Annotated in this window: 50 protein-coding genes and 1 pseudogene (1 of these 51 running past the window's edge); 13 read left to right on the top strand and 38 right to left on the bottom strand. The window is 62.8% G+C overall.

Translation table 11 applies throughout. From position 1 onward, the window contains the following. The 5 genes and pseudogenes from ABE456_RS07135 to ABE456_RS07115 form a co-directional block, all read left to right on the top strand. Positions 1-985, top strand: partial view of an ABC transporter ATP-binding protein gene (locus ABE456_RS07135; RefSeq protein WP_346643295.1) — the 3' portion only. The gene continues 647 nt to the left of window position 1, outside the view; 985 of the gene's 1,632 nt are visible here — the last part of the coding sequence; the start codon falls outside the window, past its left edge; it ends in the stop codon at positions 983-985. Between the two features lie 213 nt (positions 986-1,198). Continuing rightward, a pseudogene (locus tag ABE456_RS07130) lies at positions 1,199-1,496 on the top strand (DUF3077 domain-containing protein). A gap of 141 nt (positions 1,497-1,637) precedes the next feature. Next, positions 1,638-4,568, top strand: a complete 2,931-nt coding sequence (locus ABE456_RS07125) for an aminotransferase (RefSeq protein ID WP_346643294.1) — start codon at positions 1,638-1,640, stop codon at positions 4,566-4,568. A gap of 251 nt (positions 4,569-4,819) precedes the next feature. Next, positions 4,820-5,725 (top strand): LysR family transcriptional regulator, encoded by a 906-nt coding sequence (locus ABE456_RS07120; RefSeq protein ID WP_346643293.1) that lies wholly within the window; start codon positions 4,820-4,822, stop codon positions 5,723-5,725. Between the two features lie 55 nt (positions 5,726-5,780). Then, positions 5,781-7,646 (top strand): FAD-dependent oxidoreductase, encoded by a 1,866-nt coding sequence (locus ABE456_RS07115; protein ID WP_346643292.1) that lies wholly within the window; start codon positions 5,781-5,783, stop codon positions 7,644-7,646. A gap of 100 nt (positions 7,647-7,746) precedes the next feature. On the opposite strand, the gene ABE456_RS07110 is transcribed toward ABE456_RS07115, so the two are convergent. The 14 genes from ABE456_RS07110 to ABE456_RS07045 form a co-directional block, all read right to left on the bottom strand. After that, positions 7,747-8,442: a response regulator gene (locus ABE456_RS07110; RefSeq protein WP_346643291.1), complete on the bottom strand. Its 696-nt coding sequence runs from the start codon at positions 8,440-8,442 to the stop codon at positions 7,747-7,749. Continuing rightward, a complete protein-coding gene (locus ABE456_RS07105) occupies positions 8,439-11,093 on the bottom strand; it encodes a sensor histidine kinase KdpD (RefSeq protein ID WP_346643290.1) in 2,655 nt (884 codons plus the stop codon). The genes ABE456_RS07110 and ABE456_RS07105 overlap by 4 nt, the downstream gene beginning before the upstream one ends. 162 nt (positions 11,094-11,255) lie before the next feature. Continuing rightward, complete coding sequence (gene kdpC / locus ABE456_RS07100) at positions 11,256-11,813, bottom strand: potassium-transporting ATPase subunit KdpC (RefSeq protein ID WP_346643289.1); 558 nt, start codon at positions 11,811-11,813, stop codon at positions 11,256-11,258. A gap of 10 nt (positions 11,814-11,823) precedes the next feature. Next, entirely contained in the window at positions 11,824-13,878 is a 2,055-nt protein-coding gene (gene kdpB / locus ABE456_RS07095; RefSeq protein ID WP_346643288.1) for a potassium-transporting ATPase subunit KdpB, read from the bottom strand. A 9-nt stretch (positions 13,879-13,887) separates the two neighbouring features. Beyond that, positions 13,888-15,597, bottom strand: coding sequence for a potassium-transporting ATPase subunit KdpA (kdpA, locus tag ABE456_RS07090; protein ID WP_346643287.1), 1,710 nt, complete (start codon positions 15,595-15,597; stop codon positions 13,888-13,890). A 9-nt stretch (positions 15,598-15,606) separates the two neighbouring features. After that, complete coding sequence (kdpF, locus tag ABE456_RS07085; RefSeq protein ID WP_003251485.1) at positions 15,607-15,696, bottom strand: K(+)-transporting ATPase subunit F; 90 nt, start codon at positions 15,694-15,696, stop codon at positions 15,607-15,609. Positions 15,697-15,889: 193 nt separating this feature from the next. Beyond that, positions 15,890-16,942 carry an AI-2E family transporter gene (locus ABE456_RS07080; protein ID WP_346643286.1) on the bottom strand — a complete coding sequence of 351 codons (1,053 nt, stop codon included), beginning with the start codon at positions 16,940-16,942 and terminating at the stop codon, positions 15,890-15,892. 12 nt (positions 16,943-16,954) lie between these two features. Continuing rightward, a complete protein-coding gene (locus ABE456_RS07075; protein WP_346643285.1) occupies positions 16,955-17,749 on the bottom strand; it encodes a DUF4892 domain-containing protein in 795 nt (264 codons plus the stop codon). A gap of 109 nt (positions 17,750-17,858) precedes the next feature. Then, a complete protein-coding gene (locus ABE456_RS07070) occupies positions 17,859-18,713 on the bottom strand; it encodes an alpha/beta hydrolase (protein WP_346643284.1) in 855 nt (284 codons plus the stop codon). Beyond that, the gene (locus tag ABE456_RS07065) at positions 18,710-19,498 is read right to left on the bottom strand and encodes an alpha/beta hydrolase (protein ID WP_346643283.1); all 789 of its coding nucleotides are present in this window, start codon (positions 19,496-19,498) and stop codon (positions 18,710-18,712) included. Before ABE456_RS07065 ends, ABE456_RS07070 begins: the two co-directional genes overlap by 4 nt. 70 nt (positions 19,499-19,568) lie before the next feature. Beyond that, positions 19,569-19,964, bottom strand: a complete 396-nt coding sequence (locus tag ABE456_RS07060) for a hypothetical protein (protein WP_346643325.1) — start codon at positions 19,962-19,964, stop codon at positions 19,569-19,571. Between the two features lie 130 nt (positions 19,965-20,094). Then, the gene (gene sixA / locus ABE456_RS07055; RefSeq protein WP_346643282.1) at positions 20,095-20,553 is read right to left on the bottom strand and encodes a phosphohistidine phosphatase SixA; all 459 of its coding nucleotides are present in this window, start codon (positions 20,551-20,553) and stop codon (positions 20,095-20,097) included. Next, positions 20,550-20,897, bottom strand: a complete 348-nt coding sequence (locus ABE456_RS07050) for a DUF4389 domain-containing protein (protein ID WP_051098986.1) — start codon at positions 20,895-20,897, stop codon at positions 20,550-20,552. Before ABE456_RS07050 ends, sixA begins: the two co-directional genes overlap by 4 nt. 24 nt (positions 20,898-20,921) lie before the next feature. Then, positions 20,922-21,947 (bottom strand): NAD(P)H-dependent glycerol-3-phosphate dehydrogenase, encoded by a 1,026-nt coding sequence (locus ABE456_RS07045; protein ID WP_346643281.1) that lies wholly within the window; start codon positions 21,945-21,947, stop codon positions 20,922-20,924. A 205-nt stretch (positions 21,948-22,152) separates the two neighbouring features. Here ABE456_RS07045 and ABE456_RS07040 point away from each other — a divergent pair, with 205 nt between their 5' ends. The 5 genes from ABE456_RS07040 (at position 22,153) to fabB (ending at position 29,073) form a co-directional block, all read left to right on the top strand. Further along, a complete protein-coding gene (locus ABE456_RS07040; RefSeq protein WP_346643280.1) occupies positions 22,153-24,300 on the top strand; it encodes a TonB-dependent receptor in 2,148 nt (715 codons plus the stop codon). Beyond that, positions 24,300-25,190, top strand: a complete 891-nt coding sequence (locus ABE456_RS07035) for an ABC transporter substrate-binding protein (RefSeq protein ID WP_346643279.1) — start codon at positions 24,300-24,302, stop codon at positions 25,188-25,190. Before ABE456_RS07040 ends, ABE456_RS07035 begins: the two co-directional genes overlap by 1 nt. After that, positions 25,187-27,118: an ATP-binding protein gene (locus ABE456_RS07030; RefSeq protein ID WP_346643278.1), complete on the top strand. Its 1,932-nt coding sequence runs from the start codon at positions 25,187-25,189 to the stop codon at positions 27,116-27,118. The genes ABE456_RS07035 and ABE456_RS07030 overlap by 4 nt, the downstream gene beginning before the upstream one ends. A gap of 207 nt (positions 27,119-27,325) precedes the next feature. Then, entirely contained in the window at positions 27,326-27,841 is a 516-nt protein-coding gene (gene fabA, locus ABE456_RS07025; RefSeq protein WP_008089108.1) for a 3-hydroxyacyl-[acyl-carrier-protein] dehydratase FabA, read from the top strand. An 11-nt stretch (positions 27,842-27,852) separates the two neighbouring features. Then, on the top strand, positions 27,853-29,073 hold the full coding sequence (fabB, locus tag ABE456_RS07020) for a beta-ketoacyl-ACP synthase I (protein WP_019099700.1): 1,221 nt from the start codon (positions 27,853-27,855) through the stop codon (positions 29,071-29,073). Between the two features lie 168 nt (positions 29,074-29,241). On the opposite strand, the gene ABE456_RS07015 is transcribed toward fabB, so the two are convergent. Further along, on the bottom strand, positions 29,242-30,249 hold the full coding sequence (locus ABE456_RS07015; protein ID WP_346643277.1) for an amidohydrolase family protein: 1,008 nt from the start codon (positions 30,247-30,249) through the stop codon (positions 29,242-29,244). A gap of 116 nt (positions 30,250-30,365) precedes the next feature. On the opposite strand from ABE456_RS07015, the gene ABE456_RS07010 reads away from it, so the two are divergent. After that, a complete protein-coding gene (locus ABE456_RS07010; RefSeq protein ID WP_346643276.1) occupies positions 30,366-31,229 on the top strand; it encodes a pirin family protein in 864 nt (287 codons plus the stop codon). Positions 31,230-31,360: 131 nt separating this feature from the next. Here ABE456_RS07010 and ABE456_RS07005 read toward each other — a convergent pair whose 3' ends face one another. The 4 genes from ABE456_RS07005 to ABE456_RS06990 all read right to left on the bottom strand — a co-directional run bounded on the left by ABE456_RS07005 (position 31,361) and on the right by ABE456_RS06990 (position 35,079). After that, complete coding sequence (locus tag ABE456_RS07005) at positions 31,361-32,086, bottom strand: dienelactone hydrolase family protein (RefSeq protein ID WP_346643275.1); 726 nt, start codon at positions 32,084-32,086, stop codon at positions 31,361-31,363. A gap of 63 nt (positions 32,087-32,149) precedes the next feature. Then, complete coding sequence (gene htpG, locus ABE456_RS07000; protein ID WP_346643274.1) at positions 32,150-34,054, bottom strand: molecular chaperone HtpG; 1,905 nt, start codon at positions 34,052-34,054, stop codon at positions 32,150-32,152. Positions 34,055-34,123: 69 nt separating this feature from the next. Further along, positions 34,124-34,606 (bottom strand): PaaI family thioesterase, encoded by a 483-nt coding sequence (locus ABE456_RS06995; RefSeq protein WP_346643273.1) that lies wholly within the window; start codon positions 34,604-34,606, stop codon positions 34,124-34,126. Next, on the bottom strand, positions 34,603-35,079 hold the full coding sequence (locus ABE456_RS06990; protein WP_346643272.1) for a PaaI family thioesterase: 477 nt from the start codon (positions 35,077-35,079) through the stop codon (positions 34,603-34,605). Before ABE456_RS06990 ends, ABE456_RS06995 begins: the two co-directional genes overlap by 4 nt. Before the next feature lie 153 nt (positions 35,080-35,232). Between ABE456_RS06990 and ABE456_RS06985 the strand changes: the two genes are divergently transcribed. Continuing rightward, the gene (locus ABE456_RS06985; protein WP_346643271.1) at positions 35,233-35,535 is read left to right on the top strand and encodes a hypothetical protein; all 303 of its coding nucleotides are present in this window, start codon (positions 35,233-35,235) and stop codon (positions 35,533-35,535) included. Positions 35,536-35,602: 67 nt separating this feature from the next. Here the strand turns inward: ABE456_RS06985 and ABE456_RS06980 are convergent, their stop codons facing one another. From ABE456_RS06980 to sdhC, 11 genes are all read right to left on the bottom strand, one after another. Beyond that, positions 35,603-36,352, bottom strand: coding sequence for a DUF599 family protein (locus ABE456_RS06980; RefSeq protein ID WP_346643270.1), 750 nt, complete (start codon positions 36,350-36,352; stop codon positions 35,603-35,605). Positions 36,353-36,669: 317 nt separating this feature from the next. Then, on the bottom strand, positions 36,670-37,983 hold the full coding sequence (brnQ, locus tag ABE456_RS06975; protein WP_346643269.1) for a branched-chain amino acid transport system II carrier protein: 1,314 nt from the start codon (positions 37,981-37,983) through the stop codon (positions 36,670-36,672). A gap of 400 nt (positions 37,984-38,383) precedes the next feature. Further along, complete coding sequence (sucD, locus tag ABE456_RS06970; RefSeq protein WP_016393102.1) at positions 38,384-39,268, bottom strand: succinate--CoA ligase subunit alpha; 885 nt, start codon at positions 39,266-39,268, stop codon at positions 38,384-38,386. Beyond that, the gene (gene sucC, locus ABE456_RS06965; RefSeq protein ID WP_346643268.1) at positions 39,268-40,434 is read right to left on the bottom strand and encodes an ADP-forming succinate--CoA ligase subunit beta; all 1,167 of its coding nucleotides are present in this window, start codon (positions 40,432-40,434) and stop codon (positions 39,268-39,270) included. The genes sucD and sucC overlap by 1 nt, the downstream gene beginning before the upstream one ends. 172 nt (positions 40,435-40,606) lie before the next feature. After that, entirely contained in the window at positions 40,607-42,043 is a 1,437-nt protein-coding gene (lpdA, locus tag ABE456_RS06960; RefSeq protein WP_110745656.1) for a dihydrolipoyl dehydrogenase, read from the bottom strand. 93 nt (positions 42,044-42,136) lie between these two features. Then, a complete protein-coding gene (gene odhB / locus ABE456_RS06955) occupies positions 42,137-43,360 on the bottom strand; it encodes a 2-oxoglutarate dehydrogenase complex dihydrolipoyllysine-residue succinyltransferase (RefSeq protein ID WP_346643267.1) in 1,224 nt (407 codons plus the stop codon). Positions 43,361-43,402: 42 nt separating this feature from the next. Beyond that, complete coding sequence (locus ABE456_RS06950) at positions 43,403-46,234, bottom strand: 2-oxoglutarate dehydrogenase E1 component (protein WP_346643266.1); 2,832 nt, start codon at positions 46,232-46,234, stop codon at positions 43,403-43,405. Positions 46,235-46,480: 246 nt separating this feature from the next. Then, positions 46,481-47,185: a succinate dehydrogenase iron-sulfur subunit gene (locus ABE456_RS06945; RefSeq protein WP_012315348.1), complete on the bottom strand. Its 705-nt coding sequence runs from the start codon at positions 47,183-47,185 to the stop codon at positions 46,481-46,483. Positions 47,186-47,196: 11 nt separating this feature from the next. Then, positions 47,197-48,969, bottom strand: coding sequence for a succinate dehydrogenase flavoprotein subunit (gene sdhA / locus ABE456_RS06940; RefSeq protein ID WP_346643265.1), 1,773 nt, complete (start codon positions 48,967-48,969; stop codon positions 47,197-47,199). Positions 48,970-48,972: 3 nt separating this feature from the next. Continuing rightward, positions 48,973-49,341, bottom strand: coding sequence for a succinate dehydrogenase, hydrophobic membrane anchor protein (gene sdhD, locus ABE456_RS06935; RefSeq protein ID WP_008091903.1), 369 nt, complete (start codon positions 49,339-49,341; stop codon positions 48,973-48,975). Beyond that, entirely contained in the window at positions 49,335-49,721 is a 387-nt protein-coding gene (sdhC, locus tag ABE456_RS06930) for a succinate dehydrogenase, cytochrome b556 subunit (protein ID WP_008091902.1), read from the bottom strand. The genes sdhD and sdhC overlap by 7 nt, the downstream gene beginning before the upstream one ends. Before the next feature lie 352 nt (positions 49,722-50,073). Here sdhC and gltA point away from each other — a divergent pair, with 352 nt between their 5' ends. Further along, a complete protein-coding gene (gltA, locus tag ABE456_RS06925) occupies positions 50,074-51,363 on the top strand; it encodes a citrate synthase (protein ID WP_346643264.1) in 1,290 nt (429 codons plus the stop codon). Positions 51,364-51,583: 220 nt separating this feature from the next. On the opposite strand, the gene ABE456_RS06920 is transcribed toward gltA, so the two are convergent. The 8 genes from ABE456_RS06920 to ABE456_RS06885 form a co-directional block, all read right to left on the bottom strand. Further along, entirely contained in the window at positions 51,584-52,189 is a 606-nt protein-coding gene (locus ABE456_RS06920; protein ID WP_346643324.1) for an START domain-containing protein, read from the bottom strand. Positions 52,190-52,222: 33 nt separating this feature from the next. After that, the gene (locus tag ABE456_RS06915) at positions 52,223-52,477 is read right to left on the bottom strand and encodes a YkgJ family cysteine cluster protein (RefSeq protein WP_346643263.1); all 255 of its coding nucleotides are present in this window, start codon (positions 52,475-52,477) and stop codon (positions 52,223-52,225) included. A 130-nt stretch (positions 52,478-52,607) separates the two neighbouring features. After that, a complete protein-coding gene (locus ABE456_RS06910) occupies positions 52,608-53,087 on the bottom strand; it encodes a hypothetical protein (RefSeq protein WP_346643262.1) in 480 nt (159 codons plus the stop codon). Positions 53,088-53,151: 64 nt separating this feature from the next. Next, positions 53,152-54,594, bottom strand: a complete 1,443-nt coding sequence (locus ABE456_RS06905; protein WP_346643261.1) for a PLP-dependent aminotransferase family protein — start codon at positions 54,592-54,594, stop codon at positions 53,152-53,154. A 377-nt stretch (positions 54,595-54,971) separates the two neighbouring features. After that, complete coding sequence (locus ABE456_RS06900) at positions 54,972-55,784, bottom strand: OmpA family protein (RefSeq protein WP_346643260.1); 813 nt, start codon at positions 55,782-55,784, stop codon at positions 54,972-54,974. After that, a complete protein-coding gene (locus ABE456_RS06895; RefSeq protein WP_346643259.1) occupies positions 55,781-56,134 on the bottom strand; it encodes a DUF4398 domain-containing protein in 354 nt (117 codons plus the stop codon). The genes ABE456_RS06900 and ABE456_RS06895 overlap by 4 nt, the downstream gene beginning before the upstream one ends. Positions 56,135-56,143: 9 nt before the next feature. Further along, positions 56,144-56,965 (bottom strand): transporter substrate-binding domain-containing protein, encoded by an 822-nt coding sequence (locus ABE456_RS06890; protein WP_346643258.1) that lies wholly within the window; start codon positions 56,963-56,965, stop codon positions 56,144-56,146. 186 nt (positions 56,966-57,151) lie between these two features. Beyond that, on the bottom strand, positions 57,152-57,500 hold a 349-nt coding region (locus tag ABE456_RS06885), incomplete at its 5' end, for an FAD-binding protein (protein ID WP_346643257.1).

Genomic DNA, 57,500 nt, shown 5'->3' with positions numbered 1-57,500 from the left:
TGACCTCAACCTCGTGCGGCGCATCGCCCACCGCGTGTGCGTGATGCAGCGCGGGCAGATTGTCGAGCAGGCTGACTGCGCCACGTTGTTCAGTGCGCCGCAGCACCACTACACGCAAATGCTGATCAATGCCGAGCCCAGCGGGCTGCCGGCGCACAACCCGGTAGGTGCACCACTGCTGGAAGTGGACGACCTCAAGGTGTGGTTCCCGATCAAGAAAGGCTTGCTACGGCGCACGGTTGACCATGTGAAGGCGGTGGACGGGGTCAACTTCAGCTTGCCGCAGGGGCAGACACTGGGAATTGTTGGCGAGTCAGGGTCGGGCAAGTCGACTTTGGGGCTGGCGATCTTGCGGCTTATCTCCAGCCGGGGCGGCATTCGCTTTCATGGGCAGAACCTCGAAGAGCTGAACCAGAAAGCCGTGCGACCGCTGCGGCGCGAGATGCAGGTGGTGTTCCAGGACCCGTTTGGCAGCCTGAGCCCACGCATGTGTGTGGCGGATATTGTCGGTGAAGGGTTACGCATTCACGGCATTGGCAACGCGCAGGAACAGGAAGCGGCAATTGTCGCGGCGCTGGAGGAAGTGGGGCTGGACCCACGCACGCGGCATCGCTACCCGCATGAGTTTTCCGGTGGGCAGCGCCAGCGTATCGCGATTGCCCGGGCGCTGGTGCTGAAGCCGGCGTTGATTCTGCTGGATGAGCCTACCTCAGCGCTGGACCGCACGGTGCAGCGGCAGGTGGTGGAGTTGCTGCGTAATTTGCAGCAGAAGTACAACCTGACGTATCTGTTCATCAGCCATGACCTGGCCGTGGTCAAGGCGCTGAGCCACCAGTTGATGGTGATCAAGCATGGGCATGTGGTGGAGCAAGGGGATGCGCAGGCGATCTTCCATGCGCCGCAGCATCCGTATACCCGGCAGTTGCTGGAGGCGGCGTTTTTGGAGGTGGAGGCCGGTTCGTCTGAAGCCTTGCATCGCCCTTAAGATCGAGCGCCGCCCCCGCACACCCATCCCCTCTATGCGCAGCGATGCCCACCGAACCTCGGACTTTGCACTGAGGCTTGAGTGATGTGTTGTCTGGGCTGGCCTCTTCGCGGGTAAACCCGCTCCTACAGGGGGTGCGCTATCCATGTAGGAGCGGGTTTACCCGCGAAGAGGCCCGCCCAGGCCGTCGAGAATTTTCAGGGGGATGAAACAATGACCACAGAAGACACCCATTTCACCGTTGGCAAGACCACCTTCTGCCAAGGCGAAAACGGCACCCACCCCACTGTTCCGCATCGAGCCAGGCATTCCCTGCCGCGACGCCCGCGAGCAATCGTCGGAGTTGATGGGCTACGTACGTGAACTGACCATCACCGGCCTGATGGATGAAAAACCGATGATGATCTGGGCTGCTCATTACTTGAGCGCGATGGCCAAGGCGCTGATGGATGACGCCGAACTTGGCATGATGCGCCTGATACGCTCCTACACCGGTTGCGCACTCCCGTGAGACCGGCGCCAGCTGGGCGCTGGTGGAACAACGGGTCGCCAAGTTGCATCATCAATTTTTTTGACAACAATCGTCTTTCATCATCAGTCAGATCGGGCATAAATTCTCCTCCGTCCACTCCAGCAGCAACGGTAGAGCCTCATGTCCAGCCCACAGCACCAGCCCGCCTCCCCTGCCCTGGCCACGCTGATCCAGCGTTCCGGCCTGCCCAGCCCTGCGCTCAGCGAAGCCCAGGCCCATGCCGTGCTGCAAACGCACTACGGCCTTGCCGGCAACCTGACGGCAATGGGCAGCCAGCAAGACCTGAACTTCCGCGTGGACACCGCTCAAGGCAGCTTCGTGCTCAAGGCCTGCCACGGCAGCTACGCCCAACTGGAGCTGGAAGCTCAGCACGCCGCCCTGGCCTACCTGCGCGAACAGGGCTTGCCAGTGCCCGCCGTGCGCCCGGCCAGCAACGGCCAGGCGCTGCTGGAACTGGACATTGACGGGCAACCACTGCGCCTGCGCCTGCTCGACTACATCGAAGGCCAGCCGCTGACCCGCCTCAAGCACATGGAACCACGCCTGATGGCTGAACTGGGCGGGCTCTGTGCGAAGCTGGACAAAGCCCTGGTAGGCTTCGACCACCCCGGCCTTGCACGCACCCTGCAATGGGACCCGCAACATGCCCAGGCACTGATCGAGCATCTGCTCCCGGTGCTGCAGGACAGCAGCCAACGCGCCCGTATCGAACAAGCCACCCGCCAGGCCAGTGCGCACCTGCTGCCGCTGGTTGATCAACTGCCAAGCCAGGCCGTGCACCTGGACATCACCGACGACAACACCGTGTGGGCCCGTGATGACGAGCGCCAGTGGCAACTGCAAGGGGTGATCGATTTCGGCGACCTGCTGCGCACCTGGCGCATCGCCGACCTGTCGGTGACCTGCGCAGCGCTGCTGCACCACGCTGAAGGTGACCCGTTGCGGATCCTGCCGGCGATCAGTGCCTACCAGGTGCTCAACCCACTGACCGAAGCCGAATTGCGCGCCCTGTGGCCGCTGGTACTCAACCGCGCTGCAGTGCTGGTGCTAAGCAGCGCGCAGCAGCTTGCCGTGGACCCGGGCAACCAGTACACCCGCGACAACGTCGCCCATGAGTGGGAAATCTTCGACACCGCCACCGCCGTGCCTTTCGCCCTGATGGAAGCGGCCATCCTGCAGGCTGCTGGCTTGCAACCCGCCACGCCGGGCCTGAGCGACTGTGCCCTACTGCTTCCCGAGCTGGATGGGCAGACCGTAACCCGAGTCGACCTGGGCGTGCTCAGCGTGCATTGTGAAGCGGGCAACTGGGAGCAACCCGGCTTCGACCAACACCTGCTGACCTTGCAACCCGCCCCGGCCTGCAGCCTGCACGGGCAGTATCGCCTGTCGCAAACCCACATCGACCGCCCCGAAGAGCCGGCCACCTGCGCCCTCGGCGTTGAGCTACATGTGCCCAATGGCAGCCTGGTACAAGCGCCAGCAGCTGGCACCTGGCAGCGCCATGGCGATGGCCGTGGCTGCCTGCGCACCGCAGACTGGGCCTTGTGGCTGCTGGGTCTGGAAGACACCCCGGCAGATGGCCATGCCGTGGAACAAGGCCAGCCACTGGGCAGTTGCTGTGGCTTCCTCAGCGTGCAGCTGTGCCTGGACAACGGCCTGCAGCCACCGTTCTTCGCTACCCCGTCCCAGGCCGATGCCTGGCTGGCGCTTTGCCCGTCACCGGCCGCCCTGCTGGGCTTCGATTGCGATGCCCAGCCGCTGCCCGACCCACAGGCCCTGCTGGCCCGCCGCGACGCCAGCTTCGCCCGCTCGCAGAAGCACTACTACGCACAGCCGCCGCATATCGAACGCGGCTGGCGCAACTACCTGATCGACATGCAGGGCCGCTCTTACCTCGACATGCTCAACAACGTCGCGGTGCTGGGCCACGGCCACCCACGCATGGTTGCCGAATCGGCGCGGCAGTGGTCGCTGCTGAACACCAACTCGCGCTTCCACTATGCGGCGATCACCGAGTTTTCCGAGCGCCTGCTGGACCTTGCCCCCGAAGGCTTCGACCGGGTGTTCATGGTCAACAGCGGCACCGAGGCCAACGACCTGGCCATTCGCCTGGCCTGGGCCTACAGCGGCGGGCGCGACCTGCTCAGCGTGCTGGAGGCTTACCACGGCTGGTCGGTGGCCACCGACGCCATTTCCACCTCGATCGCCGACAACCCGCAAGCGTTGGAAACCCGACCGGACTGGGTGCACCCAGTCGAGGCGCCGAACACCTTCCGCGGCCGCTTCCGCGGGGCCGACAGCGCCGCCGACTACCTGCGCGATGTCGACACCAAGCTGGCCGACCTCGACGCCCGCGGCCGCCAGCTGGCCGGCATCATCTGCGAACCGGTGTACGGCAATGCCGGTGGCATCTCGCTGCCAGCGGGTTACCTGCGCGAAGCCTATGCCAAGGTCCGCGCCCGTGGCGGTGTGTGCATTGCCGACGAAGTGCAGGTCGGCTATGGCCGCCTGGGCGAATACTTCTGGGGCTTCGAGGAGCAGGGCGTGGTGCCCGACATCATCACCATGGCCAAGGGCATGGGCAACGGCCAGCCGCTGGGTGTGGTCATCACCCGCCGCGAAATCGCCGAGGCGCTGGAGGCCGAGGGCTACTTCTTCTCTTCCGCCGGAGGCAGCCCGGTCAGCTGCCGCATCGGCATGGCGGTGCTCGACGTAATGCAGGAAGAAGGCCTGTGGGACAACGCCCGCGACACCGGGCGCTACTTCAAGGCGCGCCTGCAGGCACTGGTCGACAAGCACCCGCTGGCTGGCGCGGCGCATGGGTCGGGTTTCTACCTGGGGTTGGAGCTGGTGCGTGACCGCGAAACGCTGGAACCGGCTACCGAGGAGACCATGCTGCTGTGTGATCGCCTGCGTGAGCTGGGCATCTTCATGCAACCGACCGGCGACTACCTGAACATCCTCAAGATCAAGCCGCCGATGTGTACCACCCGGGCTAGCGTTGATTACTTTGTCGACTGTATCGACCGGGTGCTTGGCGAAGGGTTGTAGGGATTTAGGTGGGGCTGGAGGCGTTGGCCTTTGGATGTTCAGCGCCTGTGAGACCCGCTCCCACAGGCACTGCACTGGCTTGGAGTTGACGCAGTACCTGTGGGAGCGGCTTTAGCCGCGAATACCGGCGAAGCCGGTGCCATGCACCGCGCAGGCTTCTTCGCGGGTAAACCCGCTCCCACAGGTGCCATAAAAACTTCGCCCCATCTATTACTATTCGCTCAAGACACCCCACATCAGGTTCACCAAACATGGCCTTCTCCAGCGACTCCCTGGCAATTTTCCTCGCAGTGCTGGACGCCGGTTCATTCTCCGCCGCCGCCCGCAAGCTGGGGCGCGTGCCTTCAGCCGTAAGCATGGCGATCGCCCAGCTGGAAGCCGAGCTGGACCTGCCGCTGTTCGACCGGGCCACGCGCAAGGCCCTGCCCACCAGCGCCGCTCTGGCCTTGGAGCCCCAGGCCAGGCAGGTGATCTGCCAGCTCAACCTGCTCGACGCCCAAGCCCTGCAGCTGCACAAGGGCCTGGAAAAGCGCCTGACCATCGCCATGGCACCCGAGCTGCAAACCGGCCGCTGGAGCCAGCCGCTGGAAACCCTCGCCCAGGAATTCCCCAGCCTGGAAATCGAAGTACGCTCCGCCACCCAGACCGAAGCCATTCGCCTGCTGCATGACGGCAGCGTGCAATTGGCGCTGGTGTTCGAGCGGCCCGGCATCGACGAGCGCGAGTCGTTCCTTGAAGCCGGCAGCCAGTTGCTGGTGGCCGTTGCCTCACCGCGCCATCCTGCTGGGCAGAACAACGGCACGCCCCTGCCTGAAGAAGCCTTCGCCGAGCAACGGCAGATCATCGTGGCCTCGGGCAAGGCTACCGGGTCGGACCCGCGCATGGTGCTGTCGCGGCGCATCTGGCTAACCGACAGCTACCTGGCCACGCTCGACCTGGTGCAGTCCGGGCTGGGCTGGGCCTACCTGCCGCAGCCGTTGGTTGAACCGCTGATTGCTTCGGGCGCACTGGCCGAGGTGCGCTTCGACAACATGGCCAGCCGCCTGCGCTTGTGGGTAGACATCATCTGGATCAAATCCCGCCCGTTGGGCCTGGGTGCCAGGCGTTACCTGGACGTCATGCGCCAATGCTTTGAAACAGAATCCCCGAGGTCCTGAGCGATACACGGCTACGCTTCGAGCATGCCAATGGTTACCCGGTAAGGACACTGACATGACCATCACTCGACGCGACTTCCTCAATGGCGTAGCCCTCACCATCGGTGCCGGGCTCACCCCACTGCAAATACTCCAGGCCGCGCCGTCCGGCCGCTACTACCCGCCCGCACTCACCGGCCTGCGCGGCAGCCACCCAGGCGCGTTCGAGGTGGCGCACCAGATGGGTTGGGAGAAGAAGGTATTCGACACCAGCAACCTGAAGGTAGAAGAGCAATACGACCTGGTGGTGGTCGGCGCCGGCATCAGTGGCCTGTCCGCCGCCTGGTTCTACCGCCAGCAGCACCCGCACGCCCGCGTGCTGATCATCGAAAACCACGATGACTTCGGCGGCCACGCCAAGCGCAACGAGTTCCAGGCCGGAGGGCAGATGATCCTCGGCTACGGCGGCAGCGAGGCGTTCCAGTCGCCCAAGCACCTTTACAGCGACACGGTGAACGGCCTGCTCAAGCAACTGAACGTGGATGTGGACCGTTTCCAGACCGCCTTCGACCGCAACTTCTACCCCGACCTTGGCCTGTCGCGCGGGGTGTTCTTCGACCAGGCCGGCTTCGGCGAAGCGAAGCTGGTCAGTGGCGACCCGACGCCCATGGTCGCCGACGATATCGCCCCAGACAAGCTAAACGCCCGCAGCTGGCGCGCATTCATTGGCGACTTCCCGCTGCCAGAGGCCGATCGCCAGGCATTGATCGACCTGCACGAGGCACCCCGCGACTACCTGGCGGGCAAAAGCCTTGAGCAGAAAGAGGCCTATCTGGCCAAGACCAGCTACCAGGACTTTTTGCGCAAGGACGTCGGCCTCAGCGAAGCCGCTACGCGCTACTTCCTCAGCCGTACCAACGATTTCTCCGCGCTGAGCATCGACGCCGTGGCCGCCGACGATGCCTATGGCGTGGGCTTCCCCGGTTTTGCCGCGATGGGCCTCGCGCCTGTCAGCGACGAAATAAAAGCGGAAATGGAAGAGCCCTACATCTACCACTTCCCCGACGGCAACGCCTCGCTGGCGCGGCTGCTGGTGCGCAGCCTGATCCCCGCTGTAGCACCCGGCAACAACATGGACGACATCGTCCTGGCGCCCTTCGACTACGCCAGGCTGGACCTCGCGCAAGGCCCGGTGCGCCTGCGCCTGAACAGCACCGCCGTCAGCGTGAACAATCGTGACGGTGGCGTCGATATCGACTATAGCCGGGCCGGCCAACTGCACCGGGTACACGGCAAGCACTGCGTACTGGCCTGCTACAACATGATGATCCCCTATCTGCTGCGCGACCTATCCGCCGAGCAAGCCCACGCCTTGTCACAGAACGTGAAGTTCCCGCTGGTGTACACCAAAGTGCTGATTCGCAACTGGCACAGTTTCATCAAGCTGGGCGTGCACGAAATCTACGCCCCCAACCAGCCCTACAGCCGCGTCAAGCTGGATTACCCGGTGGACATTGGCGGTTACCGCCATCCACGCGACCCCAACCAGCCTATCGGCCTGCACATGGTCTACGTACCGACCACGCCCAACGCCGGCCTGGATGCCCGCAGCCAGGCCCGGGTCGGCCGCAGCAAGCTGTACGCCATGACGTTCGAGCAGATGGAGGGCATGGTGCGTGATCAACTGCAGGCAATGCTTGGGCCAGCGGGCTTCGACTACCACAAGGATGTGCAGGCCATCACCATCAACCGTTGGCCGCATGGTTACGCGTACTATGCCAACAGCCTGTTCGACGATCTGGATGAGAGTGAAAAGCTGATGAGGCTGGCCCGTGAGAAGGTCGGCAATGTTGCCATCGCCAACTCCGATGCTGCCTGGGAGGCCTACGCGCATGCAGCAATTGATGAGGCATCGCGTGCGGTGAACGAGCTGCTCTCTTAGAGCCAGGCAGGGGCCGCTCCCACAAAAAATCGCGATCTCCTGTGGGGCAATCGGCTTGCTGAAAACCAAAGATCACCCACTCGCTCGGGATGATAGCGGATCAAGCGAAAGGCGCCACCAACCTGTACCCCACCCCCGCCTCGGTGATGATGAACCGCGGTGCCGTGGGGTCATCGCCCAGCTTCTGCCGCAGGTGCCCGACCACGATCCGCAGGTAATGGGTGTCCTCCACATGGCTAGGCCCCCAGATATCCTTGAGCAACTGCTGCTGGGTAATCACCCGCCCCGGGTGCCCGGCCAACAGCGCCAGCAGCGCATACTCCTTGCGGGTCAACGCCACCTCTACCCCATGCAGAGTCACCCGGCGAAAGGCAAAGTCCACCGTCAGCGGCCCAAAGCTGGCCGCCACTTCCGAGCCACCGGCCTGCGGCACCTGGCGCAACAGGGCCCGCACCCGAGCGAGAAACTCCTGAATGCCAAACGGCTTGGTCACATAGTCATTCGCCCCGCCATCCAGCGCATCGACCTTCTGCACTTCACTGGCGCGCACCGACAGCACCATTACCGGCACCGCGCTCCATTCGCGCAGTTCCCGCAGCACCTGCTGGCCATCCATGTCCGGCAGCCCCAGGTCGAGCACCACCAGGTCCGGCTTGCCCAGCGCCGCCTGGGCCAGCCCCTCGGCGCCGGTGGCAGCCTCCAGCACCTTGTAGCCTTGCGAGGCCAGGCTGATGCGCAGGAACTTGCGGATCTGCGGTTCATCGTCGATGACCAACAGGGTAGCGGACTGGCTCATGGGGTTTCGCTTTCGGCTTCAGGTTGAGGGGGCAGCGGCAAGCATAGAGTGATGCCAGTGCCCTGGCCATCGATGCCTTCGCCCACCAGGATCTGCCCGCCATGGGCGCCGATCATGCCTTGGCAGATGGCCAGGCCCAGGCCAGTACCCTGCCCACCGCGATCGCCACGGGCGGCGGTGTAGAACATGTCGAAGATCTTCTCGCGGTCGGCCACGGGAATACCGGGGCCCTGATCGCTGACGGTAAAGCGCAATTGCTCATCCTGCACCGCCACTTGCAGCGCCAGCCGACCATTGGCCGGCGAGAAGCGTGCGGCGTTCTCCAGCACATTTACCAGTGCCTGCTCGATCAGCGCTGCATGCACGTACAACAACGGCAACTCGGCCGGCACGTCGGTGTGCACGCGCAGCGGCGCCAGCACCACGCGCAGGCGGTTGAGCGCACTGCCGACAATGTCTGCCGGGGCCACCCAGTCGCGGGCCAGCTTGAGGCCGCCATGGCCCAGGCGGGTCATGTCCAGCAGGTTCTGGATATAACGGTCGAGGCGTTCGGCCTCGTTGCGGGTGCCCTCCAGCAGCTCGCGGCGGTCTTCAGCCGGGATCGCTTCACCCAGCGCCAGCAGGCTGTCGATGCTGCCACGCATGGCGGTCAATGGCGTGCGCAAGTCATGGGAAACAGAGGCCAGCAAGGCACTGCGCAGTTGCTCTGTTTCACCGTGCAGGCGTGCAGCCTCCAGTTGTTCTGCCAGGCGGGCGCGGGCCAAGGCCTGGGCCAGTGGCTGGCCAAGGGCAACGAGCAGGCGCCGACTCGAGTCACTGAGCGGCTGGCCGGAGCGCGGCCGCACACCCAGCAGCGCCAGCGGTTGCTCGTCCACCGCCAACGGCCACCACCACCAGCGGCCATCGGGCAGGGTGTCGCTGCCGTGGCCGGCCGCCTGGCCGTGCTGCCAAGCCCAATCGGCGGCGGCCCGTTCGGTATCGCTGAAGGCGTGGGCTTCGCCACTGGCCACTTGCAACTGGCCTTCGGCGTTGCGCTGCAGCAGGCAAACCTGCATGCCCTGCCAACCCCCCAGGTGTTGGCCAGCGGCGTTGAACACCGCCTGGCGGTCGGTGGCCACCGTCAGCCGGCGCGACAGGTCGAGCAACTGGCTGGTCTGCGCCTGGGTTTCGCGCAACGCCTGCAACTGGCGGCGCTGGCGGGCGGCCAGGTTACCGGTGAGCGCTGCCATCAACAGGAAGAACACCAAGGTCAGCACATCTTCTTCGCGCTGGATGCTGAACGAGAAGTTGGGCGGAATGAACAAAAAGTCGTAGGTCAGGAACGACAGCGCGGCGCAGGCCAGTGCAGGCCCCAGGCTGCTGCGTACGGCCACCAGCAACACTGCGGCCAGGAACACCAGCGAAATATTGGGCAGCGCCAACACGCTCGACACCACCCAGGCCAGGCCTGCGGCCATCACTGTAGCCAACAGCGCCAGCACGTAATGGCGCCAGACCCACACCCGCCGCACCGCCGAACGCGGCGCTGGCGGCTGCGCGTCGCGGTCCAGCACGTTGATTTCCAGGCCATGGCTGTCACGCAGCAACCGCGCGGCCACACCGGCACCGAACAGGCGCCGCCGCAGGCGGTCGCGGGACTGCCCGACCAGCACCAGGCTGGCGCGCCGCTCGGCAGCATGCTGAATCAGTGTGCGCGCCACTTCGCCAGCACGCAGCAACACCACCTCCCCGCCCAAGCGCTCGGCCAGTTGCTGCGCGGCCTGCAGGCGATGTCGGGCGGTTTCGTCGCGCAGGCGGCCGTTGTCTACGTGCACCAGGCTCCACGGCAGGTGGCGGCGCTGGGCCACCCGGCTGGCATGGCGTACCAGGCGTTCGGCCTGGTCGTCGCCATCCACGCCCACCAACAGCCGACCGCGCAAGGCTGGGGCCTCCTGACCGCGCTGGCGATAGCCGTTGGCCAGGTCGGCATCGACCTGGGCGGCAGCAGTCTGCATGGCCAGTTCGCGCAGGGCGGAAAGGTTGGTTTGCGAGAAGAACGCATCGATGGCCGCCCGCGCCTGCTCGGGCACGTACACCTTGCCTTCACGCAGGCGCTCGAGCAGTTCGCGCGGTGGCAGGTCGATCAGCACCAGCTCGAAGGCTTCCTGCAGCACCCAGTCCGGCAGGGTTTCGCGCACTTGCACGCCGGTAATATCGCGAACCTTGTCGTTGAGGCTTTCCAGGTGCTGGACGTTGACCGTGGTGTACACGTCGATGCCAGCGGCCAACAGTTCCTGTACGTCTTGCCAGCGCTTGGCGTGGCGGCTGCCGGGGGCGTTGGTGTGGGCCAGTTCATCGACCAGCAGCAAGGTTGGCGCGGCCTTGAGCAGGCCATCGAGGTCCATTTCCTCAAGGGTGACACCGCGGTACTGGCTGCGCAGCATGGGCTGCTGCTGAAGGCCCGCGAGCAGGGCCTCGGTTTCGGCGCGGCCGTGGGTTTCGACCACCCCGGCCAGCACCTGCACGCCCTGGCGTTGCTGGGCGTGGGCGGCCTGGAGCATGGCGAAGGTCTTGCCGACACCGGGGGCGGCGCCAAGGAACACCTTCAGCCGGCCCCGGCCGGCTCGCGGGAGGGTAGCCAACAGCGCGTCTGCGCGGGTGGAGTCACTCATTTTTCATCCTTTGCAATTTCCAGCAATCAGCCGACTCCGGGACAAACACCGTACCTGTAGGAGCGGGTTTACCCGCGAACACCGGCGAAGCCGGTGCCATACACCGAGTCGCCTTCTTCGCGGGTGAACCCGCTCCCACAGGGCCCCTGCTAGCTCTTCAATTCACCTAACAATGGCGAGTTTTTCCAAGGCCTGGTTCAACGCCAGCACATTGACCACTGGCGGGCCAATCAATGGGTGGAGGGTGGCCTCTTCCTGCAAGGCTTGCAAGCGCTCTACCGGCAACTGCCGCGCCGCCGCCACCCGAGGAATCTGGTAGGCCACGGCTTCCGGCGGCAAGTGCGGGTCGACGCCGCTGCCAGAGGTGGTCAGCAACGCCTGCGGCACTGGCCCCTGCTGCGCCTGGTACAGCGCCGCCGCATCACCCTTGACCCGCTCGGCCAGCGTCGGGTTGCTCGGCGACAGGTTGCTGGCGCTGCTGGCCACGGTAGCGTAGGCACCTGCCGAGGGCCGCGAATGGAACCAGCTATCGCCCTGAAAGTCCTGGGCGATCAGGGCCGAACCGCGCACCTGGCCCTGGTCATCGCGCACCAGGCTACCGTTGGCCTGGTCAGGGAAAGCAACCTGGGCAATGCCAGTCACCGCCAGCGGGTACAACGCGCCGGTAATCAAGGTCATCAGCAAAGCCAGGCTCAATGCCGGGCGTACATAAGCATTCATGGTGGCCTCCTCAGACCAGGTGCAGAGCATTGAGCAGCAGATCGATCAGCTTGATCCCGGCAAACGGCACGACAATGCCGCCCAGCCCGTAGATCAGCAGGTTGCGCCGCAACAGGTGCGCGGCACTCGCCGCCTGCACCCGCACACCTCGCAATGCCAGCGGAATCAGCACGATGATGATCAACGCGTTGAATACGATGGCCGAGAGAATCGCACTCTGTGGGCTGGCCAGGTGCATCAGGTTGAGCACGCCCAGCTGCGGGTAGATGGCGGCGAACAGCGCCGGCAGGATGGCAAAGTACTTGGCCACGTCGTTGGCAATGGAGAAGGTGGTCAGCGCGCCGCGAGTCACCAGCAGCTCCTTGCCGACCTGTACCACGTCCAGCAGCTTGGTCGGGTCGCTGTCCAGGTCGACCATATTGGCCGCCTCGCGCGCCGCCTGGGTACCGTCGTTCATGGCCATGCCCACGTCAGCCTGGGCCAGTGCCGGGGCGTCGTTGGCGCCGTCGCCGCACATCGCCACCAAGCGGCCGTCGTTCTGCTCCTGGCGTATGCGCGCCAGCTTCTTCTCCGGCGTGGCCTCGGCCAGCACATCATCCACCCCAGCCTCCGCAGCGATGGCGGCAGCCGTCAGCGGGTTGTCGCCGGTCACCATCACCGTACGGATGCCCAGCTTGCGCAATTCGGCGAAACGTTCGCGAATGCCAGGCTTGACCACGTCCTTGAGGTGAATCACGCCGAGCAGGCGCTTGTCGAGGCACACCAGCAGCGGTGTGCCGCCGCTCTGGGCAATGCGCTCCACTTCACGGGCCAGCGCCGGCGGCATTTCCAGGCGTTGCATGCCGACGAATGCCAACACCGCGTCGACGGCACCCTTACGGTAGCGGCGCTGCTGGAAGTCGATGCCCGACAGCCGTGTTTCGGCACTGAAGGCCACGGCTTCGTACTGCCCGGCCGGCGGCTCGACAAAGTCATGCAACTGGCGCAGGTACTCGACAATCGACTTGCCTTCGGCGGTGTCGTCGGCCAGCGAGGCGAGCAAGGCGCCCTCCCCCAGTTCACGGGCGGTAATGCCCGGTGCAGCATGCAGCGCGCTGCAACGGCGGTTGCCGAAGGTAATGGTGCCGGTCTTGTCGAGCATCAGCGTGTGCACGTCACCGGCAGCCTCCACTGCACGGCCCGAGCGGGCGATCACGTTCAGCCGCACCAGCCGGTCCATGCCGGCGATGCCGATGGCCGACAGCAGGCCGCCGATGGTGGTGGGGATCAGCGTCACCAGCAATGCGGCGAGGAAGATCAGCGGCAAGCTGCCACCGGCAAAGTGGGCGAACGGCTGCAAGGTCACCACCACGATCAGGAAGATCAGGGTCAGGCCGATCAGCAGGATGTCGAGGGCGATCTCGTTAGGGGTTTTCTGCCGCTTGGCGCCTTCGACCAAGGCAATCATGCGGTCCAGGGTCGACTCACCCGGGTTGCTGGTGATGCGGATCAGCAGCCAGTCGGAGACCAACCGGGTGTTGCCGGTCACTGCCGAGCGGTCGCCGCCGGATTCGCGGATCACCGGCGCGGACTCACCCGTGATGGCGGCCTCGTTGACCGCCGCGATACCTTCAAGTACTTCGCCGTCACCGGGGATCATTTCACCCGCCACCACGCGCACCACGTCGTCCTTGCGCAGCGCGCTGGCGGCGACAGTCTCGTAGCTGCCATCGCGCTGGCGACGCTGGGCGGTCAGGCCTTGGCTACCGGCCTTGAGGCTGTCGGCACGCGCCTTGCCGCGGCCCTCGGCGAGGGCTTCGGCGAAGTTGGCGAACAGCACGGTAAACCACAGCCACAGGGCGATCTGCACGGCAACGCCGGTGCTCACGCCACTGCCGGGGGCAAAGCACAGCACAGTGGTCAGCACTGCGGTCAGGGCAACCACCAGCATTACCGGCGAGCGCTTGAGCTGGCGCGGGTCGAGCTTGACGAATGCCTGCACCAGTGCCGGCCGCCACAGCGCGGCGAGCCGGGTCTGGTCCTTGGCACTGTGTCGGGCTTGTACTTCAGGAATGGGCATGTTCATGGTCAGTCCTCAGAAGCTTTCCAGAGACAGAGCCTGGCTCAGGTGTTCGGCGATTGGCCCAAGGGCCAGGGTTGGCAGGAAGGTCAGGCCACCGACCAGCAAGATGGTCACCAGCAACAGGCCGGTGAACAGGGGGCCGTGGGTGGGGAAGCTGTTCAGCCCCTGGGGCGCGCTTTTCTTCGCCGCCAGGCTGCCGGCCAAGGCCAGTATCGGCAGGATGTAACCGAAGCGGCCGATGAGCATGGCCAGGCCGATCATCAGGTTGTGGAACACCGTGTTGGCGCCGAAACCGGCAAACGCCGAGCCGTTGTTGGCCGTGCCCGAGGTGTAGGCGTACAGCAGCTGGCTGAAACCATGCGCACCCGGGTTGCTCACTGCACCCGCAGGGCCAGGCAGGCTGGCGGCAATGGCGCCGAGCACCAGTACCCCTACCGGCATTACCAGCAGGGTCGCCACCAGCAACTGCACTTCGCGTGCCTGCAGTTTCTTGCCCAGGTACTCCGGCGTGCGGCCAATCATCAGCCCAGCCAGGAACACCGCAATCAACACGAACAGCAGCATGCCGTAAAGGCCGGCGCCAACGCCGCCAAAGATCACCTCGCCGACCATCATGTTGACCATCGCCACCATGCCGGTCAGCGGGTTGAGGCTGTCGTGCATGGCATTGACCGAACCGTTGGAAGCGGCCGTTGTGGTCACTGTCCACAGCACCGAGCCGGTGGTGCCGAAGCGGCTTTCCTTGCCCTCCATAGGGGCACTTTGTTGTACCTGCGCGCTTTCCAGCGCCGGGTTGGGCTGGTGCTCGGACCACAACGCCGTGCTGCCGCCGATCAGGAACAGGGCAAGCATGCAGGCGAGGATGGCACGGCTCTGGCGCAGGTCCTTCACGTAGTGGCCGAAGGTGAACACCAAGGCCACCGGGATGAGGATGATCGACGCCACCTCGAACAGGTTGCTCCAGGCTGTGGGGTTCTCGAACGGGTGTGCCGAGTTGACGCCGAAGAAGCCGCCGCCGTTGGTGCCCAGTTGCTTGATGGCGATCTGGCTGGCGGCCGGACCCAGCGGGATGGTCTGCTCGGTGCCTTGCAACGTCAGCGCGTGGGCATAGTCGGCAAAGGTCTGCGGCACGCCCTGCCACACCAGCAGCAGCGCCAGCAGCAGGCACAGCGGCAGCAGGCCATAGAGGGTGGCGCGGGTCATATCGACCCAGAAATTGCCCAGCGTCGTTGCGCTGCGCCGGGCAATGCCACGGCACAGGGCAACCAGAACGGCCAGGCCGGTGGCGGCGCTGACAAAGTTTTGCACGGTCAGGCCAAGCATCTGGCTCAGGTAGCTGACTGACGCCTCACCGCTGTAGGCCTGCCAGTTGGTATTGGTGACGAAGCTGACGGCGGTGTTGAATGCCAACGACCATTCCTGGCCAGGCAGGTGCTGCGGGTTGAACGGCAGGTAGCCCTGCAGCAGCAGCACGGCGAACAACAGCAGGAACCCGGCGAGGTTGAAGGCCAGCAGGGCCAGGGTGTATTGCCGCCAGTTCTGCTCCTGGCTGGCGTTCACACCCGCCAGCCGGTAGCAGGCCTGTTCGACCGGGCCCAACACCGGCGACAACCAGGTGCGCTGGCCCTCCATGACCTTGAAGTAGAACCGCCCAAGCCAGGGTGCCGGTAGCAGCACGATGGCGAAAAATGCCAGGAGCAAGGCGAAATCGTAACTGTGCATGGCCACTCCCTAGCTGCGATCGGCGCGCAGCAGCGCCACCAGCAGGTAAAACGCCAATGCCACTGCCAGCAGCAGTGACAGCCCGTCGAGCATGTTCATGAGTGGTTCTCCCCGTGGTGCGGCTTGGGCCGCTTTGGGGAAATTGTCCGAGAGAGAGGCGTAAAGGGACGAGATCGAGGGGTGGGGGTGGGTATAAAGAATGCGTAAAGATCACGGATGAAGGTTGTCTGTGCCGGCCTCTTCGCGGCGGTTCGACACCACGATGAACCGCCGCGAAGCGGCCGGCACAGGCTTACCGCTGGGGAGGCTCTTGCCCGGCATTGCGGCTCCAGTCCAGCAGCAGGCTGTAACCCACCGCGAGCAAGGTCGGCCCGATGAACAGACCAATGAAGCCAAAGGCCAGCAAGCCGCCGAACACCCCCAGCAACACGATAACCAGCGGCAGGTTGCCGCCACGGCTGATCAGGTACGGCTTGAGCACGTTGTCCACGCCACTGATGATGAAGGTGCCCCAGACCCCCAGGAATACCGCCATGCCGTACTCGCCCTTCCACACCAGCCAACCCGTGGCCGGGATCCAGGCCAGCGGCGGGCCCATGGGGATCAGGCTGAGCATGAACGTCACCAGGCCCAGCACGATCGCCCCAGGCACACCGGCAATCAGGAAGCCGATCAAGGCCAGCAAAGCCTGCGCGGCCGCCGTACCGATCACCCCGTTGACCACCCGCTGCACCGTGCCGGCCACCAGCTCCAGGTAGTACTCGGCGCGGTCACCCATCAGGCGGTGCAGCAAGCGCAGGACGAACGCCGACAAACGTGGCCCGTCGCGGTAGAAGAAGAACACGAACACCAGGCTCAGGGTCAGTTCCAGCACGCCGCTGCCGATCTGCGCACTGCGCACCAGCAGCCAGTTGCCCACCTGGCCCAAGTGCGGCTTGAGCGAGGCCAGCAAAGCCGCGCCCTGTTGATCCAGCGATTGCCACCAGCCGACCAGGCGCTCGCCAACCAAGGGAATGCCGCCCAGCCAGGCCGGTGCATCGGGCAAGCCGTCTACCTGCACGTCACGCACGAATGCCGTGGCATCACGAATGTGATCGGCCAGGTTGAACCCCAACCACACCAGCGGCAATGCCACGATCAGGATCCAGGCCGTGGTCAGCAGGCTGGCTGCCAGCGTTTCACGCCCGCCCAGCACGCGCGTCAGCAAGCGCATCAACGGCCAGCTGGCAAAGGCCAGGATGGCCCCCCACAACAGTGCCGAAATGAACGGCGCCATCACCCAAAGGCCGGCGCCCAGCAACGCCAGCAGCAGTATCTGGACCAGCAGGCGATCATTGTTAACCATGACGGTGCTCGTTCAACGGATCAGCTCCAGGTGCAGGCCATCGGTCGGCGCATTGCCGACTTCAAGGCGGCCGTTACGCACGCCTGCCTTGACCAGCGCCTCGCGCCAGGCTTCGGCCTGGGCGCCACTAAGGCTGGCTCGCAGGGTGCTGTCAAGGTTCAGGCTGCGGGCCAACAGGTTCGCCCAGGTGTCTTGCGGCGCGGCCAGGTCAGGGTAATCGAGCTTGCCGGTGTCGCGCATTTCGCGCAGTACCGTGGCGGCAGTCGGCAACAGCTCGCCCAGCGGGCTGCCGGCGACGAACTCTTCCACATGCAGGTAGGCACGGCGGTTGCCACGGGTAACGCTGTACAGCGCGACCAGGGTGTCGGCCTCTTCAGCCGAGCGGCGCAGCAGGATGAATGCCTGCTGCTCGTCGCCACCATTGAGGCGGGCATTGGCGAACACATCGTTGGCCCACAGGCTGGCCTCGCCGCAATCGCGGCCCTGGCACCAGAACAACGGGTAGCCACCGTCGCGCTGCAGTTGTTCGCGAACGCTGGTGAAGGCTTCACGGGCAGTACGTTCGACCGGCAGTTCGTAGGTTACCGAGCTGACCTGGCCACGGCTTTCGACTTTGTCCTCGACCCGCAGGCGGCCGCTGATTTTGCGCAGCGGGCCCATAGGGTAGACGCGCTCCTGCTCCACGGCCGGGCGCTGGTCGACCACCTTGGCGTCTTGCGGTACCGGCAGGCTGCCGGCCCATAGCAAGGGGCTGGCGAACACCAGGCAGGCGACGGCGGCATTGCGGATGGCAACAGGCGCACTCATTGGCGACCCAGGCGGCGCTCAGCGCCGAGATGATGCTCCAGGATGTCTGGCAGTTGCATGGTTGTCTCCCTGTTCAACCCGCCAAGCCTCGACACTTGTCCGGTGCAAGTCAAGCAAAGCCAAAGAAGCGATTGAAACAGTCTGCGACAAGGGCCGCGCCCTGCTCATCGTTCAGGTGCAGGTGATGGCCACCAGGCAACGTCACCTGCTCAAAGGGTAGCTGCTGCAACAGCTCGGTGTGGCGTACCAGCATGCCGTCGGCGGCTACCACCAGCTGCGCCGGGCAACTCACCCGATGCACATAGGCCATGGCCTGAGCCTGGCTCAAGCGCACCGGCGATGGCAGGGTCAGGCGGTTGTCGCTGCGCCAGCTGTAGCCGCCGGGCACCGGCATCAAGCCACGCTGGGCCAGCAGTTCGGCAGCCTCGCAGCTGACCGCGACCATGCCTTTCATGCGCGCCTGCACGCCCTGCTCCAGCGTCGTGTACACCGACTTGCGCTTGCCATCCAGGCGCAGCTGGGCCTGCAGCGCCATACCCAGCCGCTCGCCAGCGTCCTGCTCGGCGCCGGTCGGTGGGATGACGCCGTCGATCAATGCCAGGTGGCTGACCCGATCCGGCAAAGCACCAGCCAGCTGCACGGAAATGATTGCCCCAAGCGAATGGCCCAGCAGGGCAAAGCGTTGCCAACCCAGCTGTTCGGCTACCCGCAATACGTCATGGGCATAGTCGGCCAGGGCATAACCGGCACCGGGCGGCCGATGCTCCGAGTACCCATGCCCGGCCAGATCAAGGGCGACGATACGCAGGCCTTTCAACTGCGGGGCCAGGCGGGCGAAGCTGTTGGCGTTATCCAGCCAGCCATGCAGGGCGATCACCGGTAGCCCATCCGCAGGGCCGAACAGGTGCGCGGCCAGCTCGATATGGCCCAGGCTCAGGCGTATTTCCTCGACCTGCGCGTTCATGCCTGGCTCCAGCGGTCGAACAGGCCCTTGATCAGGCTGGCGGTGTCGGTCGGCCGCTCCAGCGGGAACATGTGCCCGCCCGGCACGCTGTGGTATTCGCCTTTGGGCAAGCCGCGCACGGCAAACGCGTGGTGGCGACGAACAACGTCACTGCGGTCCCCCCGTACCATCGCCAGTGGCACCTGCAACTGCCGCGCAGGTGCGGGGCTGGTATGCGGGATGCTGCGGTAGATGCTGATTTCCGTAGCGGGGTCGAAACGCAATTGCAGCCCCTGCTCCATCGCCTGCAGGCCGTGCTCTACATACGCATCGAGGCACTCGGGGTCGAAATGGCGGAACAGTGACTTGCCGGCGAAATAGTCACGGGCGCTGTCGCGGTCACTGAAGGTTTCGCGACGCCCCAGGGTGCGGCCAGCAGGGGTAATGCGGTCGATGAAGCCGAAACGCTTGGCGGTGCGCAGCAGCCACTGGTCGGCGCGGGTGAGCACTGGCGAATCGAGCATCACTACCCCGCGGTAGTATTCGGGGCGTCGCAGGGCCGCGTGCAGGTGCAACACACCGCCCAGCGAATGACCAACACCCCACACCGGCTGGTCCTGCCGGGCCAGGTGGTGCAGCAGTTCATCAACCAGGCTCTGCCAGTTGTCATCCACCGGAAAACGCGGGTCGTGCGCGTGCTGGGCCAAGTGCTGCACCTGGTAGTCCGGCGCCAGGGCAGCGAACAGCTTGCCGTAGGTGGCCGAAGGGAAACCGTTGGCATGGGCGAAGAAGATCTGCTGCGACATGGCGCCTGGTCCGGACGGGATAATGGCCCATTGTCGGTATCGAGCGGCCGTTCGGCAATGTCCGGAAAGGTCATCGGCGACGGCTATCAGGCCATGAAGATCGGTCGAAACTGGCCAGAGACCGGCGCAAGCAGGCTTGCATGTACGCCACTTGGCACTCCAGCGCTTCGCGGGCCAGGCGCTGGTGCTGGTAGTCGAGTTGCAGACGGCGCAGGGCCAGGCAACTGGTTTGCAGCAGGTGGGAGACACGCAAGCAGGCATCCTGCAGCGTGCGCAGGTCCTGTACGCTCTGTTGCCTGGTGCTGGGTTCCAGGCTGCCGTTGCCGTTGAGCTTGTGCATCAGCTGGTAAAGCTTGGCATCGGCCGACTCGCGCAGCAGGGCGTACTGGGCGAAATCCAGCGCAGCACCTTGCTCCAACTTGTCTACGGTGGGTTGCAGGTCCAGGGAACTTAACAGCTCCCGCATCACACCGCTCATTCGTCGCTCCCTGACTGTTTGCTTTGGGGCAACGCTAGCAATGGATAGGTGAATGCGGCAACTGACAGAAATGCCAGTTGCCTTCTCGATTTCTGGGGGCGCTTTGCGCCCCCTAGGCTCAATCAGGCGAGTTGATCGCCCGAAGGGTCATCAGCCCGGCCAGCGGCCAGTCCCCTTCCAGCTCTGCCAGGCTGGCGGTGCTCATCGCTGCCGGTTGCTGCTGGTGGCCATGCTCCAGTGCCCCGACCAAAGTCCCCACCAGCGGCTGATGGCTGACCAGCAGCACATGCTCCAGCCCCAGTCGTTCGATTTCGCCGATCACCTGCTGTACATCGCTCTCGGGTGTCAGCCAGGGCACCGTGCGCACCGGCTCGGCAAAACCCAGGGTGTCATGCACCAGGGCCGCCGTTTGCTGGGCGCGCACGTAAGGGCTGGCGATAATTGCCTGCAAAGGCTGCCCAAGCAGGCGGGCGGCACTGTGCAGCACCTGCTCGCGGCCATGGGCAGTCAAGCGGCGCTCGGCATCGCTGTTGGCTCGCGGCTCCGCTTCACCGTGGCGCAGCACCCACAGCTTCACAGCTTGGGCTCCTCGTCACGCACCGGGTGTGGCGCTGGGGCCACCGCATGCGGCGCCTCGCCTTCCGGCGCACGCGGCGCCGGCCAGTCAGCGAACGGCCACGGTTTCTGGTCGCTGTGGAAACTGCCGAAGCGGCCGATCTGCGCCAGGTACTGGCTCAGGCTGTCGCCAAAATTCATCAGGCTGGCGCTGGGGGCACCGTACACCAGGCGGTAGACCAGCTGAACCAGCACCAGGCCGCCAAGCAGCAGCTCGGCCAGTTGCCAGACCACCAGGAACACCAGCATCCACAGGACCCGCAGGATGATCGACTCGCGCTGGGCGCGTTCGGGGGTATCGTTCATGTATCGCTCCTTGCTCTGCTCGGCTCAGTTGAAGCCGCTTATGGAAATGAAGTCGACATCGGTCTTGGGCTCGGCGCGCATCAGGTGCTCGATCACCTGGTTCAGCGTGCGGCCTTCGAACAGGATGGCATGCAGGCCCGCCACCAGCGGCATGTATACCTGCACTTCCTGGGCCTTGGCCTTGAGCACCTTCAGGGTGTTGACGCCTTCGGCGACTTCGCCCAGGCGGTTGACCGCCTCTTCCAGGCTCTGGCCCTGGCCCAGCGCGTAGCCAACCTGGTAGTTGCGGCTCTTGGGCGAGGAGCAGGTGACGATCAGGTCACCGACACCGGCCAGGCCGAGGAAGGTCATGGGGTTGGCGCCCTGGCTGACGGCAAAGCGGGTCATCTCGGCCAAGGCGCGGGTAATCAGCATGCTCTTGGTGTTCTCGCCCATCCCCAATGCCACGGCCATGCCGGCAATAATGGCATAGACGTTTTTCAGCGCCCCGCCCAGCTCGACGCCGAAACGGTCGGCACTGGCATAGACACGGAAGGTACGCCCGTGCAGCACGGCCTGTACCTGCTGGCAAAGTTTTTCATCCTCGCTGGCAACCACCGTGGCGGTCAGTGCGTGCTCGGCGATCTCGCGGGCCAGGTTAGGCCCCGACAACACGCCGATTCGCGCCTCTGGGGCAATTTCTTCAAGGATCTGGCTCATCAGCTTGAAGCTTTGCGCTTCAATGCCCTTGGTCAGGCTGACCAGGCCCTTGCCGCGCAGCAGCTCGGCATGTGGGGCCAGCACACTGCGCAAGGCGCTCGATGGCAGGGCGACGAAAACCAGTTCGCTGGCCTGCAGGGTGGCCAGCAGGTCGTTGACCGGCTCCACGCCATCGTGCAGGCGGATGCCCTTGAGGTAGCGCGGGTTCTCGCGATTGACGCGCATGGCCTCGGCCTGCGCCGGGTCGCGCATCCATTGACGCACCGGCACACCGTTTTCCGCCAGCAGGTTCGCCACGGCGGTGCCGAAGCTGCCGCCTCCCAGAACTGCAACAGGTTGCTGTTCAGTCATATCCAATCCGTTAAAGCCAAAAGTTAAGTGGCGACCCAGCCATTATACGGCTCGCCTGCTACAGAACCAGTGTCAGTACCGGCCCTTTCGCGGGCACGCCCGCTCCCACAGAAGAACCGCGCTCCCCCGGTGGGAGGGGGGGTGCCCGCGAAAGGGCCTGAACAGGTAAAGCAGATCACTGGCAAAACCCCCAAGGTCAGTTACCATGCCTGTTTCAATCCTGATACAAGGCTGCTCCGTGTTCCCTGGCACGCCCCCGTACCCGCGCCTGCTCATTCTGACCGCCCTGCTCGGTGGCTCGGCCGTGGCCGACGACCTGTTCATCGACAACAGCGACCTGCCGCAGGTTCTGACCGCCACGCGCCTGAAACAATCCCCGGCGGCGGTCCCAGGCAGCATGACCGTGCTCGACAGCGAGCTGATCCGCGCCAGCGGTGCCCGTGACATCCCCGAACTGCTGCGCCTGGTGCCGGGCATGATGATCGGCTACAACGCCGGCAACCAGCCGACCGTCAACTACCATGGCAGCAACGTCAACGACGCCCGGCGCATGCAGGTGCTGATCGATGGCCGCTCGGTGTACCGCGCCGGCCTGGCCACGGTGGACTGGAGCGACATCCCCGTGGCCATGGAGGACATCGAGCGCATCGAAGTGTTCCGCGGCCCCAATACGGTCAGCTACGGCGCCAACGCGCTGATGGCGGTGGTCAACATCCTCACCCGCAACCCGGCCGACAGCCATGGCACGCGGATGAAGCTGACCCGCGGCCAGGACGGCATCAACGATTACTACCTCAGCCATGGCTTCGGCTGGGAGGGTGGCGACATGCGCCTGTCGGTGTCCGGCCAGCAGGACGACGGTTTCGACGAGAACCAGTTCGGCCAGGATTACCGCGACAGCCGCCGCCTGAACCGCTTCAACCTCAGTGCCAGCCACAACCTGGCGCCCGACCAGACCCTGGAGTGGCAACTGGCAGCCAAGGAAGGCAGCAATCAGCGGCCTTATACCTATCAGCCGGTATTTGCCAAGTACGAGGCAGGCAATAACGCAGACGTCAATGCCAAGGACTACGCTGGCTCATTGCGCTGGACAAAGGATTTCAGCTCCGAGCACAGCCTCTATATCCAGGGCTCGGCCCAGCATTTCGACCGTCAACAGGTGTGGCGCGCCTGTGACGCCTTGCAGTCGTTCAGCCCCGAATTGACGCAGATCTGGCAAATGGACCCTGACTTTGCCGAAAAAGTGGCTCGCGGCATTGCTACCGGCGCACCACTTTCGACCAACGATCCCGTTCTGCAAGGGCTTCTGCAGAAGGTGCAGCAGCAATGGGCGAACGGTGGCAAGCAGCAGGTTTGCGGCGATGTCGACCAGAGCACCCGTGAAACCCGCTACGATCTGGAAATCCAGGACACCCTGAGCCTGACCGACAGCCTGCGCCTGCTCAGCGGCATGAACTACCGCTATGATCGCGCCGACTCGCAGACCTACTTCAACGGCAGCATCGACGACCAGACCTGGCGCCTGTTCGGCCAGCTGGAATGGCGCGCCGACGAGCACTGGATCCTGCAGGGCGGAGCCATGTTCGAAGACTCGCAACTGTCTGGCAGTTCGCTGACCCCACGGGTGGCGATCAACTACCTGATCACCCCCCGCCATGGCCTGCGTGCGGTGTATTCCGAAGCGGTGCGTTCACCGGACATGTTCGAGAACAACGTCAACTGGAGTTACACGGTCAAGAACCTGACCCCAAATTCGTTCGGGCTGCCAAACGGCGAATACTTCGTAAAGACCCGCGGCCCTGGCGACCTCGACCAGGAACGCATGCGCTCGCGCGAGCTGGGCTACAACGGCTTCTTCAGCGACATCGACCTGAGCATGGATGTGAAGCTGTTCTACGACGAGATCACTGGAATGATCAGCGAGCCCTTGAAGAACAACCAGTACATCGCCAGCAACGCCAACAAGGCCCGGTTCTCTGGCAGCGAGGCGCAACTGGACTGGCGCCCCACCCTGCGCGACCGCCTGCGCCTGACCTACGCCTACGTCGATGCCTGGGCCAGCAACCCTGACGACCGCCGCCTCAGCGCCCGCAACAGCGGCTCGGCCGGGTGGATGCGCGAATGGGGCAACGGTTGGTCGAGCGCGCTGTTCTATTACGGCGACGATGCACTCAACCAGTACCGCTACGAGCGCCTGGACCTGCGCCTGGCCAAGCGCTTTCGGGTGTACGGCAGCAGCCTGGAGCTGGCAACGCTGTGGCAACAGCGCCTGGACGATGAGCCGACCACGGCAGTGCAGAACCGCTTCGACAGCCGTCACCGCCTGAGCGTCAGCGCGGAGCTGGAGTTCTGATGGCTCTGCTTCTGCGCCTGCTGCTGCTGTGCCTGTGGCCGTTGGGGCCATTGTCTGCCAGCGAAGTCCTGCTGGTGGGCGCCGAGGACCAGCCCGGCATCCGCAGTTTTGTCGCCGCGCTGGAAAGCCGCCGGCCGCACGACCATGTGCATTTTCAGGCCATCGCTGACCTGCCACGGCCTGGCACACTCAAAGCCGACCAGCGCCTGATCCTGCTGGATAACGCCGCGCTGGAGTGGCGCCTGCGGGATACCGCCGGCCCGCCGGCCCTGGCCATGCGGGTCAGCCGGGTACAGGCTGAACAGCGCCTGGGAAAGTCGCGCCCCGCGTTCCTCACCCTGCTGTGGAGCGACCCGCCACTAGGCCGGCAATTGCGCCTGGCGCGCTACCTGCTGCCGCAAGCCCAACGCATCGGTGTGCTGTACGGTGAACACAGCGGCTTTTTGCTCGAAGAGCTGCGCCATGCCGCCCGCCCGCTGGGCCTGGAGATCATTGCCCAGGACTGGCCCGACCCGCGCGACAGTCGGCCGCTGCAGCTGCTGCTGGGCAGCAGCGATGTGCTGCTGGGCCTGGATGACCCCGACCTGTATAACTCCAAGACCGCAAAGAACCTGTTGTTGAGCAGCTATGGCCGGCAAATGGCGCTGATCGGCCCGAACGCCGGTTTCGTTCGCGCCGGCGCCCTGGCCAGCACCTACAGCGACCAGGATGACTGGCTGGCGGTGCTCGACCAACTGCTCGACCAGCCACCAGCGCGCTGGCCACGCAGCCTGTACCCGGCACGCTACGGCGTCAGTGGCAACCAGCAGGTGGCGCGCGCCCTCGGCCTTGAACCGATCGATCCGAACGCCGCCGCCAAGGCCCTGGCCGAGGGAGAACCCACCCCATGAGCAAGCGCCTGAGCTGGGACATTCACACCCGCACTCAAATCATCAGCCTCGGCCCGGCCCTGTTGCTGACCTTGCTGCTGATCAGCTTCTTTACCTTTGTCCGCATCCAGGACCTGCGCCAGGAGCTGAACCACACCGGGCAACTGATTGCCAACCAGCTGGCACCGGCCTCGGAGTACGGGGTGATTTCTGGCAACAACGAAGTGCTCGAAGGCCTGATGCGTGCCACCCTCAGCATTCCGCACGTGCGCTTCCTGGAGGTGCAGGACAGCCGCAACCACATCCTGGTGTACGTCGAGCAGTCCGATGAAAGCGCCAACCGTGCGCAGCAGGTCGAAGTGTTTCAGGCGCCCATCCGCCTGCAGCAGATCCGCCTGGACAACGACTTCCTGCAACAGGGCAAGGCCACCACCCCGGCCATCGGCGACGACTACCTGGGCCGGGTGATCGTCGGCATGTCCGATGACGCCTTCAGCCAGCGCCAAAAGGAAATCGTGATCAAAGCAGGCATCCTCGCGCTATTCGCCCTGCTGTTCACCTTTTTGCTGGCGCGCCGCCTGGCCCTGAGCCTGGCCAAGCCGATCAGCGACATGGGCCATGCGGTCAAGGCCATCCAACAGGGTGAGTACAACACCCCATTGCCGGTTGTCGATGACAGCGAGCTGGGGCACCTGGCACGCCACATCAATAACCTGGCCCACGCCCTGGAGCAGGCCAGCGATGAACAGAAACAGGCCATTGCCGAGCTGATCCAGGCCCGCGAAGAAGCCGAACAGGCCAACCGTGCCAAATCGGACTTCCTGGCGATGATGAGCCACGAGCTGCGTACGCCGATGAATGGCGTGCTGGGCATGCTGCAGTTGCTTGAAACCACGCCGCTGAGTAACGAACAGGCCGATTACACCGCCGTGGCCAGCGAGTCCACCGGGCACCTGCTGAAGGTCATCAACGACATCCTCGACTTCTCGCGCATCGAGCGCGCCGCGCTGCAACTGGAACACATCGACTTCAACCTGGGCGAACTGATCACCAGCAGTGTCCAGTCGTTCCAGCACAGCGCCCAGCAGCGCGGGCTTGGCCTGAAGTTGCAACTGCCTTCCGGCATCGAGCAATTGCAGGTAAACGGCGACCCAACGCGCATCCGCCAGATTTTGCTGAACCTGATCGGCAACGCGCTGAAGTTCACCGAACGTGGCCAGGTGCAGGTGGAGGTGCGCTGGCAGGTGCTCGACCGCCAGCTGATCTGGCTTACCTGCAGCGTACGTGACACCGGTATCGGTATCGACAGCGACCGCCTGGAAATGATGTTCGTCGCCTTCCAGCAGGCCGACAGCTCGATTTCCCGCCGTTATGGCGGTACCGGGCTGGGCTTGTCGATCGCTCGCACCCTGGCCGAGCGCATGGGTGGCAAGCTGCGCGGCGAAAGCCGGGAAGGCCTGGGCTCGACCTTTACCCTGGAGATGCCATTGGCCTTGGCCAGCCCGCCCTCTGGCCCGCTGACGCTGCCAACGGATGCGCAACCGACGGCGCCGGGCAATGATCAAGTGCTGCTGGTAGAGGACAATCCGGTCAACCAGAGCGTCATTGAGGCCATGCTACGCAGCCTGGGTTGGGCGGTATGCACAGTTCAGGATGGCCTGGAGGCAGTCGAGCAGGTCGGCCAGCAGCGCTTTGCCGCCGTGCTGATGGACTGCCGCTTGCCGCATATGGACGGCTATGAAGCCACCCGGCGCATCCGCCAGCTGCCCAATGGCGCCGGGCTACCGATCATCGCCCTGACCGCCAATGCCCTCGACGGTGACCGCGAGCGCTGCATGGCCGCCGGCATGGACGACTACCTGAGCAAACCCTTGCGCCGCAACGAACTGCAGCGCGTGCTGCAACGCTGGTTACCCGGCCTGACAACCGCGACTGGCGATAAATGCTAAAGTGCGGCAGTCTTAAACACTGGACAGGACCTTCTTCGGACCTGAAAATAGACGTTTCAGTGCACACCTGTACTTCTTTCACCAGGTGCGCTGTGACTTTCACCACAACGCAATAGTCTACCTGTAGGCTACCGCCCCGAAGCCGTTGGTTCTCGGGCCGGTCGGGAAGATTCATCCCCTGCCACAGGGGGTTATTGAGGAGCTCGCATGACCAAACAACACGCCTTTACTCGGGAAGACCTGCTGCGCTGCAGTCGCGGTGAGCTGTTCGGCCCAGGTAATGCGCAACTGCCCGCGCCGAACATGCTGATGGTCGATCGCATCACCCATATCAGCGAAGAAGGCGGCAAGTACGGCAAAGGTGAGTTGGTCGCCGAGCTGGATATCACCCCGGACCTGTGGTTCTTCGCCTGCCACTTCGAGGGCGACCCGGTCATGCCAGGCTGCCTGGGCCTCGACGCCATGTGGCAGCTGGTCGGTTTCTTCCTCGGCTGGCAGGGTTTGCCAGGCCGCGGCCGCGCCCTGGGTTCGGGCGAGGTGAAGTTCTTTGGCCAGGTATTGCCTACCGCCAAGAAAGTCACTTACAACATTCACATCAAGCGCGTCCTGAAGGGCAAGCTGAACATGGCCATCGCCGATGGCTCGGTCAGCGTCGACGGCCGCGAGATCTACACTGCCGAAGGCCTGCGGGTCGGCGTGTTCACCTCCACTGACAATTTCTAAGGGTTATTCGCATGCGCCGCGTCGTTATCACTGGTCTGGGCATCGTATCGTGCCTGGGCAATGACAAAGCTACCGTCACCGAAAACCTGCGCAACAGCCGTCCGGGTATCCGTTACAACCCGGAATACAAGGAAATGGGGCTGCGTAGCCAGGTTTCCGGGTCCATCGACCTCAACCTCGAAGAACTGATCGACCGCAAGGTCTACCGCTTCGTCGGCCACGCTGCTGCCTACGCCTACCTGGCGATGCAGGACGCGATCAAGGACGCCGGCCTGACCGAAGAGCAGGTTTCCAGCCCGCGTACTGGCCTGGTGGCCGGCTCCGGCGGCGCCTCGACCCTGAACCAGATGGAAGCCCTGGACACCCTGCGTGAGAAAGGCGTCAAGCGCGTCGGCCCGTACCGTGTAACCCGCACCATGGGCAGCACCGTTTCGGCGTGCCTGGCCACCCCGTTCAAGATCAAGGGTATCAACTACTCGATCTCGTCGGCCTGCGCCACTTCGGCTCACTGCATCGGTACCGCCCTGGAGCAAATCCAGTGGGGCAAGCAAGACATCGTCTTTGCCGGTGGCGGTGAAGAAGAGCACTGGAGCCAGTCGTTCCTGTTCGATGCCATGGGCGCCCTGTCGACCAAGCGCAACGAAACCCCGGAACTGGCCTCGCGCGCCTACGACGCTGACCGTGATGGCTTCGTCATCGCTGGCGGTGGCGGCATGGTAGTGGTCGAGGAGCTGGAACACGCCCTGGCCCGTGGTGCCAAGATCTACGCCGAAATCGTCGGCTACGGTGCCACTTCCGACGGCTACGACATGGTTGCCCCGAGCGGCGAAGGCGCCATCCGCTGCATGCAGCAGGCGCTGTCCACCGTCGACACCCCAATCGACTACCTGAACACCCACGGCACCTCGACCCCGGTCGGTGACGTTGCCGAGATCAAGGGCGTTCGCGCCGTGTTCGGCGACAAGGCTCCGAAGATCAGCTCGACCAAGAGCCTGTCGGGCCACTCGCTGGGCGCCGCTGGCGTGCACGAAGCGATCTACTGCCTGCTGATGATGGAAAACAACTTCATCGCCGGCTCCGCCAACATCGACGAGCTGGACCCGGAGGTCGCCGACCTGCCGATCCTGCGCAAAACCGAAGAAAACGCCAAGATCGACACGGTCATGAGCAACAGCTTCGGCTTCGGCGGCACCAATGCCACCCTGGTGCTCAAGCGCTGGGAAGGCAAGTAAGACGCTGACGCAGTAAACGAAAACGCCCCGACTGGTTCGGGGCGTTTTCTTTTGTGTGGCCTGCACGGCCCTCTTCGCGGGTAAACCCGCTCCCACAGGATCACCACAAGCCCGAATGCGATGCGGTCCCTGTGGGAGCGGGTTTACCCGCGAAGAGGCCGGCACAGGTCACTGCTGTACCTTGGGCAACACCGCCAGAAAATTCTCCCGGGCCACCCTGTTTGCCACCGCCTCCGGCAACGCATCCAGAAACGGCCTGAACCCATGCAACTGCTCCCCCAGGCTGCCAAACCGCCCCACCACATCCGACCCCAGCATGAACCGCTCCGGGTACTGCTCGACCAATGCCAGCCACTCCTTGCGCGGCACGCCCTGGTCATCCAGCAGGTAAGGCTGCAGCACACTCCACGACAGGTCGACGTACAGGTTCGGGTAATCCCCCAACAAACGCGTCAGCACCGGCAGCAGAAAGTCCATCTGCGTCTGGTGTCGGTGTATCTCCATGCTGCTGCCGGCGTGCGCCCAGATGAACCGCGTGTGCGGGTGGTTGCGCAGCGGCTCTTCGATCTCCGCCAGGTACAGCGGGTTGCGTTCGCGCTTGGAGGTGATGTTGGAATGCAGCAGCACCGGCAGGTCGCGCTCAGCCGCCAGGTGATAGATGCGTGTCATGGCTTCGTTGTTGGCGCGCGGCGTATCACCGCTGGTCAACGCTGTCAGGTCGTCGTGGCGGGTGAACACCTCGCCAATGCCCTGCCATAGCCCCGGGTACATATCGAGCATGCGTTCGATATGACTGACGGCGTTCTTGTCCACCGGGTTGAAGCCCGTCAGGAACGGATGAAAGCGTTTGCGCTGCTCACCCGGTAATTGCTGCAGGGCCGCAGCCACATAGGTGTCGGTGGCGCTGTACCAGTAGGCATCGGCGTCATCACCGGCGTAATAGCGCGGGCGCTTGGGCTCGTCTTCATGCCATTTCTTGGCCACGGGTATGCCGGAAATCATCGACTGCTCGATACCAGCAGCGTCCATCGCCTTGATCAACGCCAGCATGCCTTCGCTTTCCTGGAAGAAGTCGACATAGTGCAGGTGGGCATCACTGTAGCGGTAGTCGCGCGCCTGTGCCGCCTGGCAAAGCCAAGCCGATATCAGCACGCAGGCCAGCGCTCTGGCGATCATGGGCAGCCTCCTTCTTCGAGTACGAATAAGGTAGACCGGCCAGCAAACGAGACGGTTCAGCCGCGGCGGGCAAACCGCTATGCTTGGGGCATTTCCACATACACTGGAGCCCCCCCATGAGCAGCCCCCTGGTCATCCGCCCACGTGCCGAATCGGTCGAGGGCCAGCCGATCCTGCGCCCGCTGCCGTCGGCCCAGTGTCGCAGCGTCGGCCCATTCGTGTTTTTCGACCACATGCTCGAAACCGACTATGCCCCAGGGCACGGCATGGACATTCGCCAGCATCCCCATATCGGCTTGTCGACCCTCACCTACCTGTTCGAAGGGGCGATCCTGCACAAGGACAGCCTTGGCTCGGCGCAGCGAGTGCTGCCGGGTGACGTCAGCTGGATGACCGCCGGCAGCGGCGTGGCCCATGTCGAGCGTACGCCTGCGGATGCCCTGGCCCATGGCTCGCGCCTGCACGGCTTGCAGGTGTGGCTGGCCTCGCCACGCGAGCATGAACAAGGGCCGGCGAGCTATAGCCACCACCCGGCAGCGAACCTGCCGGTCAGTGACAGCCTGGGGGTGCGTATCTGCATGATCGCTGGCAGCGGCTTCTGCCTGGAGTCACCGGTGCCAGTGCTGTCCCCTACCCTTTACGCATACGTACGGATGCAACCGGCGACGACGTTGCTAGTACCGAATGAACATGTGCAGCGGGCACTGTATCTGCTCGACGGTGAGCTGATGATGAATGACGAGGACGTGGAGCCGTGCAGCCTGGTAGTGCTGCCGGAAGGCGAAGAAGTGACGCTGTACGCGGAGGGTGAATGCCAGCTGGTACTGATTGGTGGCGCGCCGCTGGATGGGCCGCGGCGGATGAACTGGAATTTCGTGGCCAGTGATCCGGAACTGATCGAGCAAGCCCGGGCCAGATGGGCGGCAGGGGATTGGCCGGGGGTGCCGGGGGAAACTTCAAGGATCGAGTTACCGCGCTGAACAAAGTTCGTTTTGCGGTCCATTCGCGGGTAAACCCGCGCCCACAAAGATCGCGCCGCTCTCGCGGGCAGCGACGTACCTGTGGGAGCGGGTTTACCCGCGAATGGGCTGCAAAGCAGCCCCACACGGTATCAGCGCTGGAACACTTCAGTCAGCAGATTATGCATCGAACGGAACGCCCGCTCCGAAGTGCGCCGGTCATACTGCATCTTGCCCGGCACGTTGGCATTCGGGTCGGTAAACGAGTGCACTGCCCCGCCGTAGCTCAGCAACTGCCAATCCACTTTGGCCGCGTTCATCTCGTCTTCGAATGCCGGCAGCTGCTCTTTAGGCACCAACGGGTCGGCAGCCCCGTGCAATACCAGCACCGAGCCCTTGATGCGCTTGGCATCTTCCGGGTTCGGCGTGTCCAAAGTACCGTGGAACGACACCGCTGCACGCAGGTCGGCACCGGTACGCGCCAGCTCCAGGGCGCAGCAGCCACCGAAGCAGAAACCGAATGTGGCCACCTTGCCCGGCTCAAGCAGCGCCTTTGACTGCCCCAACAACTGCGCCAGGGCTTCCTGCATGCGCTTGCGCAGCTCGCCACGGTCGTTCTTCAGCGGCATCATCGCCGCGCCAGCCTCGTCGGCATTGGACGGGCGCACGGATTGCCCATACAGGTCGGCAATCAGCACCACATAGCCTTTTTCGGCCACTTCCTTGGCGATGCGCTCGGCCCCTTCGCCGATGCCCATCCAGTTCGGCGCCATCACCAGCCCTGGACGCCCCAGCGCACCCGGCTCATAGACCAGGCGGCTTTCGTAGGTCTTGCCGGACAGGTGATAAACCAGCGATTCGACGATTACTTTGCTCATCAAGCACTCCTTTGGCTCTCGTCATAAAAAAGCCCGCCGAAGCGGGCTTTCCTTTGCATCAACTCAAGCAGACAGCTCGACCAACAGCTTGTTCAGGCGACGAACGTAAGCCGCCGGGTCCTTCAGGCTGTCACCGGCCGCCAGGGCCGCCTGATCGAACAGGATGTGCGACAGATCGGCAAAGCGGTCTTCGCTCTGCTCGTTGTCCAGTTTCTCGATCAGCGGGTGGCTCGGGTTGAATTCGAAGATCGGCTTGGACTCCGGTACCTTCTGCCCGCTGGCTTCAAGAATCTGGCGCATCTGCAAGCCCAGGTCCTGTTCGCCAATGGCCAGGATTGCCGGCGAATCGGTCAGGCGGTGCGACACGCGTACTTCGGCCACGCTGTCACCCAGCGCACCTTTCAGGCGCTCGACCAGGCCTTCCTTGTCCTTGGCCACTTCTTCCTGGGCTTTCTTGTCTTCTTCCGAATCCAGCTTGCCCAGGTCCAGGTCGCCACGGGCGACATCGACGAAGGCCTTGCCGTCGAACTCGTTGAGGTAGCTCATCAGCCACTCGTCGATGCGGTCGGTCAGCAGCAGCACTTCGATGCCTTTCTTGCGGAAGACTTCCAGGTGCGGGCTGTTCTTGACCTGCGCATACGACTCGCCGGTGAGGTAGTAGATCTTGTCCTGGCCTTCCTTGGCACGCGCCAGGTAGTCGGCCAGGGCAACGCTCTGCTCGCCGCTGTCGTCCTGGGTGGAAGCGAAGCGCAGCAGGCCGGCGATCTTTTCCTTGTTGGCGAAGTCTTCGGCTGGGCCTTCCTTCAGCACCTGGCCAAAGTTCTTCCAGAAACCCTTGTACTGCTCGGGTTCGTTCTTCGCCAGCTTCTCCAGCATGTCCAGCACACGCTTGGTCAGCGCGGTTTTCATCGAGTCGATGATCGGGTCTTTCTGCAGGATTTCCCGCGACACGTTCAGCGACAGGTCGTTGGAGTCGACCACACCCTTGATGAAGCGCAGGTACAGCGGCAGGAACGACTCGGCCTGGTCCATGATGAACACACGCTGCACGTACAGCTTCAGGCCGCGTGGCGCTTCGCGCTGGTACAGGTCGAACGGTGCACGGGCCGGCACGTACAGCAGCGAGTTGTATTCGAGCTTGCCTTCGACCTTGTTGTGACTCCAGGCCAGCGGGTTTTCGAAGTCATGGCCGATGTGCTTGTAGAACTCCTGGTATTCCTCGTCCTTCACCTCGGTGCGCGAACGGGTCCACAGGGCGCTGGCGCGGTTGACGGTTTCCCACTCTTCGGCCGGCTGCTCTTCGCCTTCGGCGGCAGCTTGCTCTTTTGGCAACTGGATCGGCAGGGCGATGTGGTCGGAGTACTTCTTGACCACGTTGCGCAGGCGCCAGCCATCGGCGAACTCCTGCTCGTCCTTCTTCAGGTGCAGGACGATGCGGGTACCGCGCTGCGGCTTGTCGATGGTAGCGACTTCGAATTCACCCTCACCTTTCGACGACCAGTGCACGCCTTCGGCGGCCGGCTGGCCGGCGCGACGGCTGTAGACGTCAACTTTGTCGGCAACGATGAACGCGGAGTAGAAGCCCACGCCGAACTGGCCGATCAGGTGCGAATCCTTCTTCTGGTCACCGGTGAGGTTCTTCATGAAGTCAGCGGTGCCAGACTTGGCGATGGTGCCCAGGTGGGCAATCACGTCTTCGCGGCTCATGCCGATGCCGTTGTCCTCGAGGGTAACGGTGCCGGCGTCCTTGTCGAAGCTCAGGCGAATCTTCAGGTCGGCGTCGCCTTCGAGCAGCTCTGGCTTGGCGAGGGCTTCGAAACGCAGCTTGTCGGCTGCGTCGGAAGCGTTGGAGATCAATTCACGCAGGAAGATCTCCTTGTTCGAATACAAGGAATGGATCATGAGGTGCAGCAGCTGCTTTACCTCGGTCTGAAAGCCCAGCGTTTCTTTTTGAGTCTCCACACTCATGGTCTTCAAAACTCCAATCTGATGGCAGTGGCGCCTGGCGGCCAGTACGGCCTGCGTTAACGGCGGATGTCATGCAGATGGGGGCTGCCCGGATGATTTCAAGGGCTTTTCCGGTTCGATCTTGAAATGCGCGCGGGCCGTGGCAATCGGCGACTGCTTGTCGCCCTGCCAGGCGGTGATGGCCACGTTGGTCACCCGTCGCCCTTGGCGCCACAGCTGGCACTGGGCGTAGGTATCGCGAAAATGCCCGGCGCGCAGGTAGTCGATCGAGAAATCGATGATCTTCGGAATGCTTGCACTTTCGCTGTAGATCAGCAGGTACAGCGCTGCCGACAACTCCATGAAGCCCGCGATTACCCCACCATGGATCGCAGGCAGCAGCGGGTTGCCGATGTTGTCCTGGCTGGCCGGCAGGCGAAACATCAGGTCATCGCCCTGGCGCTCGCATTCGATACCGATCAGCCCGGCGTAGGGGATCAACGCCAGCAATGGCCGGTAATCACCCTGGGCATGCGCGGCGTTGAGCTGCTGGCGAACTGCGTGCGGAATCATGCGCCCCCCTCCTTCAGGTTGTTGCCAAAGCGGATGCCGCCCTTGACCTCCTGGCCCAGGCGCATGAACGTGCCCACCACCTGGCAAATTGGCCGGGCCGGGTCGTCCTGGTAGGCGGTGCCGCGGGTGAAGATCACGTCACGGGTGACCCGGTAGCACTGGGCGTGGCCGTAGATGTCCTTGCCGGCCTCGGCTGGGTGCATGTAGTCGATGCGCAGGTCCAGCGTAGGGCACACTTCGAAGCGTGGCAGCACGCACAGCGTGGCCATGCCGCAGGTGGTGTCCAGCAGCGTGGTCAGCGCGCCGCCATGCACGGCGCCGGTTTGCGGGTTGCCAACGATGGCCGCCGACCAGGGCAGGACCAGGGTCATGCCCTGGTCATCGGCGTGCGCCACACGCATCTGCAACAACTGACAATGCTTCAATGCCGAGAGAAATCGCTCGGCCATGGCCATCAAGGCTGAATCGTTCATTCGCTATTTCCACCCACCGGCCGCAGCGGCATAAAATTGGTAAAAAGTCTATATAGAACGGGGCGTTATATATCTGTAACCTTCGCGGAACTTATTCCGCGTTGTTGTAATCGAAGGAACAAGTCACTTATTCCACCAAGGAGAAATACCCCCATGCGTAAACCTTTTGCTTTTGCTCTGATGCTGGCCGCTGCCATGGGCCTGGCCGCTTGCGATAAAGCGAGCGAAGACAAAGCCCAGGACGCACAGCAACACGCCGAGCAAGCCCAGGAAAAAATGGGTGAAGCTCAGGATAAAATGAACGAAGCCGCCAAGGAAAACGCCGAAGCCGCCAAAGATCAGGCCGAAGCCGAGCAGAAGGCTGCCGAAGAAGCCGCACCGGCTACTCCGGCACCGGAAGCTGCTCCAGCCGCTCCGGCGCCAGAAGCTACTCCGGCCGAACCAGCCAAGCAGTAATTGGCTAATACAAAAAAACCCGACACTGTCGGGTTTTTTTGTACCTGCAACTTATCAGTTAAACGTTTCAGTTGCCTGCAACTGTGTTTTCCTTCACGGGTTCGCCCGGCACACTTTCGGTCGGTGTGAACACCATCACATCCAGCACATCCGAATGGAACTCCCGGCGGTACAAAATCAGCACTACCCCGACACTCATGGCCATGAACAGCCACGGGCTGATAAACCAACTCAACATGGCCATGCCGAAATAGTAGGAGCGCAGCCCCAAGTTGAACTGGTTGGCCGCCAGCGACAATACCCGCGCAGCCCGAGAGGCGAACGCCTTGCGCTCCAGCTCATTGACCAGCCGCTCGCCGATCATCGGCGCCGAGCCCACCAGCACAGCCGCAAAGTTGTACTGGCGCATGCACCAACTGAAGGTGAAGAAGGCGTAGACGAAGACCATGGCCAGGCACAGAAGCTTGATTTCCGACATGCCCTGCGAGGTCTGCTGCACCAGTGGCAGGTCGGCGAGCAGCGACAACGCCCTATCGGAAGCACCGAGCACGGTGAGGATACCGGCCAGGATGATCAGCGTACTGGAGGCAAAGAACGACGCATTGCGTTCGAGGTTGCCAATCACACTGGCATCGGCGATGCGGTTGTCACGCAGCAGCATGCGGCGCATCCAGTCTTCGCGGTACAGGTGCAGCACGCTGGCCAGGCACGCGGTGTCGCGGCCCTTCCAGATGGCGTAGCGGGTGTAGCCGCCCCAGCACAGGGCGAACCAGGCAATGGCCAGCAGGTTGTTGAGGTTGCTTTGGATGAAATTCATGCAGGGTTCCCGAGAGGGCCAGGTGCCTAGAGGATAGGGACCGGTTTTCGACGCTGGCAAGCGGAAAAAGGCACACATCCACCCTGATATTTGCACTGGTAATGCGGGCCTCTTCGCGGGCACGCCCGCTCCCACAGGTTAAGCGCAATCCTCAGAGTTGGCGCTGTACCTGTGGGAGCGGGCATGCCCGCGAAGAGGCCGGAACAGGCAAACAAAAAGCCCCGCATCCTCTCGGATACGGGGCTTTCCAGTTTCCACCCTTGGCGTACACCCTTCGGCTTGTGGCCGGTGCCGCCCTCAGGCTTCAACTTACCGGGTCAGGCCAGCGCCTCGCGCGGCTTGCCAAGCATGCGGTCGCAGGCCACGGCGCCCACCAGGGTCACCACCGACGGCACCAGCCAGGCCATGCCGGCATCACTGAGCGGCAGATGCGCCAGGAAATCCGGCAGCACGTGGGCAATGCCGCTGCCCTTGATCGCATCGACCATGCCGAACACCAGCGACACCAGCATCACTGGCGCCAGGATACGGGTCGGCGAGTTCCACAGGTCCTTCACGAAGCTCAGGCCCACCACCACGATGCATGGCGGGTAGATCGCAGTGAGCACCGGGATCGAGAACATGATCAGCTTGGTCAGGCCAAGGTTGGAGATCAGCAGCGAGAAGCCTGCCAGGATCACCACCAGGGCACGGTACGACAGCGGCAGGATCTGGCTGAAGTATTCGGCGCAGGCGCAGGTCAGGCCAACCGCAGTCACCAGGCAGGCCAACGCGATCAGTACGGCCAGGAAGCCGCTGCCCAGCGAACCGAAGGTGTGCTGCACGTAGGCATGCAACACCGCTGCACCGTTGGTGGCGTCAGCTGCGATGTCGTGGCTGGTGGCGCCCAGGCGGAACAGGCTGATGTACACCAGGGCCAGGCCGACACCGGCGATCAGGCCGGCGATGATGGCGTAGCGGGTGATCAGTTTCGGCGACTCCACACCGCGCGAACGGATGGCATTGACGATGACGATACCGAACACCAGGGCACCCAGGGTATCCATGGTCAGGTAACCATCGGAGAAGCCCTTGGAGAACGCTGCAGCGGCGTAAGCCGGCTGTGCTTCACCAATGGTACCGGCTGGCAGCGCGAATGCAGCGATGCCCAGCGCGGCCAAGGCGATGATCTTCAGCGGCGCCAGGAAGCGGCCCACGGTATCGAGCAGCTTACCGGGGTACATGGACACGGCCAGTACCACGATGAAATACACCAGGCTGTAGATGAACAGCGCCAGCGGGCTTTCACCGGTCAGCGGTGCAACGCCCACTTCGAACGACACGGTCGCCGTACGCGGGGTAGCGAACAGCGGGCCGACCGACAGGTAGCACACGGCCGCCAACAGGCCGCCGAAGAACTTGCCGATCGGGCTGCTCAGGGCATCCATGCCGCCACCGACCTTGGCCAGGGCGACCACGGTAATGACCGGCAAGCCTACGGCCGTCACCAGGAAGCCCAGGGCCGCCATCCATACGTGCGGACCAGACTGCAGACCAACGATAGGCGGGAAGATGATGTTGCCAGCGCCCACGAAAAGCGCAAACGTCATAAAGCCAAGCGCCAGGATATCCTGGCCTTTGAGAACTTTCATTTAAGGTAGTACCACACTGCTGAAATCGGGATTCGAGAGGGGATTTCCCTTTGGATGAGGGGAAATGCTGCCCGGCTTGATAGGCCAGACCCGTTTAGCGTGTCGTTCCCTTTTGGGGTACGGGCACAGAGTGAACGCGTAGATTAACCGTTTTACTCGGCAAACGCACTGGCACAGTGCTGCTTGTCCGATGTGCGTAAGTGTTTGTCGTCTGAGTTACCGCGAACAACAGGAATTATCCTCGGATTGAAACATTCTTCTGCGTGAAAATTCCTATCAAACCCATCGAAAAATCCATCTCGTCAGTTCCGGCCTCTTCGCGGGCACAGGAATCCCAACACCCAGAAACGACAAAGGCCACCCGAAGGTGGCCTCTGTGCGCGTGGGGGGTGTAGCAGTATTACTTCTTGGCTTCCCAGCCAGTCAGCTCGGCCAGGGCCTTGCCGATGTCAGCCAGGGAACGCACGGTTTTCACACCAGCGTCCTGCAGGGCGGCGAACTTCTCGTCCGCAGTGCCCTTGCCACCGGAAATGATGGCGCCAGCGTGGCCCATACGCTTGCCCGCAGGAGCGGTAACACCAGCGATGTAGGAAACGACAGGCTTGGTAACGTTGGCCTTGATGTAGGCTGCAGCTTCTTCTTCAGCCGAACCGCCGATCTCACCGATCATGACGATCGCTTCGGTCTTCGGGTCTTCCTGGAACAGCTTCAGGATGTCGATGAAGTTGGAACCTGGGATCGGGTCACCGCCGATGCCGACGCAGGTCGACTGGCCGAAGCCGGCGTCGGTGGTCTGCTTCACAGCTTCATAGGTCAGGGTGCCGGAACGCGAAACGATACCGACCTTGCCTGGCAGGTGAATGTGACCTGGCATGATGCCGATCTTGCACTCGCCCGGGGTGATGACGCCTGGGCAGTTAGGGCCGATCAGGGTAACACCCAGCTCGTCGCACTTGACCTTGGCATCCAGCATGTCCAGGGTAGGAATGCCTTCGGTGATGCAGACGATCAGCTTGATGCCGCCGAAGGCAGCTTCCAGGATCGAGTCTTTGCAGAATGGAGCCGGTACGTAGATGACCGAAGCGTCAGCGCCGGTAGCTTCCACGGCTTCCTTGACGGTGTTGAACACCGGCAGGCCCAGGTGGGTGGTGCCACCCTTGCCTGGGGTTACGCCGCCGACCATCTTGGTGCCGTAGGCGATGGCTTGTTCGGAGTGGAAAGTACCCTGCGAGCCGGTGAAGCCCTGGCAGATGACTTTGGTGTCTTTATTGATCAGGACGCTCATTACTTGCCCTCCGCAGCTTTGACAACTTGTTGAGCAGCGTCGGTCAGGCTGGTTGCCGCAATGATGTTCAAACCGCTTTCTGCCAGTACTTTAGCGCCCAGTTCAGCGTTGTTGCCTTCGAGGCGAACGACGACCGGAACTTTAACGCCGACTTCTTTCACTGCACCGATGATGCCTTCGGCAATCATGTCGCAGCGAACGATGCCGCCGAAGATGTTGACCAGAACGGCCGCGACATTGCTGTCGGACAGAATGATCTTGAACGCTTCGGTAACGCGCTCTTTGGTAGCACCACCGCCAACGTCGAGGAAGTTGGCCGGCTTGCCGCCGTGCAGGTTGACGATGTCCATGGTACCCATGGCCAGGCCGGCACCGTTGACCATGCAGCCGATGTTGCCTTCGAGGGCAACGTAGTTCAGTTCGAACTTGGCAGCGTGGGCTTCACGGGCGTCGTCCTGCGACGGGTCGTGGAAGGTTTTCAGCTTAGGCTGACGGTACATGGCGTTGGCGTCGATGTTGATCTTGGCATCGAGGCAGTGCAGGTCGCCATCGGCCTTGATCACCAGCGGGTTCACTTCCAGCAGAGCCAGGTCGTGATCCTTGAACAGCTTGGCCAGGCCAACGAAGATCTTGGCGAACTGAGTAACTTGCTTGCCTTCCAGGCCCAGCTGGAATGCCAGCTCACGACCTTGAAACGGCTGAGCGCCGACCAGTGGGTCGATGGTGGCCTTGAGGATCTTCTCAGGCGTTTCGTGAGCGACTTTCTCGATGTCCACGCCACCTTCGGTGGAAGCCATGAACACGATACGGCGGCTCGAACGATCGACTACAGCGCCCAGGTACAGCTCTTTGGCGATGTCAGTGCAGGATTCGACCAGAATCTTGGAGACGGGTTGACCGTTGGCATCGGTCTGGTAGGTAACCAGATTTTTGCCCAACCACTGTGCAGCGAACGCCTTGGCGTCTTCTTTGCTGCGAACCAGCTTGACGCCGCCCGCTTTACCGCGACCACCCGCGTGAACCTGGGCTTTTACTACCCACTCGTTCCCGCCGATCTTGTCGCAGGCTTCTGCAGCTTGCTCAGGGGTATCGACTGCGAAACCCTTGGAAACTGGCAGGCCGTATTCAGCGAACAGCTGCTTACCCTGATACTCGTGAAGATTCATGCTTTTTACCGTCTTCGTTAGGTACTGCGCTTCGGCGCTGCGCCATCACTGGCGCCGCACCACCTGTGACCGTTGACCCCGGGTTTTCCCGTGTGATCCGGTCCGGCGGACTTTCCGCGGTGAGTCATGCACGCAAGACTCACGACGGGCAGCCCGCCGTGGTTTCTTATAATTAACGCTTCTTACGGTTGGCCACGTGAATGGCACCGCCATTCACCGCCAGCGCTGCTTCATGCAACGCTTCGGACAGGGTTGGATGGCTGAAGACCATCATGCCCAGATCCTCGGCACTGGTGCCGAATTCCATTGCGATTGCGCCCTGCTGCACCAGTTCGGCAGCCGATGGGCCAATCACGTGTACACCCAGGACGCGGTCGGTCTTGGCATCGGCGATAACCTTGACGAAACCACCGGTGTCGTTGGCAGCCATCGCACGGCCGCTGGCCGCGAACGGGAAGGTGCCTACGTTAACCTCAACACCCTCGGCCTTCAAGGATTGTTCGGTCTTGCCGACCCACGCGATTTCCGGGTGGGTGTAGATAACCGAAGGGATCAGGTCGTAGTTCATCTGGGCCTTGTGGCCTTTGATGCGCTCGACAACCATGATGCCCTCTTCCGAGGCCTTGTGGGCCAGCATCATGCCGCGTACCACGTCACCGATGGCGTATACGCCCGGTACGCTGGTGGCGCAGTGATCGTCAACGAAGATGTAGCCACGCTCGTCGATGGTCACGCCGCTGTCGGCAGCCAGCAGGTCGGTGGTAACCGGACGACGGCCGACCGCAACGATCAGCTTGTCGAAGGTGATCTTCTGCTCGCCTTCGGCGTTGGTGTAGGTCACTTCAACTTCGTTGCCGTTGACTTTCGAGCCGGTGACGCGAGCACCCAGCTTGATGTCCAGGCCTTGCTTGGTCAGGGTCTTCTGGGCTTCTTTCGACACGGCGGTGTCGGCAGCCATCAGGAAGGTGTCCAGGGCTTCCAGGACGGTGACTTCAGCACCCAGGCGAGCCCATACCGAGCCCAGCTCCAGGCCGATCACGCCGGCACCGATAACGCCCAGGCGCTTCGGCACGGCCTGGAATTCCAGAGCGCCGGTGGAGTCGACGATGACGTTCTGGTCGACCGGAGCCGGTGGAATGTCGATCGGGCGCGAGCCGGAAGCCAGGATCACGTTCTCGGCCTCGATGACTTCGGTGGTGCCGTCAGCCTTGGTGACTTCGACTTTCTTGCCAGCCAGCAGCTTGCCGTGGCCCTGGATCGAAGTAACGCCGTTGGCCTTGAACAGGGTGGCTACGCCACCAGTCAGGTTCTTGACGATGCCAGCCTTGCGGCCAACCATCGCGGCAACGTCCATCTTCACTTCGCCAGTGGAGATACCGTGAACGTTGAAGCTCTCTTTAGCTTCCTTGTACTTCCAGGAGCTGTCCAGCAGCGCCTTGGATGGAATGCAACCTACGTTCAGGCAGGTGCCGCCCAGGGCCAGCTTGCCCTCGGCGTCGGTGTACTTCTCGATACAGGCAGTCTTCAGACCAAGTTGTGCGGCCTTGATGGCAGCAACATAGCCGCCAGGACCAGCACCAATCACCACTACGTCGAATTTCTGGGTCATAAAAGATTCCTTATCAGCTACAAGCTACAAGCCGCGAACCGCGCGGCATGGCTTCTTGCGAAGCCAGGGCCGGCACGGTACGCAGCCAGAGGGTTAGATGTCCAGCAGCAGGCGAGACGGATCTTCCAGCAGGTTCTTGATGGTGACCAGGAAGGTTACCGCTTCCTTGCCATCGATCAGGCGGTGATCGTAGGACAGCGCCAGGTACATCATCGGGCGAATCACCACTTGGCCATTTACGGCCATCGGGCGCTGGATGATGTTGTGCATGCCGAGGATCGCGGCCTGCGGCGGGTTGACGATCGGGGTCGACATCATCGAGCCGAAGGTACCGCCGTTGGTGATGGTGAAGGTGCCGCCGGTCATTTCTTCGATCGACAGTTTGCCGTCACGGGCTTTCTTGCCAAAGGTGGCAATGCCGTTTTCGATTTCAGCCAGGCTCATCGACTCGGCGTTACGCAGTACCGGTACCACCAGGCCACGGTCGCTGGAAACCGCAACACCGACGTCGGCGAAGCCGTGGTAGACGATGTCGTTGCCGTCGATCGAGGCGTTGACAGCCGGGAAGCGCTTCAGGGCTTCGGTGGCGGCCTTGACGAAGAACGACATGAAGCCCAGGCGTACGCCGTTGTGGGTCTTCTCGAACAGGTCCTTGTACTTCGAACGCAGGGCCATGACTTCGGTCATGTCGACTTCGTTGAAGGTGGTCAGCATGGCCATGTTCGACTGGGCTTCGACCAGACGCTCGGCGATCTTGGCACGCAGGCGGGTCATCGGCACGCGCTTCTCGGTGCGGTCGCCAGCAGCGGTTACCACCGGAGCAGCAGCAGCGGCGGCAGGCTTGGCAGCCGGGGCAGCGGCAGGTGCCGACTTCTTGTTGGCAACAGCAGCAACCACGTCTTCCTTGGTGACGCGACCGCCTTTACCGGTACCGGCAACGGTAGCCAGGTCGATGCCGTTTTCTTCAGCCAGCTTGCGCGCGGCCGGGGCAGCGATCGGGTCGTCTTCGCCAGCGTCAGCAGCAGCGGCGGCCGGAGCAGCAGCAGGAGCGGCGGCAGCGGCAGGCGCGGCGGCAGCACCGCCCTCAACGATCGAACCCAGCACTTCGTCGGACAGGACGGTGTCGCCCTCGCCCTTGACGATGTCGCCCAGCACGCCATCGGCGGTAGCCAGCACTTCCAGGACAACCTTGTCGGTCTCGATGTCGACGATCAGCTCGTCACGCTTGACGGCTTCGCCCGGCTTCTTGTGCCAGGTGGCAACGGTGCCATCGGCAACCGATTCCGGGAAGGTTGGGGCTTTGATCTCGATAGCCATTATCAGTGTTTCCTTAAATTCGGTTTCAGGTGCGCGAAGGCGTTAGACAGTGAAGGCGTCTTGCAGCAGTTTTTCCTGCTGTTCGGCGTGCTTCGAAGCGTAACCACAGGCTGGCGCGGCAGAAGCGTCGCGACCGGCGTATTCCAGGACCAGTGCCTTGTTGTGGCGGCCCAGGATACGGCGCATGTGGTGCTGACTGCTGTACCAGGCGCCCTGGTTCATCGGCTCTTCCTGGCACCATACGGCGTGCTTGAGGTTGCTGTATTGCGCCAGGATTTCGACCAGGTCGTCTTCCGGGAACGGGTACAGCTGCTCGATACGCACGATGGCGATGTCTTCGCGGCCTTCGGCACGGCGTTTTTCCAGCAGGTCGTAGTAGACCTTGCCGCTGCACAGCACCAGGCGCTCGACCTTGGCCGGATCGATCGCGTCGATTTCCGGGATCACGGTCTGGAACGAGCCTTCTGCCAGGTCTTCCAAAGTCGAGATGGCCAGCTTGTGGCGCAGCAGCGACTTCGGCGTCAGGACTACCAGCGGCTTGCGCAGCGGGCGAATGACCTGGCGACGCAGCAGGTGGTAGATCTGGGCCGGGGTGGTCGGGACGCAGACCTGGATGTTGTGCTCGGCGCACAGCTGCAGGTAACGCTCCAGACGCGCGGAGGAGTGCTCCGGGCCCTGCCCTTCATAACCGTGTGGCAGCAGCATGGTCAGACCGCACAGGCGGCCCCACTTGTGCTCGCCGCTGGTGATGAACTGGTCGATCACCACTTGCGCACCGTTGGCGAAGTCACCGAACTGGGCTTCCCAGATCACCAGCGCGTTCGGCGTGGTGGTGGAGTAGCCGTATTCGAAGGCCAGTACCGCTTCTTCGGACAGGAACGAATCGTACAGGTCGAAACGTGGCTGGCCCGGGAACAGGTTCTGCAGCGGGATGTAAGTGCTGGCGTCCTTCTGGTTGTGCAGCACCGCGTGACGGTGCGAGAAGGTGCCACGGCCGATGTCCTGGCCGGTCATGCGGATCGGGTGACCTTCGAACTGCAGGGTGGCGTAGGCCATGGTCTCTGCATAACCCCAGTTGATCGGCAAGCCACCGGCCTGCATCTTCTGACGGTCTTCGTAGATCTTCGACACCTGACGCTGGACCACGAAGCCTTCCGGCAGCTCGAGCAGCTTGGCCGACAGGTCCTGCAGGGTCTTGAGGTCGAAACGGGTGTCGTGACGCGCGGTCCAGGCATGGCCCAGGTACGGACGCCAGTCGACGAACAGCTCGCGGTTCGGCTCCTTGACCAGGCTTTTCACCACGTGCAGGCCATTGTCCAGCGCGTTGCGGTACTCGTCGATCTTGGCCTGGGCGCGTTCGGCATCGATGCGGCCGGCCTGGATCAGTGCCTCGGCGTACAGCTCACGGGTGGTGCGCTGCTTGCTGATCTGCTGGTACATCAATGGCTGGGTGCCATTCGGCTCGTCGGCCTCGTTGTGGCCGCGACGGCGGTAGCAGACCAGGTCGATGACCACGTCACGCTTGAACTGCATGCGGTAGTCGATGGCCAGCTGGGTAACGAACAGCACTGCTTCCGGGTCGTCGCCGTTCACGTGCAGGATCGGCGCCTGGATCATCTTGGCAACGTCGGTGGCGTACTCGGTGGAGCGCGAGTCCAGCGGGTTGCTGATGGTGAAGCCAACCTGGTTGTTGATCACGATGTGCACGGTACCGCCGGTCTTGAAACCGCGGGTCTGCGACATCTGGAAGGTTTCCATGACCACGCCCTGGCCAGCGAACGCAGCGTCGCCGTGGATCGAGATCGGCAGCACCTTGTCGCCAACGGTGTCGTTGCGGCGGTCCTGACGGGCGCGCACCGAACCCTCGACCACTGGCGAAACGATTTCCAGGTGGGACGGGTTGAACGCCATGGCCAGGTGCACTTCGCCACCAGCGGTCATCACGTTCGAGGAGAAGCCCTGGTGATACTTCACGTCACCGGAGCCCAGCTCGTTCATCTTCTTGCCTTCGAACTCGTCGAACAGCTCGCGCGGGTTCTTGCCGAAGGTGTTCACCAGTACGTTCAGGCGGCCACGGTGGGCCATGCCGATCACGACTTCCTTGGTACCGTAGGAGCCGGAACGCTGGATCATTTCGTCCAGCATCGGGATCAGGCTTTCGCCGCCCTCGAGGCCGAAACGCTTGGTGCCTGGGTACTTGGTGCCCAGGTACTTCTCAAGGCCTTCACCGGCAGTCACGCGCTCGAGCAAGTGGGCCTGCACGTCAGCGGAAAACTCCGGACGGCCGCGCACGCTTTCCAGGCGCTGCTGGAACCAGCTGCGCTGCTCGGAATCGACGATATGGGTGAACTCGGCGCCAATGGTGCGACAATATGTCTTCTGGAGTGCCTCGAAGATGTCGCGTAGGCTCGCCTCCTCTTTGCCGATGAACAGGTCGCCGGCACGGAAAGTCGTATCAAGATCGGCATTGGTCAAGCCGTAGTGATTGATCGACAGGTCTACGGGCGCAGGGCGCTGCCACAACCCCAACGGGTCGAGCTTGGCAGCCTGATGGCCGCGCATACGATAGGCCTGGATCAGTCGCAGAACTTCAACCTGCTTCTTCTCGTGTTCACTGCTCACGCTCCCGGCAGATACCGGTTGGGCGCGGCGCTGGTTCTTTGCCAGCAGTACGAAATGGTCGCGGATTGTCGAGTGCGATACATCAGTAGCGGTGCTGCCGTCGGCTGGCAACTTCTGGAAGTAAGTGCGCCACTCTTCTGGCACAGCGTTAGGGTCGTGCAGGTAGAGCTCGTAGAGCTCTTCCACATATGCAGCGTTACCACCTGAAAGGTGGGCGCTATCCCACATGCGCTGCATCACGCTTTCTTGCATGCTTGGTCACCCTCGATTAGGGGACTGATCGGCGAGAGCCACAGCAAACCTGGAAAAGTCCGAATACAGCGACTGAACCACGCCACTAGGATCCTGCTGATTTTCCGGGTACCAGCCCGGAAAGCCCCTGCTGGTCTCATATCTTCATAGGTAATGAGCGCGGGCTTTGTGAGCCCTTGCTCGGGTTTTACCTCAGTGCGGGCTCACCACCCGCACCTCGGCTTACTGCAGGTACAACACTTTGTATCAGGTGCCGCTTTGCAGCAGCATGTTACGTACGTGACCGATTGCCTTGGTCGGGTTCAGACCTTTCGGGCAAACGTTCACGCAGTTCATGATCCCGCGGCAGCGGAATACGCTGAACGGGTCATCCAGGGACGCCAGGCGCTCCTGAGTCTTGGTGTCGCGGCTGTCGGCCAGGAAGCGGTAGGCTTGCAGCAGAGCAGCTGGGCCCAGGAACTTGTCCGGGTTCCACCAGAACGACGGGCAGGAAGTCGAGCAGCAAGCGCACAGGATGCACTCGTACAGGCCGTCCAGCTTGTCGCGGTCTTCCGGCGACTGCAGGCGCTCGATGGCCGGCGCCGGGGTATCGTTCTGCAGGAACGGCTTCACCTTCTCGTACTGCTTGTAGAAGATGCTCATGTCGACCACCAGGTCACGAATGACCGGCAGGCCTGGCAGCGGGCGCAGAACCAGCTTGTTTCCCTTGACCACACCCGACAGCGGGGTGATGCAGGCCAGGCCGTTCTTGCCGTTCATGTTCATGCCGTCGGAACCGCAAACGCCTTCACGGCAGGAGCGACGGTACGAGAAACCCTCGTCCTTTTCCTTGATCAGTGCCAATACATCCAGCACCATCAGGTCTTTGCCGCCGGTATCGACGTCGAACGACTCCATTTTTGGCGCCGAGTCGGTGTCCGGGTTGTAACGATAAACTTCGACTTTCAACATAGCAGCCACCCTTAGTAAGTCCGGACTTTTGGTTCGAAGGCTGGAACAGTCTTCGGCGCAAAGTTGACGCCGCGCTTGGCAACGCGCTTCTCACCCGGGTAGTACAGGGTGTGGCACAGCCAGTTTTCGTCGTCACGGTCTTCGAAGTCTTCACGGGCGTGAGCACCGCGGGACTCTTTACGGGCTTCGGCCGCGATGGCAGTAGCTTCGGCAACTTCCAGCAGGTTCTGCAGCTCCAGCGCTTCGATACGCGCGGTGTTGAAGGCCTGGGACTTGTCGTTGATCTTGACGTTGGCGATACGCTCGCGCAGGCCAGCCAGCTGCTCGATACCCTTCAGCATGTATTCGCCAGTGCGGAATACACCGAAGTAGTTCTGCATGCAGCTCTGCAGCTCACGCTTCAGGCTGGCAACGTCTTCACCCGTGGTACGCCCGTTGAGGTTATTCAGGCGGCTCAGGGCAACATCGATATCGGTGTCGCTGGCGTCGAGGTGCTCGATGCCGTCGCTCAGCGCCTTCTCCAGGTGCAGGCCGGCAGCACGGCCGAACACCACCAGGTCGAGCAGCGAGTTGCCGCCCAGGCGGTTGGCACCGTGTACCGATACGCACGCCACTTCACCTACGGCGAACAGGCCAGGAATGATGTGATCCTTGCCTTCTTCGTCCATGGTGATGGCCTGGCCATGGATGTTGGTGGCAACGCCGCCCATCATGTAGTGGCAGGTCGGAACAACCGGCACCGGCGCGACGACCGGGTCGACGTGGGCGAAGGTCTTGGACAGTTCGCAGATACCTGGCAGGCGGCTGTGCAGCACTTCCTCGCCCAGGTGGTCCAGCTTCAGCAGTACGTGGTCCTTGTTCGGGCCCACGCCGTTGCCGGCGATGATTTCCTTGACCATGGAACGGGCAACCACGTCGCGGCCGGCCAGGTCTTTCGCGTTCGGCGCGTAACGCTCCATGAAGCGCTCGCCGTGGGCGTTGATCAGGTAACCACCCTCACCGCGGCAACCTTCGGTTACCAGCACACCAGCGCCGGCGATGCCGGTCGGGTGGAACTGCCACATCTCGATGTCCTGCACCGGCACGCCGGCACGCAGGGCCATGCCGATACCGTCACCGGTATTGATCAGGGCGTTGGTGGTGGAAGCGTAGATACGGCCCGCACCGCCAGTAGCCAGAACAGTGGCCTTGGACTTGATGTACATGGTTTCGCCGGTTTCGATGCAGATCGCGATCACACCGACAAAGGCGCCTTCCTGGTTCTTCACCAGGTCAACGGCATAGTACTCGTTGAGGAAGGTGGTACCGGCTTTCAGGTTGCCCTGGTACAGGGTGTGCAGCAGCGCGTGACCAGTACGGTCGGATGCGGCACAGGTACGGGCGGCCTGGCCACCTTTACCGAAGTCCTTGGACTGGCCACCGAACGGGCGCTGGTAGATACGGCCGGTTTCGGTACGCGAGAACGGCAGGCCCATGTGGTCCAGCTCGAAGACCGCAGCCGGGCCTTCCTGACACATGTATTCGATAGCGTCCTGGTCACCGATGTAGTCGGAGCCCTTGACGGTATCGTACATGTGCCAGCGCCAGTCGTCGTTCGGGTCGGCCGAAGCGATGGCGCAGGTGATGCCGCCCTGGGCGGATACAGTGTGCGAACGGGTCGGGAAGACCTTGGTGACTACGGCAGTCTTGTGGCCGCCTTGCGCCAGTTGCAGCGCTGCGCGCATGCCGGCGCCGCCGCCACCAATGATGATGGCGTCGAAGGAAATGGTTGGAATGCTAGCCATGGATCAGATACCCCAGAGAATCTGCACACCCCAGACGAAGTAAGCGAACATCGCAACGCCGCATACCGCCTGGAACAGGAAACGAATCGCAGTTGCCGACTTGCCGAACGACATAGGCGTCAGGTAGTCGGTCGCAATGGTCCACATGCCGACCCAGGCGTGAGCGCCCAGGGCAACGAGGGCCAGCAAGCTGAAGATTCGCATCGCGTTGTTGGAGAACAGACCATGCCACTGGGTGTAGTCGATGCCTGGGTGGGCGACCACGTAGCCGATCAGGAAGATGAAGTAAGCCGCGAGAACGACCGCAGAAACGCGCTGCGCCATCCAGTCATAGAGGCCCGAACGCGACAGGTTCGTGACATTGGTTACCATACCCAAACTCCCACCAGAACGATCAGCACCACGGAGATGACGATCACGATTTTCGAGCCCAGCTTGCCGCCTTCCAGCGTCTCACCGATGCCCATGTCCATGATCAGGTGACGAACACCTGCCACGAGGTGATAAAGCAGGGCGGACAGCAGGCCCCAGGTCACGAACTTGGCCAGCGGGCTGGTCAGACACGCCTTCACCTCACCGAAGCCTTCCTCGGAACCCAGCGACTTGCCCAGTGCATAAAGCATGATGGCAAGGCCGATGAACAGGATGACGCCGGAGATACGGTGAAGAATGGACGTGTACGCAGTGACGGGGAGCTTGATGGTCCTTAGGTCTAGGTTTACAGGTCGTTGGCTTTTCACGGCTTTTTTCACACTGAAGAGCCCCTAGCGAATCAGGGCAAAGTTGTTGGTAAGTGTACTGGTCAGGTACCCACCACCCAGGGAACGGCGACCCCCAGCAGTTCGGGCTTGCAAGCCCCTGGCGGTCGGGTTGCGAGTATAGACAGTTAGGCTGCTTATGACAACGTGACGGGGTAGCCCAAATAGCGCATTGCCTTTAGCGAACAAAAGGCGTAAATGGGCGAGAATTTCGCGAAAAATCAGGCCTCAATGCCTGTTTCAACAAGCCTTTAGGCAAATTGACATCTGAATTTATCCCTCTATAGTGGTGCGGGCCCTGCGTGGGGGGTCTGTCTGATGATTTCAAGCATTAATAGGAGGCCACATGGCTGACAAAAAAGCGCAGTTGGTCATCGAGGGCGCTGCCCCCGTCGAGCTGCCCATTTTAACCGGCACCGTTGGTCCTGATGTAATCGACGTCCGCGGGTTGGGGGCCACTGGTCACTTCACCTTCGACCCTGGTTTCATGGCGACCGCCTCGTGCGAGTCGAAGATCACCTACATTGACGGCGACAAAGGTATCCTGCTGCACCGCGGCTACCCGATCGAGCAACTCGCCGAAAAATCCGACTACCTCGAAACCTGCTACCTGCTGCTCAACGGCGAACTGCCGAATGCCGAGCAGAAGGCCCAGTTCGTCAGCACCGTGAAAAACCACACCATGGTTCACGAGCAGCTGAAGTCCTTCTTCAACGGTTTCCGCCGCGACGCTCACCCGATGGCGGTGATGTGCGGTGTGGTCGGCGCCCTGTCGGCGTTCTATCACGACTCCCTGGACATCAATAACCCGCAGCACCGCGAAATTTCCGCAGTGCGCCTGGTCGCCAAGATGCCGACCCTGGCTGCGATGGTTTACAAGTACTCCATGGGCCAGCCGATGATGTACCCGCGCAACGACCTGTCGTACGCGGAAAACTTCCTGCACATGATGTTCAACACCCCGTGCGAGATCAAACCGATCAGCCCGGTGTTGGCCAAGGCAATGGACCGGATCTTCATCCTCCATGCCGACCACGAGCAGAACGCCTCCACCTCGACCGTTCGTCTGGCCGGCTCGTCGGGTGCCAACCCGTTCGCCTGTATCGCCGCCGGCATCGCCGCACTGTGGGGCCCGGCCCACGGCGGTGCGAACGAAGCCGTTCTGACCATGCTCGATGAAATTGGCGATGTATCGAACATCGACAAGTTCATCGCCAAGGCCAAGGACAAGAACGACCCGTTCAAGCTCATGGGCTTCGGTCACCGCGTTTACAAGAACCGCGACCCGCGCGCCACCGTGATGAAGCAGACCTGCGACGAAGTCCTGCGCGAGCTGGGCATCAAGAACGACCCGCAGCTGCAACTGGCCATGCGCCTGGAAGAGATCGCCCTCACCGATCCGTACTTCATCGAGCGCTCGCTGTACCCGAACGTCGACTTCTACTCGGGGATCATCCTCAAGGCGATCGGCATTCCGACCAGCATGTTCACCGTGATCTTCGCCCTGGCACGTACCGTGGGCTGGATCTCGCACTGGAAAGAAATGCTCTCCAGCCCGTACAAGATCGGCCGCCCGCGCCAGCTGTATACCGGCGAGCAGAAGCGCGACATCGTTGCGCTGCAGGACCGCAAGTAAGCTTCAATAGCCGAACGCAAAAAGGCTGCCCTCGGGCAGCCTTTTTTTATTGCAAAATCCTGCAGGTCACAGTTCGGCTTTTGTGGGAGCGGCCTTGCGTCGCGAAAGGGCCGCATAGCGGCCCCGGCATTATTGCGGGAGGCCAGGACCCTGGGGCCGCTTCGCGCCCCTTTTCGCGACGCAAGGCCGCTCCCACAGAGACCGCGCGCCGCATTTAGCCTCAGTTTTTCTCAGCCCGCTCGCGCAACCCTTTCAGGGTATTGAACGGTGAGTCCACCACGAACTTGTTGGCGACCATCGCCGGCACGCTACCACCCGGCTCGGTATGCACCTGGTAAGTCACTTCCGTAGTGTCGCCCTTGGGCACCAACCTCCAGAAGCCTTCGACCTTCGCCACCCGCACAAAGCCCTTCTCTTCCGGGATATAGGTCGGCTCTTCGACCAGGTTACGGGTCAGGCTGCCATCAGCCCCCTTGACCGTGGTGATATGCAGCACCGAGTCACGCGGGGTCACCGGCCATGGTGTGTTGAACTGGGTGTAGGTCCAGCTCTGGTCACCTTCATGCTTGAGCAGTTTCTGCGACTTGCATTCGTGAATCCATGCACAGGCCCCGGTCACGTCTTCCTGCAGTGCCTGCACCTTGGCCAGGGGCGCCTTGATCAGGGTAACTCCCTGGTAAGCCTTGTACTTGGAACCGGCCACTTCGCTAAGGGACACCTTGATCCCCTCCTCGTCCTTGGCCACTTGCCAGTTTTCGGCCCAGGCCGCAGGGGACAGCAGAACACCCATGCCACACAGCAGTGCAATACGCTTGAACGATCTCATCATGTTTATCCTTGTTGTCGAAGATCCAGCCTGTTACGCCGCCGTCATTTGCTCCCACCAGCCAAGAATCCTGATTGCCTCGTCACGGTCACTGCCGCACACCTCGACGTCCGCCTTGAAGCCACCACACACCGCCGGCCGCTCGGGCTTGCCGAACAAGTCGCAGAGGTTGGCAGCGGTCAGGTGCAGGCAGCGCTCGCCAGCCGGCTTGCCATTGGGCATGCGCGGCATCGCAGAGCTGATGGACGGGGCGATGCAGCAGGCACCACAGCCCTCACGGCAATTCATGGTTATTCACCAAAATCAGGACTCCCTGGAACAAAACGGGACGAACGCCCCCGGATAGTACTCGCTCAAACAGTCGTTTGAAATTACTGGCACGATTAAATATGGGGTGACTCGGTAGTCAGTTTGCTGGCTACTGGCGGTACTCGAAATCGATGGCCGCCCCTTCCACGTCATGACGGCTGTCATTGCGCAACTGCAACTGCATTTCGTTGTTGATCAACCGGCCATTGAGCTGGAAGGGGCTGTCGCTGGTCTCTGGTTTTTCGGTAAACATCGGGGGCAGCAAAGGTTTGCGTCGCTGGATGGGTGAAGGGTTGCCCACATTCGGCTCAAGGTCATTGACCATGTCGACCGGCAGGCTGAGGTCCAGCTTTGCCTTGGGCAAGGGCTTGGCAACCGCCTTGCTGACCGCCTTGTGCACCGGCTTGGCCTTGTTGTTACTGGCCTTTTTGGGCGCTTGCTTCTGCACGGGCTTGGCTGCCGCCTTCTGTGCCGGCTTGCCGTGAGTCGCCTGCGCCTGGCTTGTCGGCTGCGCAGCCTGGGCCGCACCGCCAAGGTAGCAGAGCGGTGCAAGGCACAAGATCAGGGCAAAACGGCGTAAAGCATTCATGGCAAATGGACAGGCTGGCAGGAAAGCTGCGTATGCTCTCTGTTCCGCAGCCCCCTGGCAAGCCTTACAAAAGTGTGGTCGCAGACTCTCTGCACAACTGCTGAGCCAGCAAACCAAGGGTGATCACTGCCCGCTCGGCTTCCTTGTTCCATGGAATACCACAATTCAGGCGGATGCAATGGTTGAACTGCTCGGTGTTACTGAAGATCAGCCCCGGGGCAATGCTGATGCCCTGCTCTAACGCACGCACATGCAGCTCCTGAGTATTGACCCGCCCTGGCAGGCTCACCCAGAGGATGAAACCACCCGTCGGCCGGGTCATCTGGGTACCCTCCGGGAAGTGCTGCTGCACTGCCAACTGGTAGGCGCTGAGGTTCTTGCGATACTCCTGGCGGATGTAGCGCAGGTGCCGGTCGTAGCCGCCATTCTCCAGGTAGGCCGCCACCCCCATCTGCGTCACGCTGCAGGCCGAATGGGTGGTGAACGTTTGCAGGCGCTGGATTTCATCCTGGTAGCGGCCGGCGACCATCCAGCCAACGCGCACGCCGGGGGACAGGGTCTTGGAGAAGCTTGAACAGTAGATCACCCGGTCCAGCCGGTCGAACGCCTTCAGTGCCTTGGTCTTACCCTGCTCGAACATCAGCTCGCCATAGATGTCGTCCTCGACGATCTGGATATCGAAGTCCGATGCCAGCCGCAGCAATTGCTTCTGCCGCTCTTCCGGGACGGTGCCGCCCAGTGGGTTGCTCAGGCGCGTGGTCAGCACCAGGGCCTTGATCGACCACTGGTTGGCCGCCAGTTGCAAGGCTTCAAGGCTGATGCCCGTGGACGGGTCACTGGGGATTTCGATCACTTTCAGGCCCAGCAGGTCAGCCAACTGCAGCAAGCCGTAATAGGTCGGTGATTCGGCGGCGATCAGGTCGCCTGGGCGGGTCAGCACGCGCAGCGACATCTGCAAGGCATCGACGCAGCCATGGGTCACGATCACTTCACGCGGGTCGACCAGCACGCCGGCATCACGCATGCGAATGGCGATCTGCCGGCGCAGCGGCTCGAAACCGGGGCTGAACATGTAGCTGAAGGCGCGCGGGCTGTGGAAGCGCGTCACCTTGGCAATTTGTTGATGCAGGGCGCGCACCGGCAGGTAGTCGACATGCGGTACGGCAGCACCGAACGGGAACACGCCATCACGGCGCGCCTCGGTCAACACCTGCTGGATGATGCTGGCACGGGTGACCAGGCCAGGGCGCTCCACACGGGCGATGTCCGGAGTTTGCGCGGTCAGGGCCGGGGTCTGGTGCACGTAGTAGCCAGACTGCGGCCGCGCGCGAATCAACCCCTGGTCTTCGAGGTTGGCATAGGCCTGCAGCACCGTGGCATGGCTGACATTGAGCTGGGCGCTCATCTTGCGCACGGAGGGTACCCGCTCGCCTGGCTGGTAGACACCGCGGCGGATGTCATCGGCCAGTTGCTGGGCGATACGCTGGTACAGCAGCAGGTTGGTCATGGCTGGATCTCGACGCGCGGACGGGCTCGTTATTCTTGTGCGACTCACTGACGGTAGAGGATACCGTAACAGTTGCAAAGTGTACTGGGACAGATGGCAGAGTCGCCACAACATCTTAGGCGCCTGCGAGATCGAGCGCCGCCCGCGCGGCGCATCGCGGGCAAGCCCGCTCCTACATTTGTTGCAACGTGCCAAACCTGTAACGCCATGGTTGCCCGCCTTGGCGCAAGTCTTGAGTCTTGCAAACCGGCTGACAACCATGGCCTGACAGGCATGGCCACGTTGCAACAAATGTAGGAGCGGATTTATCCGCGATGCGCCGCGCGGGCGGCGCTCGATCTAACAGGCGCAGACAATACCGAGGCGAACACCGACCCTCAGCGCGCGGGCGCGAGCCTGCCCTTCTCATCGGAAAACACGATCTCAACCCGACGGTTCTGCGCCCTGCCCCGCTCCGAGGCATTGGCCTCGATCGGATACTGGTCGCCATAACCTTCCACCTGCAGGCGCTTCTCGTCGATCCCCAGATCCACCAGCATGTCGGCCACGGATTGCGCGCGGTCGCGCGACAGCTTGATGTTGTCCTCGGGGGCGCCCGTGCTGTCGGTATAACCCTCGATACGCACCACCCGGCGCGGGTTCAATTGCAGGAACTGCACCAGCTTGAGCACGGTACGGCTGGCGGAGTTCTTCAGGTCGGCGCTACCGGTGTCGAACAGCACGTCACCCAACGTCATCACCAGGCCACGATCGGCCTGCTCCGAGGCCAGCGCAGCAATCTGCGACTCGACCCACTTGCCCTGCTGCTGCACGCTGGCCAGCTTGGCCTCGCGCAATGCCAACTGCAGGCGCTGACGCTCCAGGTCAAGCTTGGCTCGGCGCTCCTGGCTCAGCGCCAGCTTGGCATGCTCACTGGCGATCTCGCTGTACCGCTGGCTGAGGTAAGCGTAATGGCGGACATCGGAGCCAGTGCCGATGTAGCTGGACAGGCGCTCGGCTCGCGCCAGCGACTCGCCTGCGCGAATTACGTCACGCGGCGCACTGCGCAACACGTCGGAATCATCCTTGACCTTCTGGAAGGCAGCCGTGGCGTCATCCAGCGCGGCGCTGCTGCGCTGGCTGGCGCAACCCTGCAAACCGGTCGTTAACGCCAGCAACACCAACGCAGCCAATGGGGTACGACCAATCATGGCTGCACCTCCAGTTGCTTGCGCAAGCGCTTGACCCGCGTCTGCAACAACTGCAGCTGCTCTTCACTCTTCTGGTTAAGCACCTGGGCTTCGGCCAGGCGCGCATCCAGCTCGGCCTGCTCGGCGCGCATGCGTGCATCGCGGTAGTCTTCAGTCAGCATGTTGCTCTTGGCCCGGGCCAGCTTGTCTTCCGCCAGCTTCAGCGTTTCGACCTGTTCGGTGGCGCCGACGGCCCTGGCCTGTTCCAGTGCCTGTTCGGAAATGCGCATCTGCTGGTCAGGCGCCGGATCATTGGCGCAGCCAGCCAGGCCGAGCACGGCCAGGGCAAGGATTAGTGGTTGGGTTCTCACGCAATCTTCCTAGTGTTTGGGGGCGTCCGCTGGCACCTGCAACTGCGCTTTCCAGCGCTCGACATTACGTTGCAGCACGGCCTCGGACGCACCGGAGATCGGCAATTCTGTCAGTTTTTTCGCCAATTGCCCACGCAACCAGCTGTCATTGCAAGCCGAGTTGTGCGACAACGCCAGGTACAGGCCCGGCCGATCCACCGGCAGGCCGCGGGCGATCAGGTCATTGCTCATGCCCAGGCTCTGGGCCATGGCCATACCCGAATAGCGGCCGGCGAGCACATAGTCCACCTGGCCGAGCACCAGTTTCTGGAAGGCCTGGGTAAGGTTCTGCGCCGGCACCAGTTTGAGCTGGGCCTTGGCAAAGTCGGTGAAGGCCGGCGTCAGCCGCGCGTGCTCGGACAAACTGCCCTGGTAATTGGCCAGGTCTGCCGGGCCATTGAAGGTCAGTTCGGCATCGTGGCGCGTCCACACCAGGTACTCGTTGAGCTGCAAGGGTGGGTGGATATAGTCCAGCGCGGTCAACTGTTCCACCAGCATGGGGGTATCGAGCAGCAAGTCCATACGCCCACTGCGTACTTCCTCCAGCGCCTGGTCGCGACGGCCTGCATTCAGCACTTCTACCTTCACACCCAGCTCGCCAGCCACCTGGCGCAACAGGTCGACGTTGGCGCCAATCAGGTGCTTCGGGTCTTTCGGGTCTTGCCACGAATAGGGCGGCGCATCAGGGCTACCGGTTGCCACCAGGCGCTCGCATTTACCTGCGGCCATGGCCAGTGGTGACATCAACAGCGCCACACATGCCAGCGCCCTGCCCGTTCCGCGCAACATCATCCCTCACTCCTTGTATTGCTTGATCCAGCCCTATCGCCGGCAAGCCAGCCCACAGGTACTGCACCGCCCTGAAGCGCCTCGCTGTACCTGTAGAAGCTGGCTGGCTGGCAAAAGGGCCGCAACAGACCACAAAAAAACCCGGCCCCCTGTACGAGGGCCGGGTTCTTTATAAGTGAAGCAGGCGGATCAGACCAGCTTTTCCAGCTCCGGAACCGCTTCGAACAGGTCAGCGACCAGGCCGTAGTCGGCTACCTGGAAGATCGGCGCTTCTTCGTCCTTGTTGATCGCAACGATCACTTTGGAGTCTTTCATGCCGGCCAGGTGCTGGATCGCGCCGGAGATACCGACGGCGATGTACAGCTGTGGTGCAACGATCTTGCCGGTCTGGCCAACCTGCATGTCGTTCGGCACGAAGCCGGCGTCGACTGCGGCGCGCGAGGCACCGACGGCAGCGCCGAGCTTGTCGGCCAGGCTGTACAGGTGCTTGAAGTTGTCACCGTTGCCCATGCCACGGCCGCCGGAGACGACGATCTTG

It is taken from the genome of Pseudomonas sp. TWI929 (assembly GCF_039673335.1).
Classification (GTDB): domain Bacteria; phylum Pseudomonadota; class Gammaproteobacteria; order Pseudomonadales; family Pseudomonadaceae; genus Aquipseudomonas.
The sequence above is the reverse complement of the archived record's forward strand: the minus strand, read 5'-3'. Positions and strand labels throughout refer to the sequence as shown.

Excerpts from the sequence above, each read along its gene's own strand:
- ABE456_RS07120 (WP_346643293.1), top strand. The coding sequence starts at position 4,820 with ATGGCCTTCTCCAGCGACTCCCTGGCAATTTTCCTCGCAGTGCTGGAC.
- sdhD (WP_008091903.1), bottom strand. The coding sequence starts at position 49,341 with ATGGTAACCAATGTCACGAACCTGTCGCGTTCGGGCCTCTATGACTGG.
- ABE456_RS06890 (WP_346643258.1), bottom strand. The coding sequence starts at position 56,965 with ATGATGTTGCGCGGAACGGGCAGGGCGCTGGCATGTGTGGCGCTGTTG.
- ABE456_RS06920 (WP_346643324.1), bottom strand. The coding sequence starts at position 52,189 with ATGAGATCGTTCAAGCGTATTGCACTGCTGTGTGGCATGGGTGTTCTG.
- ABE456_RS06990 (WP_346643272.1), bottom strand. The coding sequence starts at position 35,079 with ATGAACGATTCAGCCTTGATGGCCATGGCCGAGCGATTTCTCTCGGCA.
- ABE456_RS07050 (WP_051098986.1), bottom strand. The coding sequence starts at position 20,897 with ATGAACGATACCCCCGAACGCGCCCAGCGCGAGTCGATCATCCTGCGG.
- ABE456_RS06945 (WP_012315348.1), bottom strand. The coding sequence starts at position 47,185 with ATGTTGAAAGTCGAAGTTTATCGTTACAACCCGGACACCGACTCGGCG.
- fabB (WP_019099700.1), top strand. The coding sequence starts at position 27,853 with ATGCGCCGCGTCGTTATCACTGGTCTGGGCATCGTATCGTGCCTGGGC.
- sucD (WP_016393102.1), bottom strand. The coding sequence starts at position 39,268 with ATGAGCGTCCTGATCAATAAAGACACCAAAGTCATCTGCCAGGGCTTC.
- ABE456_RS07035 (WP_346643279.1), top strand. The coding sequence starts at position 24,300 with ATGGCTCTGCTTCTGCGCCTGCTGCTGCTGTGCCTGTGGCCGTTGGGG.
- ABE456_RS07125 (WP_346643294.1), top strand. The coding sequence starts at position 1,638 with ATGTCCAGCCCACAGCACCAGCCCGCCTCCCCTGCCCTGGCCACGCTG.
- kdpA (WP_346643287.1), bottom strand. The coding sequence starts at position 15,597 with ATGCACAGTTACGATTTCGCCTTGCTCCTGGCATTTTTCGCCATCGTG.
- ABE456_RS07010 (WP_346643276.1), top strand. The coding sequence starts at position 30,366 with ATGAGCAGCCCCCTGGTCATCCGCCCACGTGCCGAATCGGTCGAGGGC.
- ABE456_RS07075 (WP_346643285.1), bottom strand. The coding sequence starts at position 17,749 with ATGAGTGCGCCTGTTGCCATCCGCAATGCCGCCGTCGCCTGCCTGGTG.
- ABE456_RS07115 (WP_346643292.1), top strand. The coding sequence starts at position 5,781 with ATGACCATCACTCGACGCGACTTCCTCAATGGCGTAGCCCTCACCATC.
- sdhA (WP_346643265.1), bottom strand. The coding sequence starts at position 48,969 with ATGGCTAGCATTCCAACCATTTCCTTCGACGCCATCATCATTGGTGGC.
- ABE456_RS07105 (WP_346643290.1), bottom strand. The coding sequence starts at position 11,093 with ATGAGTGACTCCACCCGCGCAGACGCGCTGTTGGCTACCCTCCCGCGA.
- kdpC (WP_346643289.1), bottom strand. The coding sequence starts at position 11,813 with ATGAATGCTTATGTACGCCCGGCATTGAGCCTGGCTTTGCTGATGACC.
- fabA (WP_008089108.1), top strand. The coding sequence starts at position 27,326 with ATGACCAAACAACACGCCTTTACTCGGGAAGACCTGCTGCGCTGCAGT.
- ABE456_RS06950 (WP_346643266.1), bottom strand. The coding sequence starts at position 46,234 with ATGCAAGAAAGCGTGATGCAGCGCATGTGGGATAGCGCCCACCTTTCA.
- sucC (WP_346643268.1), bottom strand. The coding sequence starts at position 40,434 with ATGAATCTTCACGAGTATCAGGGTAAGCAGCTGTTCGCTGAATACGGC.
- ABE456_RS07005 (WP_346643275.1), bottom strand. The coding sequence starts at position 32,086 with ATGAGCAAAGTAATCGTCGAATCGCTGGTTTATCACCTGTCCGGCAAG.
- ABE456_RS07015 (WP_346643277.1), bottom strand. The coding sequence starts at position 30,249 with ATGATCGCCAGAGCGCTGGCCTGCGTGCTGATATCGGCTTGGCTTTGC.
- gltA (WP_346643264.1), top strand. The coding sequence starts at position 50,074 with ATGGCTGACAAAAAAGCGCAGTTGGTCATCGAGGGCGCTGCCCCCGTC.
- ABE456_RS07060 (WP_346643325.1), bottom strand. The coding sequence starts at position 19,964 with ATGCGGGAGCTGTTAAGTTCCCTGGACCTGCAACCCACCGTAGACAAG.
- ABE456_RS06900 (WP_346643260.1), bottom strand. The coding sequence starts at position 55,784 with ATGATTGGTCGTACCCCATTGGCTGCGTTGGTGTTGCTGGCGTTAACG.
- ABE456_RS06910 (WP_346643262.1), bottom strand. The coding sequence starts at position 53,087 with ATGAATGCTTTACGCCGTTTTGCCCTGATCTTGTGCCTTGCACCGCTC.
- ABE456_RS07045 (WP_346643281.1), bottom strand. The coding sequence starts at position 21,947 with ATGACTGAACAGCAACCTGTTGCAGTTCTGGGAGGCGGCAGCTTCGGC.
- htpG (WP_346643274.1), bottom strand. The coding sequence starts at position 34,054 with ATGAGTGTGGAGACTCAAAAAGAAACGCTGGGCTTTCAGACCGAGGTA.
- ABE456_RS07110 (WP_346643291.1), bottom strand. The coding sequence starts at position 8,442 with ATGAGCCAGTCCGCTACCCTGTTGGTCATCGACGATGAACCGCAGATC.
- ABE456_RS06980 (WP_346643270.1), bottom strand. The coding sequence starts at position 36,352 with ATGAATTTCATCCAAAGCAACCTCAACAACCTGCTGGCCATTGCCTGG.
- ABE456_RS07040 (WP_346643280.1), top strand. The coding sequence starts at position 22,153 with ATGCCTGTTTCAATCCTGATACAAGGCTGCTCCGTGTTCCCTGGCACG.
- ABE456_RS06905 (WP_346643261.1), bottom strand. The coding sequence starts at position 54,594 with ATGACCAACCTGCTGCTGTACCAGCGTATCGCCCAGCAACTGGCCGAT.
- ABE456_RS07065 (WP_346643283.1), bottom strand. The coding sequence starts at position 19,498 with ATGTCGCAGCAGATCTTCTTCGCCCATGCCAACGGTTTCCCTTCGGCC.
- ABE456_RS07070 (WP_346643284.1), bottom strand. The coding sequence starts at position 18,713 with ATGAACGCGCAGGTCGAGGAAATACGCCTGAGCCTGGGCCATATCGAG.
- ABE456_RS07030 (WP_346643278.1), top strand. The coding sequence starts at position 25,187 with ATGAGCAAGCGCCTGAGCTGGGACATTCACACCCGCACTCAAATCATC.
- ABE456_RS07080 (WP_346643286.1), bottom strand. The coding sequence starts at position 16,942 with ATGGTTAACAATGATCGCCTGCTGGTCCAGATACTGCTGCTGGCGTTG.
- kdpF (WP_003251485.1), bottom strand. The coding sequence starts at position 15,696 with ATGAACATGCTCGACGGGCTGTCACTGCTGCTGGCAGTGGCATTGGCG.
- kdpB (WP_346643288.1), bottom strand. The coding sequence starts at position 13,878 with ATGAACATGCCCATTCCTGAAGTACAAGCCCGACACAGTGCCAAGGAC.
- ABE456_RS06985 (WP_346643271.1), top strand. The coding sequence starts at position 35,233 with ATGCGTAAACCTTTTGCTTTTGCTCTGATGCTGGCCGCTGCCATGGGC.
- brnQ (WP_346643269.1), bottom strand. The coding sequence starts at position 37,983 with ATGAAAGTTCTCAAAGGCCAGGATATCCTGGCGCTTGGCTTTATGACG.
- odhB (WP_346643267.1), bottom strand. The coding sequence starts at position 43,360 with ATGGCTATCGAGATCAAAGCCCCAACCTTCCCGGAATCGGTTGCCGAT.
- lpdA (WP_110745656.1), bottom strand. The coding sequence starts at position 42,043 with ATGACCCAGAAATTCGACGTAGTGGTGATTGGTGCTGGTCCTGGCGGC.
- ABE456_RS06915 (WP_346643263.1), bottom strand. The coding sequence starts at position 52,477 with ATGAATTGCCGTGAGGGCTGTGGTGCCTGCTGCATCGCCCCGTCCATC.
- ABE456_RS06995 (WP_346643273.1), bottom strand. The coding sequence starts at position 34,606 with ATGATTCCGCACGCAGTTCGCCAGCAGCTCAACGCCGCGCATGCCCAG.